This window comes from Bacillus sp. FSL K6-0993, assembly GCF_037977205.1.
Classification (GTDB): domain Bacteria; phylum Bacillota; class Bacilli; order Bacillales; family Bacillaceae; genus Bacillus; species Bacillus subtilis.
The window spans coordinates 1958403-2016073 of record NZ_CP150275.1; the positions used below are offsets into that span (position 1 = coordinate 1958403).

32 protein-coding genes, 1 tRNA gene, 1 pseudogene and 1 riboswitch (2 of these 35 cut by a window edge) are annotated in these 57671 nt (G+C 43.9%); of the genes and pseudogenes, 12 read left to right on the forward strand and 22 right to left on the reverse strand.

The genetic code is table 11. The annotated features are described in order from the left end of the window. The 6 genes from ppsC to MHH79_RS09940 all read right to left on the reverse strand — a co-directional run. Positions 1–6888: the 5' portion of a plipastatin non-ribosomal peptide synthetase PpsC gene (gene ppsC, locus MHH79_RS09915; protein WP_340035122.1), read on the reverse strand. It extends 780 nt beyond the left edge of the window; the window shows 6888 of its 7668 coding nt (coding positions 1–6888); it begins with the start codon at positions 6886–6888; the stop codon falls past the left edge of the window. A 17-nt stretch (positions 6889–6905) separates the two neighbouring features. Continuing rightward, positions 6906–14588: a plipastatin non-ribosomal peptide synthetase PpsB gene (gene ppsB / locus MHH79_RS09920; protein ID WP_340035123.1), complete on the reverse strand. Its 7683-nt coding sequence runs from the start codon at positions 14586–14588 to the stop codon at positions 6906–6908. A gap of 24 nt (positions 14589–14612) precedes the next feature. Then, the gene (gene ppsA, locus MHH79_RS09925; protein WP_340035124.1) at positions 14613–22298 is read right to left on the reverse strand and encodes a plipastatin non-ribosomal peptide synthetase PpsA; all 7686 of its coding nucleotides are present in this window, start codon (positions 22296–22298) and stop codon (positions 14613–14615) included. Positions 22299–22679: 381 nt separating this feature from the next. Next, positions 22680–24155, reverse strand: coding sequence for a D-alanyl-D-alanine carboxypeptidase/D-alanyl-D-alanine-endopeptidase (dacB, locus tag MHH79_RS09930; protein ID WP_340035125.1), 1476 nt, complete (start codon positions 24153–24155; stop codon positions 22680–22682). Between the two features lie 33 nt (positions 24156–24188). Beyond that, entirely contained in the window at positions 24189–25166 is a 978-nt protein-coding gene (gene galM, locus MHH79_RS09935) for an aldose 1-epimerase (protein WP_340035126.1), read from the reverse strand. Between the two features lie 133 nt (positions 25167–25299). Continuing rightward, on the reverse strand, positions 25300–26691 hold the full coding sequence (locus tag MHH79_RS09940) for an MATE family efflux transporter (RefSeq protein WP_004399508.1): 1392 nt from the start codon (positions 26689–26691) through the stop codon (positions 25300–25302). A gap of 285 nt (positions 26692–26976) precedes the next feature. Here MHH79_RS09940 and iseA point away from each other — a divergent pair, with 285 nt between their 5' ends. Then, positions 26977–27522, forward strand: a complete 546-nt coding sequence (gene iseA, locus MHH79_RS09945) for a DL-endopeptidase inhibitor IseA (protein ID WP_015714038.1) — start codon at positions 26977–26979, stop codon at positions 27520–27522. A gap of 93 nt (positions 27523–27615) precedes the next feature. Here the strand turns inward: iseA and MHH79_RS09950 are convergent. From MHH79_RS09950 to MHH79_RS09960, 3 genes are all read right to left on the reverse strand, one after another. Continuing rightward, positions 27616–27688, reverse strand: a tRNA-Arg gene (locus tag MHH79_RS09950). Between the two features lie 52 nt (positions 27689–27740). Then, positions 27741–28286 (reverse strand): site-specific integrase, encoded by a 546-nt coding sequence (locus MHH79_RS09955; RefSeq protein ID WP_003231473.1) that lies wholly within the window; start codon positions 28284–28286, stop codon positions 27741–27743. Between the two features lie 317 nt (positions 28287–28603). Further along, entirely contained in the window at positions 28604–28834 is a 231-nt protein-coding gene (locus tag MHH79_RS09960) for an excisionase family DNA-binding protein (RefSeq protein ID WP_063335125.1), read from the reverse strand. A gap of 184 nt (positions 28835–29018) precedes the next feature. Between MHH79_RS09960 and ggt the strand changes: the two genes are divergently transcribed. Further along, positions 29019–30782 carry a gamma-glutamyltransferase gene (gene ggt / locus MHH79_RS09965; protein ID WP_047182697.1) on the forward strand — a complete coding sequence of 588 codons (1764 nt, stop codon included), beginning with the start codon at positions 29019–29021 and terminating at the stop codon, positions 30780–30782. Positions 30783–30969: 187 nt separating this feature from the next. Here ggt and yofA read toward each other — a convergent pair whose 3' ends face one another. Continuing rightward, positions 30970–31827: a LysR family transcriptional regulator YofA gene (gene yofA, locus MHH79_RS09970; RefSeq protein WP_251217961.1), complete on the reverse strand. Its 858-nt coding sequence runs from the start codon at positions 31825–31827 to the stop codon at positions 30970–30972. Between the two features lie 128 nt (positions 31828–31955). On the opposite strand from yofA, the gene MHH79_RS09975 reads away from it, so the two are divergent. After that, on the forward strand, positions 31956–32945 hold the full coding sequence (locus MHH79_RS09975; RefSeq protein ID WP_251217962.1) for a zinc-binding dehydrogenase: 990 nt from the start codon (positions 31956–31958) through the stop codon (positions 32943–32945). A gap of 57 nt (positions 32946–33002) precedes the next feature. Here the strand turns inward: MHH79_RS09975 and gltD are convergent, their stop codons facing one another. Both gltD and gltB read right to left on the reverse strand, forming a co-directional pair. Next, entirely contained in the window at positions 33003–34484 is a 1482-nt protein-coding gene (gene gltD / locus MHH79_RS09980) for a glutamate synthase small subunit (protein ID WP_014479972.1), read from the reverse strand. A 16-nt stretch (positions 34485–34500) separates the two neighbouring features. Then, entirely contained in the window at positions 34501–39063 is a 4563-nt protein-coding gene (gltB, locus tag MHH79_RS09985; protein WP_063335128.1) for a glutamate synthase large subunit, read from the reverse strand. A gap of 146 nt (positions 39064–39209) precedes the next feature. On the opposite strand from gltB, the gene gltC reads away from it, so the two are divergent. After that, positions 39210–40112 carry a glutamate biosynthesis transcriptional regulator GltC gene (gene gltC, locus MHH79_RS09990; RefSeq protein WP_004399246.1) on the forward strand — a complete coding sequence of 301 codons (903 nt, stop codon included), beginning with the start codon at positions 39210–39212 and terminating at the stop codon, positions 40110–40112. A gap of 50 nt (positions 40113–40162) precedes the next feature. On the opposite strand, the gene proB is transcribed toward gltC, so the two are convergent. From proB to MHH79_RS10010, 4 genes are all read right to left on the reverse strand, one after another. Continuing rightward, the gene (proB, locus tag MHH79_RS09995; protein WP_024571767.1) at positions 40163–41278 is read right to left on the reverse strand and encodes a glutamate 5-kinase; all 1116 of its coding nucleotides are present in this window, start codon (positions 41276–41278) and stop codon (positions 40163–40165) included. Beyond that, the gene (gene proC / locus MHH79_RS10000) at positions 41275–42168 is read right to left on the reverse strand and encodes a pyrroline-5-carboxylate reductase (protein ID WP_010886524.1); all 894 of its coding nucleotides are present in this window, start codon (positions 42166–42168) and stop codon (positions 41275–41277) included. The genes proB and proC overlap by 4 nt, the downstream gene beginning before the upstream one ends. A gap of 147 nt (positions 42169–42315) precedes the next feature. Further along, positions 42316–42684, reverse strand: coding sequence for a replication termination protein (rtp, locus tag MHH79_RS10005; protein ID WP_003220337.1), 369 nt, complete (start codon positions 42682–42684; stop codon positions 42316–42318). Positions 42685–42982: 298 nt separating this feature from the next. Further along, the gene (locus MHH79_RS10010) at positions 42983–43699 is read right to left on the reverse strand and encodes a 3-ketoacyl-ACP reductase (protein ID WP_063335129.1); all 717 of its coding nucleotides are present in this window, start codon (positions 43697–43699) and stop codon (positions 42983–42985) included. Positions 43700–43849: 150 nt separating this feature from the next. Between MHH79_RS10010 and MHH79_RS10015 the strand changes: the two genes are divergently transcribed. The 3 genes from MHH79_RS10015 to MHH79_RS10025 all read left to right on the forward strand — a co-directional run bounded on the left by MHH79_RS10015 (position 43850) and on the right by MHH79_RS10025 (position 45572). Further along, positions 43850–44158 carry a DUF948 domain-containing protein gene (locus MHH79_RS10015; protein WP_063335130.1) on the forward strand — a complete coding sequence of 103 codons (309 nt, stop codon included), beginning with the start codon at positions 43850–43852 and terminating at the stop codon, positions 44156–44158. Positions 44159–44224: 66 nt separating this feature from the next. Continuing rightward, the gene (locus MHH79_RS10020) at positions 44225–44995 is read left to right on the forward strand and encodes a hypothetical protein (protein WP_340035127.1); all 771 of its coding nucleotides are present in this window, start codon (positions 44225–44227) and stop codon (positions 44993–44995) included. 43 nt (positions 44996–45038) lie between these two features. Continuing rightward, entirely contained in the window at positions 45039–45572 is a 534-nt protein-coding gene (locus MHH79_RS10025) for a GNAT family protein (protein ID WP_015483304.1), read from the forward strand. Positions 45573–45650: 78 nt separating this feature from the next. On the opposite strand, the gene MHH79_RS10030 is transcribed toward MHH79_RS10025, so the two are convergent. The 3 genes from MHH79_RS10030 to MHH79_RS10040 all read right to left on the reverse strand — a co-directional run bounded on the left by MHH79_RS10030 (position 45651) and on the right by MHH79_RS10040 (position 49508). Continuing rightward, positions 45651–46895, reverse strand: coding sequence for an MFS transporter (locus MHH79_RS10030; protein ID WP_063335132.1), 1245 nt, complete (start codon positions 46893–46895; stop codon positions 45651–45653). Positions 46896–46992: 97 nt separating this feature from the next. Continuing rightward, positions 46993–48456: an FGGY-family carbohydrate kinase gene (locus MHH79_RS10035; RefSeq protein ID WP_063335133.1), complete on the reverse strand. Its 1464-nt coding sequence runs from the start codon at positions 48454–48456 to the stop codon at positions 46993–46995. Between the two features lie 17 nt (positions 48457–48473). After that, positions 48474–49508: a 2-hydroxyacid dehydrogenase gene (locus MHH79_RS10040; RefSeq protein ID WP_340035128.1), complete on the reverse strand. Its 1035-nt coding sequence runs from the start codon at positions 49506–49508 to the stop codon at positions 48474–48476. An 83-nt stretch (positions 49509–49591) separates the two neighbouring features. After that, positions 49592–49683, reverse strand: a riboswitch (SAM riboswitch). 147 nt (positions 49684–49830) lie between these two features. On the opposite strand from MHH79_RS10040, the gene MHH79_RS10045 reads away from it, so the two are divergent. Continuing rightward, positions 49831–51873 (forward strand): molybdopterin oxidoreductase family protein, encoded by a 2043-nt coding sequence (locus MHH79_RS10045; RefSeq protein ID WP_340035129.1) that lies wholly within the window; start codon positions 49831–49833, stop codon positions 51871–51873. A gap of 66 nt (positions 51874–51939) precedes the next feature. After that, positions 51940–52233 carry a hypothetical protein gene (locus MHH79_RS10050; protein WP_340035130.1) on the forward strand — a complete coding sequence of 98 codons (294 nt, stop codon included), beginning with the start codon at positions 51940–51942 and terminating at the stop codon, positions 52231–52233. A 393-nt stretch (positions 52234–52626) separates the two neighbouring features. Here MHH79_RS10050 and MHH79_RS10055 read toward each other — a convergent pair. After that, positions 52627–53002: pseudogene (locus MHH79_RS10055) on the reverse strand (UPF0715 family protein). 279 nt (positions 53003–53281) lie between these two features. Between MHH79_RS10055 and MHH79_RS10060 the strand changes: the two are divergent. Together MHH79_RS10060 and MHH79_RS10065 are read left to right on the forward strand one after the other, a co-directional pair. Beyond that, positions 53282–53404, forward strand: coding sequence for a hypothetical protein (locus MHH79_RS10060; protein WP_015483307.1), 123 nt, complete (start codon positions 53282–53284; stop codon positions 53402–53404). Between the two features lie 43 nt (positions 53405–53447). Then, complete coding sequence (locus MHH79_RS10065; RefSeq protein ID WP_014477001.1) at positions 53448–53741, forward strand: YozQ family protein; 294 nt, start codon at positions 53448–53450, stop codon at positions 53739–53741. A 112-nt stretch (positions 53742–53853) separates the two neighbouring features. Here the strand turns inward: MHH79_RS10065 and MHH79_RS10070 are convergent, their stop codons facing one another. Continuing rightward, the gene (locus tag MHH79_RS10070) at positions 53854–55539 is read right to left on the reverse strand and encodes a methyl-accepting chemotaxis protein (RefSeq protein WP_063335137.1); all 1686 of its coding nucleotides are present in this window, start codon (positions 55537–55539) and stop codon (positions 53854–53856) included. Positions 55540–55869: 330 nt separating this feature from the next. Here MHH79_RS10070 and hpaB point away from each other — a divergent pair, with 330 nt between their 5' ends. Then, on the forward strand, positions 55870–57321 hold the full coding sequence (hpaB, locus tag MHH79_RS10075; RefSeq protein WP_340035131.1) for a 4-hydroxyphenylacetate 3-monooxygenase, oxygenase component: 1452 nt from the start codon (positions 55870–55872) through the stop codon (positions 57319–57321). A 36-nt stretch (positions 57322–57357) separates the two neighbouring features. Here the strand turns inward: hpaB and exlX are convergent, their stop codons facing one another. Next, on the reverse strand, positions 57358–57671 hold the 3' portion of the coding sequence (gene exlX / locus MHH79_RS10080; protein ID WP_003231419.1) for an expansin ExlX. 385 nt of this gene lie beyond the right edge of the window; the window shows 314 of its 699 coding nt (coding positions 386–699); the start codon falls outside the window, past its right edge; it ends in the stop codon at positions 57358–57360.

A 57671-nucleotide genomic window follows, 5' to 3' on the forward strand; every position in this document is an offset into this window, starting at 1 on the left:
CGGTATTTCATATGGCAGTTCTGCGGCTTGCTGTTCTTCTACACTTCGCCAATACGCCTCTTCGCGAATCAGCTTACTGCTTTGGGCATATTCCTGTATGCGTCTTGCGTATTCCTGGTAGGAATCCGTTTTAGGCGGAAGCTGGATCGTCTGGCCTGCAGCAGCTTGTTGATATCCGGCTGACAAATCCTCCAGCAAAATCCGCCATGAGACACCATCAACGACAAGGTGATGGATCGCAAGGAACAAGTAATCTCCGGTCAGTGTTTTAAACAAAGCGGCGTGCAACAATGGTCCTTCCTGCAAATTGATGCTTTGCTGAAGATCTGCAACTTCTTGTTTGATTTGCGTCTCCCAGCCGCTTTCTGACTGTGAAAGATCAGAGGTTCTTAAGCTGTATAGCTGTGACTCATGAATGCCTTGGTTGATTTGAATCCATCGCCTGTCATCGTTGCGATAAACCATCCGAAGCGCATCATGATGCTCCGCCAGTTTTTTCAAGGCTGGTCTAAGGGCGTTTTCAGACAAACGTCCAGAATGGAATAGCATGACAGACTGATTGAAATGGTGTCTTTCTTCAATATCTTGTGAAAAAAACCATTGCTGAACAGGCGTCCAAGGAACGTCTCCCTGAACGGGTCCTTGCTCTATGATTCTCTCTGACTTACAGATAAATGGTGATAAGTCCTTTATCTTTGGATGACGGAATAAATCACTTACCTGCAAGCTTAGCCCATAGCGCCCAAGGCGTGCAGAAACTTGAAGCGCTTTGATTGAATCTCCGCCCAATTCAAAAAACGAATCCTCTATTCCGATCCTCTGGATGCCGAGAACCTCCTGCCAGATCAACACAAGTTGGTCTTCAAGGTCATTTCGAGGTGGAGCGTACGTTTGTTTAGATGTGAAATTTGGTTCAGGAAGTGCTTTTCGGTTCAATTTGCCGTTTGATGTGAGCGGGAGAGTCTCCATTTCAATAATGTACGCCGGGATCATATAGTTTGGCAGCGAACGCGCGAGAAGTGAACGTACTTGTTCAGCATTCGTGCCTGCTTTTACGCTGATATAGCCAAACAGCTCTTTGCTCCCGGTCTGGGCTCTACGTGCTAACACTGCGGCTTCTTTGACCCCGTCTATTTGACGAAGTGCTGATTCGATTTCACCCAGCTCCACCCGATAGCCTCTGACTTTTACTTGATCATCAATACGGCCAACGTATTCAATTGTGCCATCAGGAAGCCAGCGCGCCAGATCACCTGTGCGATACAGTCGATCGCCAGGTGCAAATGGATGTGGGACAAATTTCTCTTTCGTTAAATCAGGACGGCCCAAATATCCTCTGGCGACGCCATCTCCGCCGACACAAAGTTCACCGACAGCTCCGACCGGCTGCAGCACTCCCCATTGATTTAAGATATAAGCGGTGGAATTACCAACCGGCCGCCCGATCGGAATGGAAAGTTCATATGTTTTTTGAATGTGAAGGCATGTCGAAAAAGTTGTATTTTCGGTAGGGCCATATCCATTCCATATAGATACTTCAGGGCAGACATTTCTGATTCGATTGACGTGGCTCGGCGACAAAGCTTCTCCGCCTATAATCAAATGTTTCAGCTGTGAAAATGTTTGTTCATTTTGCTCTGTCAAATGATTGAATAGAGAAGATGTCAGCCAAATCGTTGTGATTCCTTGATGTTCTATGTACCTCTTAAGCTGATGGGAATCGAGAAATGTTTGTTGATCGGACAGATGCAAAGCGGCACCATTTAGCAGCGGTCCGAAAATTTCAAATGACCCAACGTCGAAACCGATTGATGATGTCATCAGAAGGCGGTCTTCAGGTGTAAATGTAATATAATTGCTGTTTTTAACAAGACGAATTACACTTCGCTGCTCAATCATGACACCCTTTGGTTTACCGGTTGATCCAGAGGTATAAATGATATATGCAAGTGAATGTGACCCTGCTGAAGAATCAACGTTCTTCGTTTCTCCTTGCTTTTGAATATCTTCGATTATGATTTGTTCACATTCAATGTCTAATAGTTGTTTTTCTGTTTTTTCAGATTGAAGGAGTAAAGCCGCCCCGCTGTCTGACAGCATATAAGCTATTCGTTCAACAGGCAGATCAGAAGCAATAGGCAGATAGGCTCCCCCGGCTTTCAGAATGCCCAGCATTCCTGCAATGAGTTCTGGTGTTCTGCCTGTCAACAAGGCTACAACACTATCAGGCCCTACGCCCTTAATCTGTAGAACTGAGGCAATTTGATTTGCCCAGCTGTTCAGGTCCTCGTAAGTGAATACTTGGGTGTCGCTGACAATTGCTACAGCATTAGGTGTTTGTTCAGCCTGCATTTCAAAGAGTCTGCTGATGGTTTCATTTCTTGGATAATCTATTTTTGTACGATTGAGCTCGTGGATAAGGTAATGGGTCTCATCCTCATTCAGGATATTTATTGTTCCGAGAGCGGCTTTGTTGTCTTTGATGATGGAGAGTAACATATTGATGAAGTATTGAAGCCACTTTTCTATCGTTTTTTTCTTATATAAGTCAGTACTAAACTCCATTTGGAACGTCAGCAAACCGTGGGACTGTTCCTGGGCATATAGGGTTAAATCAAATTTGGACGTTTGATGCCCATTGTTTGCTGCAGGTTTGAGACAAAGTTCATCCAGCTCCAACGATTCCTGATCCATGTTTTGAAGAACAAACATTACGTCAAACAGCGGATTCCGGCTCATATCCCGTGTCAATTCAAGCTTATCGACAAGTTCTTCGAACGGGTAATCCTGGTGCTCAAAGGCTTCCAATGCTGTCTCACGCACTTCCTGCAAATACTGTACGAATGGCTTCCCGCCCTCCGGGCGCGTCCGAAGCCCCAGCGTGTTCACAAACATGCCGAGTATCGGCTCAAGATCCTTGTGCGGCCGGCCGGCAATTGGCGAGCCAACGATGATATCTTCCTGTCCGCTTAAGCGTGACAAGAACGCGGTGTAAGCCGCAAGGAGCACCATGTACAGTGTGCTTCCGTTTTCTCGTGCCAGCTTGTGAAGGCCTGATGCAACCTCTTGATCCAGCGTAAATGAGACCTTGTCACCCGCGAAGCTTCGCACCGGCGGGCGGGCATGATCAGCCGGAAGATCCAGCACAGGCAGCTCGCCCTCGAGCTGCTTCAGCCAGTACGCCTCTTGCGTTTTGTACGCGTCTCCTGTTTTGAATCCTTCTTGCCATACGGCATAATCTTTATATTGAATGCGCAGCGCCGGAAGCTTCCGATTATTGTACAGCTCGCCGAATTCCCGAATCAGAATGTTGACGGAAACACCGTCTGAAATGATGTGATGCATATCAACCAGCAACAGGTGCCGCTCATCTGATACCTTTACGATTTGGGCACGGAACAGCGGCGCTTGACTGAGATCAAACGGTTTGATAAATGCGGCTGCGGCCTCCTCTTCGGTTCGTGCGCCGAGAACTGTAGTCTGTAACGTAAACGGCACCTCGTCATGGATGCGCTGCACCGGATCGCCTCCTGCGTCCTGTTCGAAGGAGGTTCGAAGCGACTCGTGGCGCTTGATCAGCTCTTTGAAAGCTCTGTCCATCCTTTCAGGGTTGAGCTTCCCTTCGAGCTCTAACACAGCCGGCATATTGTAGCCTGTCCCTCCGTCCTCCAGCTGCTGAAGGACATAAATCCGCTTTTGGGCAGAGGAAACCGGATAGGTTTCCTGTTTTTCAGCGGGCTTAATCGCTTCATATGGACTGTCCGTTCCTTCACGGATAACGGTAGCCAGTCCTTCTACTGTCGGATGGGCAAACACATCTTTTAGCGGCACCTGTACATCGAATTCTTTGGCAATCCGTGAGACAAGCGCCGTTGCTTTTAAGGAATGTCCCCCGCGGTCAAAAAAGTTGTCGTGAATCCCGACAGGGCCATTTTTCAGCACGTCCTCCCACAGCTGAGAAAGCTTCATCTCAGTCACGTTTCTCGGCGCCGTGTAGGTCTCCGCATCTGCCGCTCCGTCAGGAGCTGGCAGGGCGTTTCGGTCGAGCTTTCCGCTTGGTGTAACCGGCCACTGTTCCATTTCTATCATATAGGCTGGGACCATGTAGCCCGGCAACAGTCTTTCAAGCTGTGCCCGCACTTCGTTTCTTTCGAGCCCTTCTACATAAGCGCATAATTCCGGCTCGCCGCTGTCTGTCCGTACGGTAACGGCCGCCTCTCTTACACCTTCTATGCTTCTTAATGCCGCTTCAATTTCTCCCGGCTCAATCCGGTAGCCGCGGATTTTCACCTGATCATCCGTGCGCCCGAGGAATTCAATATTCCCGTCAGGGAGCCAGCGCGCCACATCCCCGGTTTTGTACATGCGTTCCCCCGGGTAAAACGGGTCTTCAAGAAAACGCTCCTCCGTTAATGCCGGCCGATTCAAATAACCTCTGGCAACACCCGCTCCGGCAATGTACATTTCGCCGGCGACACCAGAAGGCTGTACGGCTAAATGCGGATCTAAAACATACAAACGCGCACCGGGTACGGGCTTTCCAATCGGAATCCGCAAACGGTCCCTGTCCCGTTCTGGATCCAACACGTAAAATGCCGCGTCTACCGTGGCTTCTGTCGGCCCGTAACCATGGATTAATGATACCTGCGGCAATACAGAAGCAAAACGGGCTGCCGTACGCGGCGCAAGCGGTTCACCTCCGGCGAATACACGTTTCAGGCGTGTGCTGTCACGCAGCCTTTCGATTTCCGCTTGATCCAGAAAGCTGTTCAGCATAGCCGGAATAAAATGAACCGTTGTAATACGTTCCTGATGAGTGGCTTTTACGATCAATGCGGGGTCTTTTTCCCAGCCAGGTGGAAGCAGATACGCCGAAGCGCCGGAAAGTGTCCACCAAAACAGCTGCCACACAGACGCATCAAAGGAAAAAGAGGTTTTCACCATGACAATGTCATCTTCCGAAAGCGGAAACTGGTGCTGCATGCCGGTCAGAAAGGAAACAGCCTGGCGGTGCTCAACGGCCACTCCTTTCGGCTGCCCGGTAGAGCCCGATGTATAGATGACATAGGCGAGAGATCCGTCGCTAACAGAAGCAGACACATGACGTTTTACTTCTTCACGATCAAGAGATGTCATGTCCACTTCAAGCGTCTCTCCAGAAAAGCTCGGTGCGGAGCATCCCGGCTGCGTCAGCAAGAGCGATGCCCCGCTGTCTTTCAGCATGTAGCTCAGCCGCTCCTTTGGATATGCTGGGTCAAGCGGCAAATAGGCCCCTCCGGCCTTCAATACAGCAAGTACAGCTATCAGCATTTCAGGTGAGCGTTCAGACAGGACCCCGACGATACTTTCGTTTGTGACGCTGCATGCCGCAAGGTGCGCAGCCAGCCGGCTGGCGTACATGTCAAGCTCAGCGTATGTCAGCGAACCGCCGGAAAAGCGGATAGCCGGCCGCTCCGGTGTGACTGCCGCCTGTCGTTCAAACAGCCCATGCAAGGTTGGGGCTTCAGGTGAAACAGATACTGTCCTGTTATTTTGAGAAACGATTTTCCATGTTTTGTCCTCATCTAACAATGTCATCTTTGACACAGGAAGAGATGGATCAGAGATGACGTCAGAGATCATGTGCTGTAAATAATCTTTTATTTCAGACATCATATTTGGTTGATAAGCGCCTGTATGAAAATGAATCCGAACGTACAAAGTACGCCCTGGGATCACTTTGACACTGCATCTATAATTAGTTACCTCTTCCATCTCAAAATCTTTCACGGAGAAATCAAATGATCCAGCTTGATTCAGCTCTTCAATCTCTTGTTGAGTAGGTGTATTTTCAAATACGATAATATGATCGATCAGCTCTTGTTTAAGAGCGCTCTGCGCCTGAATATCATATAAGGGAAAGTAACTATAAGCTTCTGCCTCAGTCATGTCTTTTTGCATTCTGCTGACTAGGTCAGAAAAAGACAGAAAATCACTTTGGACTCGAATAGGAATGGTATTGATAAAAAGTCCGACCATATTTTCCACATCTTTTAGCTCAGAAGGTCTGCCTGATATAACTGACCCGAATACAGCATCGTCGCGGCGATTGAACTTTTGGAGCATGATTCCCCATAAAGCTTGGAAAACAGTGTTAAGTGTCGCACCACATGCTGCAGCGATTTTCTGTAATTCGGAGGTTTCTTTTTCAGGAATGGTAAACGTGATCTGCTGTAATGTCCCATCCGACATTTGATCTGTTCTTTTAGGCAGAGGCGAAGCTTTTTCGAAATGCTGAAGCCTCTTTTTCCAATACTCAGCTGCTTCTTCCCGGTCTTGCTGCATCAGCCATTTAATATACGTCCCGTACGGCTGTACGGGAGGCAAATCAGGAAACTGCCCTTTTCCAAGCGCTTGATAAATATGGAGAAAGTCTTTAATGACGATGCCTAAACACCAGCCATCCATTAAAATATGATGGTGGCTCCAGATACAGACATAATGATCAGGCGCCCATTTTAAAATAGATATTCTCATCAGTACATCCGTTTGGAGATCGAAGCCCCTGGATTTATCCTGCTCTTTGAATGCCTCGGTACAATGTTCTTTATCTTTTTCATTGAGATGAGAAATATCTTCAACATGAACATGGCAATGACGTTGCTTGAGCACGACTTGACGAGGTTTGGCTACATTTTTATAGATGAATGCTGTTCGAAAGATATCGTACCTGTCAAAAACAGCATCCATGCTTTTCTGGAAACGCTCCAAGTCAAGCTGTCCATTGATCGTAAAAGAAGCCTGTTCAAAATAAGCTCTCGACTGCTCATCATACAATGAGTGAAAAAGCATCCCTTCCTGCATAAATGACAAAGGGTATATATCCTGTATTTCAGGTTGCTGCGGCATCAGTGAATCTCCTCTCCCTATAGTTTGTTGACGGCTCCCATAATCTCACTCAATTCATCAAGCGTTAAGTCTTCATCAGTGAAATCAGATGCGCTCCACTCTCGGTTTTCTTTGCCCGTACAATGCTCAATGATATTTTCCAGAGTCTGTTTAAAATGCCTAGAAAATGTTTGAATGGTTTCTTCCTCAAATTGATGCCTGTTATAGATGATGTGCATGTTCAGGCACCCCGAAGAAACGGCGCCGCTGATATCCAGTGCATAAGGACGCTCCCAGTTCGGGCTGATCTCATTTCCTGGCTTGATGTCAGACACCTCAAAGGCATTTGATTGAATATCCTGATCAAACTGGCCTAAATAATTAAAGCTGATTTCTGGGCTGTTTTTCTCAGAGCCCCATCTTTTGCTGATATATTTCAGCACGCCGTAGCCCGCGCCTTTATGCGGTATACGGTGCAGCATATCTTTTGTCTGTTTAATAAGGTGGCCCAGCCGCTCTTCTTTGTCCTTATGATCGGAATCTCTCATATCAAGCCACACAGGATAAATGGAGGTGAACCAGCCAACAGTTCTGCTAATATCGATGTCCTCAAGATATGATTCCCTTCCATGGCCCTCCATGCTGATTTTAAATTGGTTATTTCCCGTCCATTTCTGCAAAGCAAGACCTAAAGCTGTCAGAAGGATATCATTCATCTCCGTGCTGTAAGCTTTATGTGCAGCCGTTAATAGTAATTCTGTGTGATGGCGAGATAGCTCAAAATCAATCACTTCTGTATCTTTGAATGTGTTAGATGCTGCGTCATTGTCTTTTGGAATAGGCTGGATGTGACGGTTCTCGCACTCATCCCAGTACGCTGCTTCGCGTTGCACCTGGCGGCTTTTAGAGTAGTCAGCTATTCTTTGTGAATACGTTAAATATGAATCTGTTTTTTGCGGCAGTTTAATAGATTCTCCTGAGACTGCCTGTTTGTAAGCACCTGAAAAATCCTCGAACAAAATTCGCCAGGAAACCGCATCAACAACTAAGTGATGAATCGTCAGAAATAAATGGTCACCATTCTCGGTTCTAAACAATCCAGCGTGAAGCAAGGGGCCGGTTTCCAAACGAATATGTTCTTGCATCCGGCTGGCTGCTTCCTCAATCGTGTTCCGTGCTTCTGTTAGGCTATCCTTTACATCAAACAGTTCAAGTGCATATAGCTCCTCATCTGAAAGATCTATCCCTCTGTTTATCTGCACCTGCCTGCCATCTTCATGCCGGCATACGATTCTCAGTGCATCATGATGAGTCACAAGGCTTTTTAGTACTTTTCTAAGCGCAGCCTCATCAAATCGTTCAGCCCGGTAGATCATAACGGACTGGTTAAAATGATGGCTTTCCAGAGATTGCGAGAAAAACCACTGCTGGATAGGTGTCCAAGTAATCTCGCCTTCGACCGGGCCTTGGTTAATGGCGCGTACGTCTTTTCGAACCCGGGCGGACAGTTCACCAAGAGTCTGATATTCAAACATCTCACGTACTGTCGTTTCAAATCCGCGCTGCTTCAGTCTGGCACAAACCTGCAGCGCTTTAATAGAGTCTCCGCCAAGCTCAAAGAAATTGGCGCCTACACCCAACTCATCCACATTAAGAAGCTCCTCCCAAATTTCAGCCATCACCGTTTCAATCTCATTTCTAGGACTGATATCATCAGCTGTATAAGCGTGTTTTTCAGGTTCTGGCAGGGCTTTCTGATCGAGCTTTCCATTAACAGTCACCGGGATGCTGTCAATTTGTATCATACGGGCAGGCAGCATAAAGTCAGGCAAGGCGTTTTTTAAGGAAGCCCGTATGTCTGATATATTCGCAGTCTGTTGATCTTTTATCACCATGTAAGCATATATAGCTGTTTGCCCTTGCTCGTCTGCCTTGGTAATGACAGCCGCCTCTTTAATCATTGGATACTGAAGAAGTGCCGCTTGGATTTCGCCTAACTCAATACGGTGCCCTCTGACTTTCACCTGCTCATCAATGCGGCCTAAGTATTCCAGCTCGCCATTTGACAGGCGCTTAGCAAGATCTCCTGTTCGGTATAATCTGTCTCCCGGAAGATAAGGATTGGATACAAAACGGTCAGCGGTCAGCTCATCTCTGTTGAGATATCCCCGTGCCACACCTTCGCCGCCTATATACAGCTCCCCTGGAACTCCGGTCGGCTGCAGGTTCATATGGGCATCCATCACATGAGCCTGCAGAGTAGAAAGAGGCCGGCCGATATTGCTTTTATTTTTTGCAATGTCTGCAGCGGACAATTTTTTGAATGTTACATGGACCGTTGTTTCTGTAATACCGTACATATTAATCAAATCAGTATGAGGATATTTTTCATTCCAGCTTTGAAGCAATCCGGGCTGTAAGGCTTCGCCGCCAAAAATCACGTAGCGGATGTTTAAATGATCTGTATGATTTTGGTCTTCAAGCATCAAGCCGTAAAAAGCAGTCGGGGTCTGATTGAGTACAGTGACGCGTTCTTTTTTTAACAATAAACGGAATGCATGGGGGTCACGGGCTGTTTCTTTAGAGACCACGACTAATGTACCTCCGTTCAATAGTGCACCGAACATCTCCCATACAGAGAAATCAAAGCAATAAGAATGAAATAACGTCCAGATGTCTTCATGGTTAAATTCAAAAGGCAGGTTTTGATGCTTCAAGAGACTGATCACATTGCGGTGCTCGACAATGACGCCCTTTGGCTGGCCAGTCGTTCCAGATGTGTATATCACGTATGCGGGCTGATCTGTTACTATTTCTTGAATGTTTACATCAGCCGGAATTGAGTCGTTTTCACATTCATCGATATACAAAATATGACCGGTGTAGTCTGCAGGTTTGTTTTGACCGCGCTCTGTCAGCAGCCGTTTTGCTCCGCTGTCATTGAGCATAAAGCTGATCCGTTCCTGAGGATATTCAGGATCAATCGGCAAATAGGCCCCGCCAGCTTTTAAAATCGATAAAACGCCAATGATCATATCAGGTGACCGATCGAGCATCAGACCGACGATATCGCCAGTTCTCACCCCTTGTTTGATCAGCATAGCAGCTGCCCGCTCGGCTTTTTCATTCAGGTCTCGATACGTAAGCTGAGAATGGCCGCACACCACTGCGATATGCTCCGGATGCTGAGCGGCTTGCTTTTCAAATAAGCTTACTATGTTTTCATTTCTCGGATAAGCCGCATACTGTCCCATTTTTTCAAGGAGCAACCTACGCTCTGCAGCAGGAAGCAATTGCATGTCCGAAATTCTCATCTCGGTATCCGCCGTTACCCCTTTCACCAATTCAATAAAACAGGATGCCCACTGCGTAATGGTTTCTTCTTCAAAAAGAGCAGTGCTGTATTCAAAACGGCAGCGTATTCCACTCGGATGCTCCTCAGCGTGTAATGTTAAATCGAATTTAGATATATCATGTTTAAGAGTGACAGACGAAATCGATAGACCAGGCACTTCGAACCGGAAATCTTCACTGCGTTGAAGCACAAGCATTGCATCGAACAGCGGGTTGCGATTTACCTCTCGATTTGTATCGAGCTTATCTGCCAGCTCCTCAAAAGGATAATCCTGATGCTCGTAAGCCGTCAGAGCCAGGTGGCGAATGTCCTGCAAATACGAGCTGAACGTTTTGTGGCCCTCGGGCTTGCTGCGCATCGCCAATGTATTGACGAACATCCCGATGACGCGCTCCAGATCGGCGTGTGGTCTTCCGGCAGCAGGCGAACCGACAACAATATCCTCTTGCCCGCTTAGCTTAGATAACAAAATAGAATAGACAGCCAGAAGAATCATATACAATGTTGTTCCCGTTTCAGCCATTAAACGGTGCAGCTCATCAGCCGTGTCTTTATCAATGCTGACTTCAATTGTTCCACCGCTGAAATCAGGGAGGCGCGGCCTTGTTTTATCAAGCGGTAATTCTAATATAGGAAGATTCCCGCCAAGCTGATCAAGCCAGTAGGCCTCCTGTTTTTTGTATAGCTCTTTCGGGTACTTCTCTTGCTGCCAAACAGCAAAATCCTTATAATGCAGGTTTAAAGCTGGCAGCTCCTTTCCGCAATATAAGTCAGTAAACTCTTGGACAAGAGTGCTCATCGAGACACCGTCGGCAATAATATGGTGCATATCGAGCAGCAAAAAGCCGCGGTGATTGCCCATTGTAATGACACATGCTCTAAAAAGCGGACCGGATGATAGATCAAACGGTTTGATAAAGGTCTCGATTGCAGACTCAAGCATTTGTTCTGATTCCATTTCAAGCTCTTTTAGATTAAAAGCTATCTCTGGATAAATGACCTGCACAGGCTCGTCTCTGTCAAGCACAAAAACAGTCCGTAATGCTTCATGCCGATTCACAAGTTCTGTGAGAACGCTTCTCAACCGCTGGCGATTCAGATTTCCGCGTAATTCAAGTACAGTTGGCATGTTGTAGCCTGTGCTGTCATCTGCCAGCTGATGAAGAGCATATAATCGTTTTTGCGAGAAAGACAGCGGATAGACATCTCTTTGATCCGCAGGTTCAATCTGTGTAAAAGCGTGTTCTTTTAAGCTCATCAATTTGCCCGCCATGCTTTCAACTGTCGGATATGAAAACACCTCACTGAGCGGCAGCTCGACATTAAGCTTTTTATGTATTCTTGATACTAGTGCGGCCGCTTTTAAGGACTGTCCGCCTAACTGAAAGAAATCATCACGAATGCCGATGTGCTGTTTATTCAGCACATCTTCCCAAATATGTGCGAGATCAGCTTCGATTAAGGTTCGGGGCGCCATATATGTGACACTCGTATTGTTTTCTGGTTCAGGAAGCGCAAACCTGTCAAGCTTGCCGCTGGATGTTAATGGCATCCGGCTGATGTTGATAATACTTGCTGGGATCATATAGGACGGCAATGTCCCGGCAAGATGCTGATACAAATCTGGGAGGCTGTTTCCCTTTTCTGGAACGATATAAGCAACGAGCTCCTTTTCCTCAGCAGAAACATCACGGGCCAGTACCGCTGCTTCCTTTACCCCCGGTGCTTGTCGAAGAACTGTTTCAATCTCTCTCAGTTCAATACGATAACCCCTAATTTTTACTTGATCATCAAAACGTCCAATATATTCAATCGTTCCATCAGGCAAAAAGCGGCCTGTATCACCTGTTCGGTATAAACGCTCCCCTTCAAGGAATGGATGATCGGAGAATGCTTTCTGTGTCAGCTCTTGCTGTTTGTAGTATCCTCTCGCAAGACCCGCGCCGGAAATACACAGTTCACCCGCCGCGCCGATCGGCTGCATTTGATTTCCGTGCAAAACAAATACTTTTGTGTTTCTGATTGGGTGTCCGATCGTGATCCTCTCTTTTTCATTCAGATGACGCAATATTGTTGTTGCCACACTGTTTTCTGTGGGCCCGTATTCATTTGCCAGTTCAGCAGAAGGACAAATCATTTGACTCAACTCAAGCAGATCAGGCGTGACCGCTTCACCCGCAAATGTCACAATACGAAGACTTTTTGCATCGTCAGCAGTCATCACTTCCAATAACACCCGGTACAAGGAAGGAACAATGATCATGTGGCTGACCTTATAACGAGCTATTTTTCGCTTAAGGGCCAGCACATCCTTCGCTTCGTCATCTGTTGTCAGCAGTACGCACGCACCAGATAAAAGCGGGGTAAATAAGCTCGTTACACAACCGTCAAATACGTACGAAAACAAATGGAGGGATATATCCTGTTCGGTCATGCCATACTCTTCTCGTCTCCATTGCAATGTATTTGCAATACCGTGATGATCAACTAAAACCCCTTTAGGGCGCCCCGTCGTTCCCGACGTATAGATCAAGTAGGCTAGGTCACCTGGCGGCATATTTGGAGCTTCTGTTTGGTAACTTTCTGTATGTTCTATCGTTATCGTATTTCCTTCATAGGACGGAGGGATCAAGGAAATAAGGTCTTCTTCTATCAGCAATTGAGCCGCTTGACTATCCTTCAGCAGGAAAGAAAGACGTTCTGCTGGAAAATGTGGATCAAGCGGCATATAAGCGCCGCCTGCTTTCCAAATCCCAAGCAGAGCTGCAGGCATTTCCATTGACCGGCCCATCATCACAGCCACGATATCTCCACATCCAACGCCTTTTTCTATCAGGGCGTGCGCAATCTGATTGGCTCTTACATATAATTGGCGATAGGTCCAGCATTCGTCTCCCATTTTCAATGCAGCAGCTTCAGGTGTTTTGTGAGCTTGTTCCTCGAACAATTGGGGTATCGTTTTGTTCACATAAGGACGCTCAGTTTCGTTAAACAATTGGATAATCTGTTGCTCCTCCGGCGGCACGATATTGATGTCACTGACGGCAACATCAGGATTTGTCAAAATGCAATCTAGTGCTTGCTTTAGATGCCCCTGAATCCTCAGCATCTCCTCCCGCTCGTAAACGTCTGCGTTGTAGCTGAATTTGATATAAAATGATTCTCCCGGAACGATAACGATATTAAAGTCGTAATTGGTTTGTTCCGACATTGAAATGTCACTCAGCTTCAGAGCGCCTTCGTCATTTTCACTCTCCACGCTTAATGCCTGATGAAGCTGTACAGGGTAATTTTCAAAAACAAAAATATGATCGATCAACCCTTGCTTCAATGGACTATGGTTTTGAATCTCATAAAGCGGATAATACCCATGCTGTTCAGATGATAAAATATCCTCCTGCACGGCTTTGACCAGCGAAGAAAACGTTATGCCTTCCGCAGATCGGATTCGCACTGGAACAGTATTGATAAACAAGCCGACCATTGATTCAATCCCGTCAATCGCTGACGGGCGTCCCGAAATGACGGAGCCAAAAACGGCATCATCTGCAGCATTATATCGATGGAGCAGCACGCCCCAAATACTCATAAACAGCGTGTTTAATGTCACTCCCCAGTTTTGGGCAGCCTCTGTCAGTTTCTCAACCATATCCGGCGCTAATGAAAAGCTGACCTGGTCGGCTTTATAATCCCCGTCTGCCATGCGGCGCTTTATCCGGGGAATAGAAGCAGTATTGCCGTACTCCTTCAAATATTCGCTCCAGTAGGCAGCAGTCTCTTCTTGATCTTGTTCTCCGAGCCATTCAATATAACGGCTGTACGGCACCGTGCTGCCAAGCTGTACAGGTGAGTTATTTTTGAGCGAATCATACATGCTGAAAAACTCTTTAAGAATAATGCCGAGACACCAGCCATCCATGATGATATGGTGATGTGTCCAGACACATGTATATTGGCTGTCTCCTCTATCAAAAAGAGCAAGACGCATTAAAGGATCTTTTTGCAAATCAAATCCTTTTTCCCGATCCTTAGTCATAAAAGCATCAATCAGCGTCTGCTGTTCTTGATCAGCCTTGCGAGAAATATCTTCTCTATATACTGTCAATTCCCGGTTTGATAAGACTACCTGCTGCGGACCTGTAAGATCTGGTACTTCTTTAATGAAAATCGTTCTGAAAATATCATATCTAGAAACAAGAAGGTTTAAGCTCTTTTGAAACGAGTCGACGCATAGATTCCCTGTGATCGTAAACGAGGTCTGTTCGATATATGCTTTCGAGCTGAAATCCATTAGTGAATGAAACAGCATTCCTTCCTGCATGTGCGATAACGGATAAATATCTTGAATTTGTGCCGATTGTGCCATCAATTCCACACACCTTTTCAAAAGTTAAAGATCTTTCACGAGATCTTCGATGCTAGATAATGCAGACAACGTTAATTCCTTATTGCTGAAATCGCTCAGTGTTTTTTCGCGTGCTTTTTTCTGCGAACAATGCTCAATCGTCTCGATAAGATGCCTGTGAAAACGATCCATAAAGCACTCAATTGAGTGTTTGCTGAACACTTGGGTGTATACCGCTTTTACTTGAAGCCGTCCGTCCGTAATGAGAGCATTGATGTCCAGCTCATACTCTCGTTCTCTCTCACCCGCTATTTCGTAACGGGGCTGGTAATATGATAATTGAAACGTTTCAGCTTCCTTCTCTTCGCTAAATTGACCGAGATAATTAAAGCTGACCTCAGGCTCTTTATGCCGCAGTTCTCCTATGTGTGTTAACAATCCGTATCCAGTTCCTTTGTTCGGTACTCTTCTCAGCATATCTTTTGTCGTCTTAATTCGGTATGCGAGCTGATCCTCGAAAGGCTCGGGAATACCCATGTCTAGCAGAATAGGATAAATGGAAGTAAACCATCCAACTGTCCTTGAAATATCAATGTTTGGCACATGCCCTTCTCTACCGTGTCCCTCAGTGCTGATCACGATTTGGTCATGCCCTGTCCATTCAGAAAGCGCCATTCCTAAAGCCGTAAGCAAAAGTTCGTTGGCATCAGTGCCATAGGCTTGCTGGGTTTCAAACAGCAATTTTTCAGTCCAGTCCCCGGATAGTACAAACGCTGCTGCGTCGCTGTTCATTTGGAGTCTGTCCGGCACATTTTCTATGTCCTTAGGAAGAAAAGCAGTGTGAGCGTCTAAAATCGTTTGCCAATACGTTTTCTCTGAAAGCAATTGTTTACTTTCAGCTATTTGGGTAAGACCATTGGCGTAGGCCAAATAAGAATCCGTTTTTGGCGGTAATTGGATTTCTTGCTTTTCTAAAGCCTGCTGATATGCTGCAGCTAAATCCTCAAGCAGAATTCTCCAAGAAACGCCATCTATCACAAGATGATGAAGTGCAATCAGCAAATGATCCCCTTCTGCCGTTTTAAACAAACCTGCTTGCAGCAAAGGCCCTTTTTCTACATTCATTTTGCTTTGAATGACGGTTTCCTCAGCGGCAAGTTTTTCATCAAGGTGAGCCCTTTCCAGCGATGCTTTTGTCCAATCTGAAATATAAAGGCCAAACAGTTCATGATCCTTGTGATTGATTCCGCGATTAAACTGAATGACATGGCCGTTTTGGTCACGTTGGAAAATCATGCGAATGGCATCATGATGCTCGGTTATTTTACGCAGCGCTAGATGAAGCGCGTTAGCATTGAATCCTTTTTCACTGAAAAGCATGACGGACTGGTTGTAATGATTGTGAAAAGCATGAACCTGTCCGAAAAATCTTCGCTGAATCGGGGTGAGTTCAGCTTCACCTTCCGCAGGTCCCTGGTCCGCTTGAGATGCCAATGGTGTGATATGTCCGCATAGTTCCTGAATCGTTGAATAACGGAATAAGTCGCGTATTGTCATGCTCCAGCCTTCAGCTGCCAGACGTGCTGCCACTTGTAATGCTTTAATTGAGTCTCCGCCAAGCTCAAAAAAGGAATCGTGAATGCCGACTCGTGACATGCTCAGTACATCTTCCCATATATACGCCATCGTTTTTTGTATGTCGTTAACTGGTGCGGTATATGGACGCGATAACACATTATTTGGAGCCGGCAAGGCATTTCTGTCCAGCTTTCCGTTTAGGGTCAGCGGCATGTTTTCTAAAGGAATCAGATGTGCAGGAATCATATACGCTGGCAGCTCCTTTGTTAAAGCAGCACGGAGAGCATTCGTATTGACGTCTGAAGGCACAATATATGCTGCCAAACCAGCCTGTCCATTTTTATCATGCTGAACGGCAACAGCAGCTTCTCTGACAAGCCCCGTTTGAAGCAGAACACTTTCAATTTCTTCTGTTTCAATTCTGTATCCATTTATCTTTACTTGATAATCCATTCGGCCAAGAAGCCGGATCGTTCCGTTTGGAAGCCAGCATGCTCGATCACCGGTTCTGTACAGCCTTTCTCCAGAGACAAATGGATTTTCTGTAAATTTCATTTGCGTTAAGTCAGGTTTATGATGATAGCCTTTCGCAACACCTGCCCCGCCGATGCACAGCTCGCCGGCAACACCGATCGGCTGAATTTGATCAGTCTGGCTGAGTACGTACATGTGTACATTCGGCAGCGGGCTGCCGATTGGTACGTTATCTCCCGTACACTCTCCACCCATACTGGTTTCATAAAAGCTCGAATCAATGGTTGCCTCTGTGACACCATAGCTATTAATAATGCGCATGCTTTGGCCAAAGCGATCTGTCAATGTTTTGAAATCTTGAGCTTTCACCATGTCGGAGCCAAGAATCAGTATGTCTAAGTCAGGAAGCTTGAACTGGTTACGGTATACATACTCCATCACCGGGATAATGAGAGCCGGTGTCGACTCCATCACCGTGATTCTCTGAGAGTTCATGATTTTATATATTTCAGCAGGTTCCAGCCGTGTTTCATCTGGGCAAACGATTAGAGTCCCGCCGTTGGTCAATGTTCTCGCCAAATCTCCTGAGAATACATCGAATGAAAAGCTCGCGATTTGAAGCAGTCTGACAGGCTTCCGATCCAGCTCATAAATTTGACGCCAAGCAAGAGCAGCATGAGTAAAGTTCCGATAGGTGACAATGACGCCTTTAGGCGCACCCGTCGTTCCTGACGTATAAATGATATATACCGGCTCTTCAGGAGCAGGAGATAAGTTAAGGTTGCAGCTATTTTCTTCATAAGAGCTTTCATCGTCAAGGCAGATATGAGACATCTCAGATTCAGGCAAGTTTGAAATCAAATGCTTCAACTCCTGCTGTAAAAGAAGAATATCTGCCCCGCTATCACGAAGAATGTATTCAATACGAGCTTTTGGATAATGTGAATCGATTGGGATATACACTCCGCCAGCTTTCATCACTGCCAGCACTCCAACAATTGCATCGATGGACCGCTTGGCTAAAACAGCCACAGTTGGCTTCGGTCCTTTTCTGTTTTGCAATGTTCGTGCCAGACGATTGGCTCTTTCATTTAGAAGGCGATAGCTAATCTCTGTTTCGTTATCAATAACAGCTATATGTTCTGGAATTTCTTCAGCTTTCGCTTCAAATATGCGATGAAAAGGAACATCTTTTTGAGCAAATTCAACCTGAGTTTTGTTAAATCCAAAGACTATTTTTTGTTTTTCTTTATCACTAAGTATGTTTATTTGTGCAAGGCTTGTTTCAGGAGTTGAAAGTGCCTCATGCAGAAATTCGATAAAATGATCAGCCCAGCGTTCAATCGTAGCTTTCAGGAATACTTCTGTACTAAATTCCATTTCGCAGCAAATAGATCCATTTATTTCCGTAGCTATTAATGTGATATCAAATAAAGAAATGTGATGTGCGAAATTGACAGGCCGGACTTTTATTTCTCTCAGATCTATGTCCTGTTTTTCCACATTTTGAAGGATAAACATCGCATCAAACACTGGGTTCCGGCTCATATCTCGTGTCAATTCAAGCTTATCGACAAGTTCTTCGAACGGGTAATCCTGATGCTCAAAGGCTTCCAATGCTGTCTCACGCACTTCCTGCAAATACTGTACGAATGGCTTCCCGCCCTCCGGGCGCGTCCGAAGCGCCAGCGTGTTCACAAACATGCCGAGTATCGGCTCAAGATCCTTGTGCGGACGGCCGGCGATTGGCGAGCCGACGATGATATCTTCCTGTCCGCTTAAGCGTGACAAGAACGCGGTGTACGCCGCAAGGAGCACCATGTACAGTGTGCTTCCGTTTTCTCGTGCCAGCTTGTGAAGGCCTGATGCAACCTCTTGATCCAGCGTAAATGAGACCTTGTCACCCGCGAAGCTTCGCACCGGCGGGCGGGCATGATCAGCGGGAAGATCCAGCACAGGCAGCTCGCCCTCGAGCTGCTTCAGCCAGTACGCCTCCTGCGTTTTGTACGCGTCTCCTGTTTTGAATCCTTCTTGCCATGCGGCATAATCTTTATATTGAATACGCAGCGCCGGAAGCTTCCGGTTGTTGTACAGCTCGCCGAATTCCCGAATCAGAATGTTGACGGAAACACCGTCTGAAATGATGTGATGCATATCAACCAGTAACAGGTGCCGCTCATCTGATACCTTTACGATTTGGGCACGGAACAGCGGCGCTTGGCTGAGATCAAACGGTTTGATAAATGCAGCTGCGGCCTCTTGTTCGGTTCGTGCGCCGTGAACTGTAGTCTGTAACGTAAACGGCACCTCGTCATGGATGCGCTGCACCGGATCGCCTCCTGCGTCCTGTTCGAAGGAGGTCCGAAGCGACTCGTGGCGCTTGATCAGCTCTTTGAAAGCTCTGTCCATCCTTTCAGGGTTGAGCTTCCCTTCGAGCTCTAACACAGCCGGCATATTGTAGCCTGTCCCTCCGTCCTCCAGCTGCTGAAGGACATAAATCCGCTTTTGGGCAGAGGAAACCGGATAGGTTTCCTGTTTTTCAGCGGGCTTAATCGCTTCATATGGACTGTCCGTTCCTTCACGGATAACGGTAGCCAGTCCTTCTACTGTCGGATGGGCAAACACATCTTTTAGCGGCACCTGTACATCGAATTCTTTGGCAATCCGTGAGACAAGCGCCGTTGCTTTTAAGGAATGTCCCCCGCGGTCAAAAAAGTTGTCGTGAATCCCGACAGGGCCATTTTTCAGCACGTCCTCCCACAGCTGAGAAAGCTTCATCTCAGTCACGTTTCTCGGCGCCGTGTAGGTCTCCGCATCTGCCGCTCCGCCAGGAGCTGGCAGGGCGTTTCGGTCAAGCTTTCCGCTTGGTGTAACCGGCCACTGTTCCATCTCTATCATATAGGCTGGGACCATGTAGCCCGGCAACAGCCTCTCAAGCTGTCCCCGCACTTCGTTTCTTCCGAGCCCTTCTATATAAGCGCATAATTCCGGCTCGCCGCTGTCTGTCCGTACGGTAACGGCTGCCTCCCTTATGCCTTCTATGCTTCTTAGTGCCGCTTCAATTTCTCCCGGCTCAATCCGGTAGCCGCGGATTTTCACCTGATCATCCAACCGCCCGAGGAATTCAATATTCCCGTCAGGGAGCCAGCGCGCCACATCCCCGGTTTTATACATGCGTTCCCCCGGGTAAAACGGGTCCTCAAGAAAACGCTCCTCCGTTAATGCCGGACGATTCAAATAACCTCTGGCAACACCCGCTCCGGCAATGTACAGTTCGCCGGCGACACCAGAAGGCTGTACGGCTAAATGCGGATCTAAAACATACAAACGCGCACCGGGTACGGGCTTTCCAATCGGAATCCGCAAACGGTCCCTGTCCCGTTCTGGATCCAACACGTAAAATGCCGCGTCTACCGTGGCTTCTGTCGGCCCGTAACCATGGATTAATGATACCTGCGGCAATACAGAAGCAAAACGGGCTGCCGTACGCGGCGCAAGCGGTTCACCTCCGGCGAATACACGCTTCAGGCTTGTCCCGTCACCGAGCGCTAACATTTCCGCTTGATCGAGAAAGCTGTTCAGCATAGCCGGAATAAAATGAGCCGTTGTCACTTTTTCCTGATGAATGGCTTGTATGATCAATGCGGGGTCTTTTTCCCAGCCGGGCGGAAGCAGATACGCCGAAGCACCGGAAAGAGCCCACCAAAACAGCTGCCACACAGACGCATCAAAGGAAAAAGAGGTTTTCACCATGACAATGTCACCTTCCGAAAGCGGAAATTGGTGCTGCATGCCGGTCAGAAAAGAAACAGCCTGGCGGTGCTCAACGGCCACTCCTTTCGGCTGCCCGGTAGAGCCCGATGTATAGATGACATAGGCGAGTGAACCGCCGTCAGCAGGAGTAAACTCATGGTTTTCTGCTTTTTCGCTCGCAAGAGATGTCATGTCCACTTCAAGCGTTTCGCCAGAAAAGTTCGGTGCGGAGCATCCCGGCTGTGTCAGCAAGAGCGATGCCCCGCTGTCTTTCAGCATGTAGCTCAGCCGCTCCTTTGGATACGCAGGATCAAGCGGCAAATAGGCCCCTCCTGCCTTCAAGACAGCAAGGACAGCGATCAGCATTTCAGGTGAGCGTTCAGACAGGACACCGACGATACTTTCGTTTGTGATGCCGCGTGCCGCAAGGTGCGCAGCCAGCCGGCTGGCGTACATGTCAAGCTCAGCGTATGTCAGCGAACCGCCTGAAAAGCGAATGGCCAGCCGCTCCGGTGTGAAAGCTGCCTGTCGCTCAAACAGCCCATGCAGGGTGAAAGCTTTAGGCGAAACAGCTTCCGTCTTGTTAAACTCACACAACAATTTTTGCTTTTCTCTTGTATTCGTCATATCTAATTCTTTTATAAAGCTGTGCGGATGTTGAAGGGCGTTTTCCAGTATGGTAAGCAGATGAGATTGTATTCGTTTAATATCCTCAAGAGAAAACAAGGTATTTTGATAGTCGAAATTTAATTGAATGGTTCCATTGTCAATCCGTTCTTGTATTTGAACTGAAAGCTCGTTCGCGGTGTATCCGCTGAAATAAAGCGCTGTTTCATAGTCAAAATCATCTGCATTATGCCACTGAAGTGGCTGATACTGCATAGATATACCGATAAGGTTGTGTAAATCCTTCTGTTCATTTCTTAATTCATTTACAAGCAAATTATAAGGAAACCGTTGATGACGCATAACAGAAAGCTGTTCCCTGCCTATTGTGCGGACAAAGGAAAGAAAATCTGTGTCAGGATCAACCGTTATTCTGATTGGAAGAGAACTAACGAACATGCCGAGCATTTCTTTTTCAGCCTTTGACCCTCTGTTGCCATAGTAGGTGCCAATGGCAAGATCTTTTTTAGTAGTGATTCGGCTGATGCATATGTAAAATGAAGCCATAAATAAGGAAATGATATTGATCTTGTGTTCTTCGCAGAAGATTCGAATCGTTTGCTCTAGATCAGGTGAAAGAATGATGGTGTCTCTGGATGCAGATGTGCTCTGTTTTTGTAAGGACGTCTGGTCGGCTAACGAGTGGTATTCCAACGGGTGCTCAAAGGTTTGCGTCCAAAATAAACGGTCCTTTGCAAACCGCGGAGATTGTAGATATTGACTCTCTTTTTCGATGTAGCTCAAGTAAGAAGGTTCCGGCTGATCAGGTAAAGGATCTTTCTTTTTCATTTTTTGATAAAGATCTATAATTTGATTTCCCATCACGTTTAAAGAGATTCCATCCATTATGATATGATGGAATTTCGCAAATAGCCAAACTTCATGAGAGTCAATTCTAAGGAGGAAAAATTGATAAAGAGGCGAGTTGAACAGTTTAAATGGAATGCTCGCTTGATCCTGAATCCATTGCTCTATTTCTATCATTTCAACATTTGAAAAATCAATTATTCTAAGTGGATAATATTTATATTCAGTAAGGTGCAATCGCGGCTCAAGCTCTTCTCCTTCTAACAGCTGAAATCTAATGGCGTCGTTGCGGGAGATGGAATGATTCAGCGCTCCCTCCAGAGTATCAAGCTCAATATTGCCTTTGAATTTCACACAGGCTGTGAGATTGCAAATGCTGGTATTTGGCTCCAGCAGTTCGGTAAACCACACTCTCCTTTGGGCATGGGTTAAAGAATAAGTATGTTCGCTCAACGGATTCCCTCCAGTTCTCATAATAAGAGGATAAGAAAAAGTAGAAAAAAGCAGAAAAATGACAATAAAAGAAATTATATGACTATATAATCCATATATGCACTATATTAACGGATATTTTTTAAAGTACAATAAAAAACATTAAATTTTTATAACATTTTTTTGAATATAGTATTATTTCTTTATTTTTCGTTTCTTTTTTTATCAAATTTCCGGATATAAAGTGATAAAAGTATTGTTTTGCATAAGGTCTTATACACTACTTTTTAATCGAACTAATTTGCTTTTGTGCATCATTCTTCTAATTGTTGGAAGGTTCGACAAAGCGTTATTACAGACATAAAAAAACCTGTTTTCTCTTGGAAAACAGGTCTGCCGCTATTATTGATTTGCCAAAATGACAGCGATTTGATCCTCAATATCTTTTCCATCCTCTTCATCAATCAATCCATTTAGAAGAATAGAGAAAACAAGTTTTTTTCCGCTCTTTGTTTCCGCGTACCCAGATAGAGAGCTTACCGTACTGAGCGATCCGGTTTTTGCTCTTACTTTTCCTTGTGCAGGAGTGTCTTTCATGCGGTTTCTCAGCGTTCCGCCCACCATTCTGTCAGGATTGCCCGCAACAGGTAAAGAATTTAGATAAGCCGAGAACCAACTCTGATCCTGAATGTCATATAACAGCTGTGAAAGTTGATCTGAGGATACAGCATCAATATGTGAGATTCCTGATCCGTCCCTTAAGACGAGTGATTTAGAATCAACACCAAATTCCGGAAGCGTACTGTTTAACACTTCGAGTCCCTTTTCCCAGCTCCCTTCTCCTTTTTTCACTTTCCCCATCTCTTTTACGAGCACTTCGGCATGTCCGTTATTACTTAATTTCATGAACGGCACAAAAAGTTTCGATAAAGGCATTGAGCGATGAGAGAGCAGCACATCTGAAGAACTAGGTGCTTCACCCGTCTTGATGTCCCCTTTCACAGTAATTCCTTGTTTTTTTAGTGACTGCTTAAATAAATCTAAGGCATATCCGGCAGGATCCCAGACAGAAATCCACTCCTTTGTCTTGTTTGCGTCAACCGGTACGCTCCCTTCAATTGTAATCGTGTTTGTTCCATGCTCTCTTTCGATTGTGAGGTCTTTCTCTGAACCGGCAGCAGTCGTTTTAGCATCGTTCTTAATCGTTATATAATCGGTTTTTGGAGAGACAGCCACGGCAGGCTTTTCCCCTTCTTTTTGATTTGGGGTGACCTCAACAATCACAGTGCCTGCATCATAGTCTTCGTTTGGAGACGCTGTTAGAGCGGAGATTGGCGCGCCATAATATGTGTATTCATCGCTCCAAGGCATATCAGGTGATAATCGCATGTCATCATGCCACGTATCATCACCGATCAGATTGCCTTTAATTACTTTTACGCCGGAATGTTTCAATTTCTCAGCCATTTTGTCAAAATCAGATGGTAAAAGTGTCGGATCGCCTTTCCCTTTCAAATAAAGGTTACCATTCAGCTTTTTCCCTTTCAGTGTTCCATCCGTCCGGACCTCGGTTGTAAAAGAATAGTTCTCGCCAAGGACAGAAAGTGCCGCGGCCGCTGTCAAAAGCTTTAGAGAAGAGGCAGGCCTCATTCGGGTGTCTCCTGAATGTTCATATAGAACAGCACCTGTTTCCGCAGAGCGAACGGTGATGCCGGCCATTGCGCCTTCGAGGGCAGGATGATCAGCTAAAATCTTATCGATCTGCCCGGAAAGTGCATCTTGTTTTTCAGCGGCAAGCGCAGCCTGATGCATATAAGGCACCGAAGCAACGACGAAAAGCAGTAAAACAGAAACATAAAGCTTTATGCTTTTTTTCATTAATTTCCCCGCCTCTCTGCGCTTCATCATTGGCTATTGATGATTCAGTTCAATGGTGATACTGCTTTTAGCTGTCGTTTTTTCTCCCGGCTCCAGCACTTGTAAACCAGTGAGTGATGAAGGTAAATCAAGATTCACTGCGTTTGTCACCCATGTGTAAGGTTCAGGGCATAAATACCCTTGTTTTCCGTCCGCATTGTATACAACCCAATGTTTAAACTGTTCATCTGCCTTATAAATAATGCTGATATGTGCATGCTGATGATAAATGACTGCCTGGTTTTCTCCGCCCCTCTTCTGATAAGAAGATAAAAAGACATCATCCAGCTGCTTGTGGCGCAAATCCATTCCTTCATGCAAAGCTTCTTTATTCAGTACATCCATCAGTTTCCCGATCGGCAGCAGGCGTTCATCCAACTCCCATTGCTGATCTGCTGTCAGGGAGAATAACGAGCTTTCTGCCGGAAACACAAATGTAGTATGATAACCAATTCCCCAAGGAAACGCTTCCTTTCCTTTGTTCATGACCGTCGCATGTTTAAACAGAGTATTCCCTTTTACCGTGTATGTCATCCGAACGACGGCATGGTGAGGAAATTGCTTATACACATGGGGGAGCTCAGAAAGATCAATTTCTGTTTCAACAATCACTTCTTCATCAGTTTTCTTCGCGGTCACTACGTTCCACTTTTCATGGTAAAGAAACCCATGAAGATGGTTGTGTTTATCCTTCTCGTTGATATCAAAATGATACGTTCTGCCCCGGAAACTGAATGTACCGTCACTTATGCGGTTAGGCGGGAACAGGATTGGAATGCCATACAATGTTGGTGTGTCGTGAAAACTTTTTGCTGTTTCCGGTTCACGCAAAAGCTGGACTTTTGTTGTTTTGTCCACGAGAGAAATGACGTTGCTCCCCCACTCAGGGACAACAATCATTTCTAGATGTTCGTTGCCCGCTTTGATGGCCGGCGTTCCCAAATACGTGATTTTCTCAATAAAGTTTGCCATGTTTACTCAACCTCTCCTTGATTCATTGCTAGTATAAGAATTCAATGTACTGTACCATATTTCCTCCATTTTATATTTTCCCCTATCAAATAAAAAAACACCGTTCAAACTTATGAACGGTGTGATTCGGAGGCTATTGGATGAGACGTGTGATTTGTTTCTTTTTCCAGACGAATTGATAATACCCATAAATCAACAGCAAGCTGACGGCAAACGCAGCTGGATAACCAACCCAGACGCCGAGTATTTCAAGCTTTGTATAGTGAGAAAGGACGAAAGCGACAGGCACCTCTACTCCCCAGATTGCAAAAATACTGATGACGGTCGGCCATAAAACCGTTCCGCTTGCCCGCATCGTTGCAGAAATAATTTGGGCATTTCCAAACAGCAAATAGCTCCACAATGTAATCATCAAAAGACGGTGCGCAATGTAAAGCGTCTCTTGCTCGGTTAAAAATAACGATAAAATCTGATGTGAAAAAACATAGATCAGAATAATCAGTACGCCGCCAATGATATAATTCAGCCAAATCCCCACGCGAATGACCTGCTTTAAGCGGTCAAACTCGTTTGCTCCGATCGATTGCGCAGCGAAAATAGAAACCGCAATACCAAGGCTAACGGCCGGCATCTGTACATAGCTGGCCACCTGGTTGACCACTCCGTATGCAGCTGTTGCATTAGAGCCGTAATGATTGACGAATGATATAACCGCTATCTCTGATAATGAGACAAGAATCATATTGATGCTTGCTGGGACCCCAAGACGCAGCAGGAGAACCAGCAGTTCCTTATCCATTTTCAAATAACGACGCACTGTTTTATCAAATTGCAGCGGGTGTTTTCGCTTTCGTAAATACACCATTAACACGAGAAAAGTCGCAATCGTGGAAATGACAGTTGCATATGCCGAGCCGTATATGCCCAGTTTCGGAAAACCAAACATGCCAAGGATTAAAACAGGCAAAAGCGCGATGTTGATGACCGTGCTCACAATCAGCGTATAAAACGGTGTCTTGGAATCTCCTGTTCCGCGCAAAAAGGTAGTATATGCAAAATATAAAAACATAAACGGCATAGCATAAAATAAAATACGTGCATAGTTAGCGCTGACATGAATGACATTTTCAGGTGTTCCCATTAAACGAAGGATATCCAGGGTGAAAATACTGCCGATAACGGCTAACACAACGCCTAATAAAAATGTAAACGTGAGCGTCGTCCCGACAACAGCCTTTAGCCGTTCCTCATTTTTCGCTCCGTAAGCTTGTCCGATCAGAATCGAACTTCCTGAACCGATCCCAATCGTAAATGAGATTAAAAGAAAAAATAACGGGAAAAAGGATGATACAGCTGCCACTGCATCAACACCGAGCCATCTGCCTACAGCCATCATCCCGACTAGCTGACCGACTGATTGCAGCACATTGCTCAGCAGAAGCGGCACCAAAAAGAGTGACATCGACCGCCAAACTGATGGTTTGCTTTTCTTTTGAGTTACAAGAGGTTCTTGTGATGTTTCCATATTAAAGGACTCCTTTATTTGAAATCGTTTTTAAACATGCCCTCATTTTTTGACAAAAACAGGATATGTAACATGTTATTATTCATCACTGCACATATGAAACCCTTCCCGATTCTTCTAATTTTACACATCTTTTTAGCTTATGAAGAATAAACTAGCAAGTAATGGCGTATTTTTTGTGAGTAAAAGAATAAAAAATAATTTATGCAAAAGTATTGTAATCTACCCGTAATTATTGTAACATTTGTAACATAAGAGAAAGAGATTTTGAAGGAGAGAGCGATAATGAAAAAATGTCTTCTATTTCTAACAACCATTGCACTTATTCTGTCATTAAGCACAAATGCATTTGCGAAAAATACATCAGGCGATTTATCACAAAAACAAGCATTACAGTTGGCATTATCCGCTAGAGAACATTTTTGGAACACCATGAGCGGCCACAATCCGAAGGTGAAAAAAGCAGTTTGCCCATCAGGCACATTCGAGTATCAAAATCTTCAATATGTATACATGTGCAGTGATCTAGGCACTAAAGCAAAAGCGGTGAATTATTTAACTCCTATTTTTACAAAAACAGCAATCGAAAAAGGCTTTAAAGATTATCATTTCACTGTTTCAAAAGGAAAACTTGCTGTTCCAATCGGTGACGGAGACAATCTTTTGAATTGGAAAAAATCAACTGCTAAACTGATCTCTAAAAAAGGCGGCACAATCACATACGAATTTACCGTCCCTACTTTAGACGGATCCCCTTCTGCAAAACGGAAAGTGACATTCGTGAAAGAAAATAAAAAATGGAAAGTCAATCAATTTGACGCAGTTATATAAGAAAAACGCCCGGTATAAGCGGGCGTTTTTTATTTGGTCTGCATAAAGAAAGACAACAGGCGAAAAGTGCCTGTTGTCTTTTTGTGAATATAACGCTCTAGGAGAGATTCGAACTCCCGACCTGCAGTTTAGGAAACTGCTGCACTATCCGCTGTGCTACTAGAGCTTTTGGTATTTATATAGTAGCTCTGATGATCAATATTTTCAAGCGATTTGTATTAAAGCCCTCCAAAAACCTTATACGCGGCTCTTGTTGTATCTTCATCAATACCAATATACCGCATTGTAATTGATGGTGATGAATGATTCAGTATTCTCTGCAGCTCGGCGATGTCTTTCGTTCGCTGATAAAAATGATAGCCAAACGTTTTCCGGAGTGTATGCGTCCCTATCTCCTCAAGTCCGCACGCCGCAGCGGCCTCTCTTAAAATTCTGTAGGCCTGAATGCGGGAAATCGGCTTCCTGGTCCGCACTGATTTAAAAAGATATTCGTTTTCCTTCATGTCTTTCGTATACTCGTATATTTCCTGTTTCAGCGATTCTAAAATAAGAATCTTTCTTTTCTTTTTCGTTTTGCTTTCAGTCGCCCATAAATGATCTTTATTTTGAACGTCCTTCACTTGCAGCGGCAGAATATCAGAAATGCGGAGCGCGCTGTTGATGCCGAAAATAAACAGAAAATAATCCCGCTTGTTTTTGTTAAGCAAATACTGTTTGACTTCTTGGATTTTCTCTAGACTGCGAATCGGCTGTACAATATGCATCAAAAAACTCCTTAAAAACCATTATGTAACGTTTTGAGGTCTATGTTACTATTATATCTGAAAAACGTTGAATGTCAAAGTGCGGCTGCATTTATGTAACATAATATACATAGTGTTACATAAGCTTTTAAAAAAGCTTCTTAAAACCTTCACCCTATAAAATAAGCTTTAAAGCCTCTTATAAAGCTTTTAACCTCTTGGATACTTATCCCCCTACTAATCATCAAAAATCCTCTTAAAACGAAATCTGACGCTCCCAATTTTCTGGAGCTTCCGCAAAAAAACATACAAAAAAAGACACAATTTCAAATTGTGTCCTAATCCTCATCCTTTACATCAATATCTTCCGGGATTGGTTCATTTAATATTTCCTGCACCAGTGCTTTGTAATTCTCCAGCTGTTCGAGATGCGTGTTGAACTGATCCTTATAAATCAAAAATTGCTCCCCGTCATGAACGGCTCTGATTTTCCCTTCGAGCACCAAGCTTTTAATATAATCCTCTGAAAGATTTGTATATTCTGCTGTTTCTTCAATCGTTAAATACATATAGCAGTCCCTTCTTAATCCGTATGCTGATTCTAATATAGCACATGGCTCATATCAATATAATCAATTTTGCACAGAAAAACGGCTTTATGTACTATATAATATACCATTTGTCACTTGTGAAAACGCTGTAATTTTTTTACGCTAAGATTGTAACAATACAGCTTCATATAGGAGGGAGAACATGAAAAGAACGTGGAACGTCTGTTTAACAGCTCTGCTTAGTGTTCTGTTAGTCGCTGGAAGTGTCCCTTTTCACGCGGAAGCTAAAAAACCGCCCAAAAGCTACGATGAGTACAAACAAGTAGATGTAGGAAAAGACGGCATGGTTGCGACCGCACATCCTCTTGCTTCTGAAATCGGTGCTGATGTGCTGAAAAAAGGAGGAAATGCTATTGACGCAGCGGTTGCCATTCAATTTGCACTCAATGTAACAGAGCCGATGATGTCAGGTATTGGCGGCGGCGGTTTTATGATGGTGTATGACGGAAAAACGAAGGATACAACGATAATCGACAGCCGTGAGCGTGCTCCAGCAGGCGCAACCCCTGACATGTTTTTGGATGAAAACGGCAAAGCAATTCCCTTCTCTGAACGAGTGACAAAAGGTACTGCCGTTGGTGTTCCAGGCACGCTGAAAGGGTTGGAAGAAGCCTTGGATAAATGGGGAACCCGTTCAATGAAGCAATTAATTACCCCTTCTATTAAACTCGCTGACAAAGGCTTTCCGATTGATTCAGTGTTGGCAGATGCCATTTCTGATTATCAGGAAAAACTTTCACGGACTGCCGCAAAAGATGTATTTTTGCCAAATGGCGAACCGCTTAAAGAAGGAGATACCCTTATTCAAAAGGATTTGGCTAAAACATTTAAGCTTATTCGCTCCAAAGGCACTGACGCTTTTTATAAAGGAAAATTCGCCAAGGCGCTTTCTGACACTGTCCAGGATTTCGGCGGATCAATGACAGAAAAAGATTTAGAAAATTACGACATTACAATTGATGAACCGATTTGGGGAGACTATCAAGGCTATCAAATCGCTACTACTCCTCCTCCAAGCTCCGGCGGTATTTTCTTATTGCAAATGCTGAAAATCCTTGATGATTTTAACCTTTCACAATACGATGTCCGCTCATGGGAAAAATATCAGCTGCTTGCTGAAACGATGCATTTGTCATATGCCGACCGTGCGTCTTACGCAGGTGATCCCGAATTTGTAAATGTTCCTCTCAAAGGCCTGCTTCACCCCGATTATATTAAAGAACGCCAGCAATTAATCAACCTAGATCAAGTGAATAAAAAACCGAAAGCCGGTGACCCTTGGAAATACCAAGAAGGATCAGCAAACTATAAACAAGTTGAACAGCCGAAAGACAAAGTAGAAGGCCAAACAACCCACTTTACAGTTGCTGACCGTTGGGGAAATGTTGTTTCCTATACAACCACAATCGAACAGTTGTTTGGTACGGGTATTATGGTCCCTGATTACGGAGTCATCCTAAACAATGAATTAACGGATTTTGATGCGATACCAGGCGGAGCTAACGAAGTACAGCCAAACAAACGGCCTTTAAGCAGCATGACACCGACGATTTTATTTAAGGATGACAAGCCTGTCCTCACTGTTGGATCTCCTGGCGGGGCCACGATTATTTCATCCGTTTTGCAAACCATTCTCTACCACATTGAATATGGTATGGAATTAAAAGCAGCTGTTGAAGAGCCGAGAATTTACACAAACAGCATGAGCTCTTACCGTTACGAGGACGGAGTTCCTAAAGATGTCCTCAGCAAGCTAAACGGCATGGGCCACAAATTCGGCACAAGTCCGGTGGAAATCGGAAACGTACAAAGTATATCGATCGACCATGAAAACGGTACCTTTAAAGGCGTAGCTGATTCAAGCAGAAACGGAGCGGCGATCGGCATTAATTTAAAACGTAAATAAATAAAAAAACTGTACTCGCTTCAAATGAGTACAGTTTTTTTATGCAGATCTTTAATAACAACGGGCATTGCTGATGCTCTGTATCCCTGATAGCAATCCAAAATGACAGAAGAATGACTGCTTCCTTGACAAACGTCTTTATTCTGCTAATGCAGTGAATCAGACCAGAAATCCAACACGTCTATCTTCAACTTTTCATTTCGTTTATCTCATCAAGAAATGTCTGAAACGCACTCGTAATAAAAAAGTCTTTCCTGTATATAAAGACGATCTCTAAGTCTTGATATGCTGGTGGCAGTTGATGAATCCACACATTTGTACGATGCTCGGAGCAGTCAACAGCGGACTTTGGGAGCAGCGCCGTACCCATCCCGGCGGAAACACCTTTTATAATTGCCTCCAATGTGCCAAACTCTATGATTTTTTGATTGTGTATGCCTGCTTCCTCTAGTAATCTTTTGACCCTGTCACGATGAGAACAGCCAGCCCCAAAAAAGAGCATCGGCTGCAGAAGCATGTCTTCTGCCGTCCCTTCTCGTGATGAAATCAAAACTAATTCATCATGGGAAACATGGAGTTGTCTAACTGCAGCGTGTTCAACCGGCCCATATACAAAAGCGCCATCAACTTTATGATCAAGAACCTGTTGAATCAAATGATGCGTATCAGCTGTGTTCACTGATAAATCCACTTCAGGAAAACGCCTGAGGAAGGATGCTGCATGCTCAGGCAGATGCGTTACCGCCGTCGTTTCCAGTGATCCGATCCGCAAAGGCCCTTTTGGTTGCCTGCTCATTCGGGTCGATTTTTCAGCTTGGTCTAACAGCGATAATACTTGATCTGCATATTGTAAAAGATTTTCTCCTGCAGCAGTCAGCTTCATTCCCCGATTCGTTCGATGAAAAAGCCTGATATTCAAATCTTCCTCAAGGTTATGCACTCTGGCTGTCACATTCGACTGAACATAATTCAGCATTTGAGCTGCTTTCGTTATGCTTCCTTCGCGGGCAACAGCCTGAAAAATCTTTAAATCTCCGCTTTCCACGCGCTCTCACCTGCTTGCTATGATGAAAAGTGATATTGACTATCATATTTGTTCATTTTACTCGAAGAAAACTGCTATGTAAAATATGTAAAGATATGAAAATACAATTCTATGAGGAGGCAGACAGCATGAAAGCTGTAATTCACAACGGAAAAGCCGGCCTTCAGGGGTTATCAGTTCAAGACGTTCCATCAACAAAGCCGGGATACGGAGAGGTAAAGGTTAAATTAAAATCTGCGGGCCTGAATCATCGTGACTTGCTTCTTATGAAAAACAAATCTGAACAAGATCCTCACGTGATACTGGGTTCTGACGGCGCGGGTATCATCGAAGAGATTGGTGAAGGCGTGAAAAATGTTACTGTTCAGACAGAAGTAGTCATTTTCCCGACATTGAACTGGGATTTGACTGAGAATGTTCCACCTGTACCTGAGATTCTGGGAGGTCCTTCGGACGGAACACTTGCTGAATATGTGATCATTCCTTCACAAAATGCAATCAAAAAACCTGCTTATTTATCTTGGGAAGAAGCGGGCGTTTTACCTTTATCCGCTTTAACTGCATATCGGGCTCTGTTTACAAAGGGGCAATTAAAAAAAGGCGAGCATCTATTGATACCCGGCATCGGCAGCGGTGTGGCAACCTACGCTTTATTTATGGCTAAGGCGATTGGGGCAACAGTAAGCGTGACCTCCCGCAGTGAGGAGAAAAGAAAAAAGGCGCTGAAATTAGGTGCTGATTACGCATTTGACAGCTACAGCAATTGGGATGAGCAGTTGCAGGGAAAAAAGGCGGATGTTGTTCTTGACAGCATAGGACCTGCCCTCTTTTCGGAATACTTCCGCCATGTAAAACCAAATGGCCGTATTGTCAGCTTTGGGGCAAGCTCAGGGGATAATCTCAGTTTTCCGGTGCGTTCTCTATTCTTTCCTCAGGTCAATGTTTTGGGAACCTCGATGGGAAGCGGTGAGGAATTTCAAGCTATGCTCGCTTTCATTGACAAACATAAGCTGCGGCCTGTAATTGACCGGATATACCCTTTAGAAAAAGCATGTGAAGCATATAAAAGAATGCAGGAAGGCAGACAGTTTGGAAACATCGGGATCGTAATGGAATAAAAAAAGAAACCGGCCTGGCAGCCAGACCGGTTTCTCTTATATGATAATCCCCTTTATTTACGGAAGAACTGAACTCCCCATCAAATATCGATCCACTTCACGCGCCACTTCACGGCCTTCATTAATCGCCCATACGATTAAGCTTTGGCCTCTTCTTGCATCCCCTGCGGCGAATACACCATCGATATTTGTTTGATAATCCCCATATGCTGCACTGATTTTGTTATTTACTGAATCAACACCGAACTGTTTCAACAGCGGCTGTTCTGTGCCTTCAAAGCCGATAGCGATAAAGACAAGCTGAGCAGGCCATACTTTTTCCGTTCCAGGCAGCTCGCGGAACTCGTATTTTCCATGCTCATTTTTCACTTTTTCCATTTGGATGGTATGAAGCTCTTTCAGCTTTCCGTTTTTATCCGCAACCATTTTTGTCGTTTGAATGGAGTATTCTCTCGGATCTCTTCCGAATTTTGCTTCTGCTTCCTCGTATGCATATTCAAGCGTAAAGACGTGTGGCTGTTCAGGCCACATATTGTCATTCGTGCGGGCTGGCGGAAGTTTCGGGTGTTTGCCGAATTGGTGCACGCTTTTGGCTTTTTGACGCAGAGCAGTAGCCACACAGTCAGCTCCTGTATCTCCGCCTCCGATTACGATGACATCCTTCCCTTTGGCATCAATGAATTGCTTGTCTTTAAAATTAGAATCTAAATAGCTTTTTGTTGCAAGTGTCAGGTAGTCCATCGCGTAATGGACTCCTTTTGAGTCGCGTCCTTCAATTAAGAGGTCCCGCTGTTTTTGAGCGCCTGTGCATAGGATCACAGCATCAAATTGCTCCTTTAGCTCATCAGCTGTAATGTCAACACCGATTTCTGTGTTCGTGACAAAATCAATTCCTTCTTGCGTCAGCAATTTAATTCGGCGTTCTACAATGCCCTTCTCAAGCTTCATGTTTGGAATGCCGTATGTTAAAAGACCGCCCGCTCTGTCTGAGCGCTCAAAAACAGTGACAGAATGCCCTGCTTGATTTAGCTGGTCAGCACTCGCCAGTCCGGCTGGGCCCGACCCGACGATAGCCACTTTTTTGCCTGTTCGTTTTTTTGGAATTCTAGGTTGAATCCAGCCGTTCTCAAATCCTTTATCGATAATGGTCCGCTCGATGTTTTTAATTGATACGGCCGGGTCTGAAATCGCTAAAGTGCATGATCCTTCACAAGGAGCGGGGCATACCCGCCCTGTGAATTCAGGAAAGTTGTTTGTTTTCAACAGACGTTCCAATGCTTCCTTCCATCTGCCCCGGTAGACAAGATCATTCCATTCAGGAATTAAGTTGTAAATCGGACAGCCGGATGTAAATCCGTTAATGTCAGCACCGATCTGGCAAAACGGTGTACCGCAATCCATGCACCGCGCCCCTTGCCGTTTCGATGCTTCTTCTGAAAAAGGAGCAGAATATTCTTTCCAATCCTTTAAGCGAGTGAGAGGGTCCCGCTCCGCAGGTTTTTCTCGTTTGATCTCCATAAATCCAGTTGGTTTCCCCATGTTCCTCTCCCCTTCCTTACTGTACTACCGCTTGTTTTTGTCCCGATGCTGCTGTATTCTGCTTTGGCTTCGTGTTGGCCTCAAAAGCGAACATGATGGCTTCTTCATCTGATAAACCTGCAGCTTTTTGCTCTTGGATGCTTGCGAGCATTTGTTTATAGTTTTTCGGAATGACTTTGACGAATTTTTTCACACTGTCTTCCCATTGATCAAGCAGATCTTCTGCTTTTTGGCTGTTTGTATACGCAATATGTCTTTCAAGCATTGCTTTGATTTGCTGGATTTCTTTCTCATCCTCTAATGATTCAAATAAAATCATCTCAAGGTTGCATTTGCGTTTAAACGCTTTGGCATCTTCGGCCAGTACATAAGCGATTCCGCCGGACATACCTGCCGCAAAGTTTTTGCCTACATCACCGAGAACGACAACGCTGCCGCCAGTCATGTATTCACAGCCGTGGTCGCCAATACCTTCTACAACTACGTTCACACCGCTGTTTCGAACGGCAAAGCGTTCACCAGCACGTCCGTTAATATATGCTTCTCCGCTTGTCGCACCGTAAAAAGCCACGTTGCCGATAATGACATTGTCATCCGAAGCAGAGTTGAATCCTTCTGGTGACTTGACGATGATTTTTCCGCCAGAAAGCCCTTTTCCGACGTAATCATTTGAGTCTCCGTCCAAATAAAGCGTCATCCCTTTAGGAACGAAAGCTCCAAAGCTTTGGCCGGCTGATCCGGTAAAGTGCAGCTTGATTGTATCTTCAGGAAGCCCTTCTTCTCCGTAGTACTTTGAGATTTCACTGCCGGTTATCGTTCCGGCTACACGGTTTGTATTGTTGATTTCGATAGAAACTTCCGCTTCTTTTCCAGACTCGATGGCTTCTTGTACGGCCGGGAGAATCGCTGTAATATCAAGTGATTGATCAATTTTATGATTTTGCGGCGATTGGAACGTCCGTACACCTTCAGGCTGATAAAGAAGGGTAGACAAATCAAGCTGGCTTGCTTTCCAATGTCCCTTTGCCCGTTCACTTACATGAAGTGCGTCCGTGCGGCCGATCATTTCATCAAATGTCTTGAATCCTAACGCAGCCATGTACTCACGAACTTCTTCAGCAATGAACATCATATAATTCACAATATGATCAGGATCACCCATGAATTTTTTGCGAAGCTCTGGATTTTGTGTCGCTACACCGACAGGACATGTATCCAAATGGCATGCACGCATCATGACACAGCCGAGTACAACTAACGGAGCCGTTGCGAAACCGAATTCTTCGGCGCCGAGCAAAGCAGCCATCACAACATCTCGGCCCGTCATGAGCTTTCCGTCTGTTTCTAATACAACACGGTCACGAAGTCCGTTCAGCATTAGTGTTTGATGTGCTTCTGCAAGGCCAAGCTCCCACGGAAGCCCTGTATGTTTAATACTGGTTTTCGGAGAAGCGCCTGTACCTCCGTCATAGCCGCTGATCACAATGACATCTGCAGTCGCTTTGGCAACACCTGCAGCAATTGTTCCTACACCTGCTTTTGACACCAGCTTTACGCTGATTCTTGCGTCACGGTTAGCATTTTTCAAATCGTGGATCAGCTGGGCTAAATCCTCAATCGAATAAATGTCATGGTGTGGCGGAGGTGAGATTAATCCGACACCTGGCGTTGACCCGCGGACATCGGCAACCCATGGATATACCTTGTTGCCAGGCAGCTGCCCGCCTTCACCCGGCTTAGCACCTTGAGCCATTTTAATCTGCAGCTCGTCAGCATTGACGAGGTAATGGCTTTTGACACCAAACCGTCCGGATGCAATTTGTTTGATCGCACTTCTTCTATCATCGCCGTTCTCATCTGGAACAAAGCGTTTGGGATCTTCTCCGCCTTCACCGCTGTTGCTTTTTCCTCCAAGACGGTTCATTGCGATTGCTAAAGCTTCGTGCGCTTCCTTACTCAAGGACCCGAATGACATCGCACCCGTTTTAAAACGTTTGACAATCGATTCAGCGGATTCAACCTCCTCCAACTTCAAAGGCTTGCGGTTTCCGTCAAATGCGAACAAGTTCCGCAAAAATCCGATGCGTTCTTCATCAGCCGCTTTTGTATACTGTTTAAACAGATTGTAATCATTTCTGCGGCACGCCCATTGCAAAGTATGAATCGTTTTCGGATTAAACGCATGATGCTCTCCGCCATTTCTCCATTGGAAGTCACTTCCCGGTTCAAGCGTTTTGCTGTAATCATCCTGATACGCTTCCCGGTGGCGGCGCTGTGCCTCTTCTGCAATTGTTTGTAAATCGATGCCGCCGAGCTGTGATGCAGTACCTGTGAAATAGCGGTCGATCACATCGCGGCTGATTCCTACCGCCTCAAAGATTTGGGCGCCTCTGTAGCTTTGCACAGTTGAAATTCCCATCTTGGACATCACTTTTACGACGCCCTCAGTAATGCTTTTTCCATATTTGCTGACCGCTTCTTCATAGCTGATATCCAAACGGCCTTCATCAATTTCTTGCTTGTAGGTCGCATAAGCGAGATAAGGGTTAATCGCATCTGCTCCATAACCGATTAACGCTGCAAAGTGATGCACTTCACGTGCTTCTCCCGATTCCACAATAATGCTGACTTTCGTACGCAGCCCTTTGCGGATTAAATGCTGGTGCAGCGCGCTTACTGCCAGAAGCGGCGGAATTGGTGTCAGTCGTTCGTTCATCTTTTTGTCTGATAAAATTAACAGACTTACACCTTGGCTGATGGCTTTTTCTGCCTGTGTGAACATATCCTTTAATCCGCGTTCAAGATCCTCTGAAAACAGCACATCGATTTTTTGGCTTTTTAAATCAGGATGAACAATCGTTTTCAATGCGTAAAACTGTTCATTGGATAAAACAGGTGTATACAGTTTAATCCGGCGAACATTTCGTTCACTTGGATGAAGAAGATCGCCTTCCGCACCGAGCCAAGTCATTGTTGAAGTGACAAGCTGCTCACGAATCGCGTCGATTGGCGGGTTCGTTACTTGTGCAAACAGCTGTTTAAAGTAGTTAAACAGTGATTGCGCTCGGTCAGAAAGTACAGCAAGCGGCGCGTCATTCCCCATTGAACCAAGGGGATCTTTGCCTTCTTTAATAACAGGAATTAGATATTTTTGGATATCTTCATATGTGTATCCGAATGCCTTCTGGCGAGTAAGAAGATCACTAAATTGTTCTTCCTCTCTTGACTCCGGATCAGGATTTACTTGTACAAGCTCTTCTTCAAGCCATTTTTGGTACGGATACTCAGTTGCAATTTGTGTTTTGACTTCTTCATCGGAGATAATACGGCCTTCTTCCAGGTCGATTAAAAGCATTTTCCCAGGCTCAAGGCGGTTTTTATATAAAACGTTCTCCTGTTCAACTTCAATAACGCCTACTTCAGATGAGAAAATAATATAATCATCTTTTGTGACATAATAACGGGCCGGACGGAGACCATTCCGGTCAAGGATCGCCCCGATTTGTTTACCGTCAGTAAATGATATTGCTGTCGGTCCGTCCCAAGGCTCCATCAGGGAGCTATGGTACTCGTAGAACGCCCTTTTTTCCTTGGACATATGCGTATTTTCCGTCCAAGGCTCTGGAATGAGCATCATTGCCGTATGTGCCGGTTTGCGTCCAGCCATCACAAAAAACTCAAATGCGTTATCCAAAATGGAAGAGTCACTGCCATCAGCATTGAGAATCGGCAAAATCTTGTTTAAGTCCTCACCGAAGCTTTCAGAAACAAATTGCTGCTCACGTGCTCTCATCCAGTTGATATTTCCGCGAAGGGTGTTAATTTCACCATTGTGAACCAAATAGCGGTTAGGATGCGCTCTTTCCCATGTAGGGAATGTGTTGGTGCTGAAGCGTGAATGAACGAGCGCAAAAGCAGAAACGAATGCTTCGTCTTGCAGATCAGAATAAAATGCATCAACCTGTTCAGGTGTTAAAAGGCCTTTGTAAACAATGGTCTGGCTTGAAAGACTGGCAAAATAAAAATCAAGACCTTCCGTTACTCCCCAATTTTCAGCCTGTTTACGAATGACATACAATTTTCGTTCAAAAGATAAATTGTCCTTTAGATCAGAACTTGCGCCGATAAATACCTGACGGACAAACGGACAGCTTTTTTGCGCCACTGTTCCGATTTTTCCGACATTTACAGGTACAGTTCTCCATCCAAGAACGACTTGGCCTTCTTGTTCAATCAGTGCATTGATTTGCTTTTCAATTTTTTTTCTTTCATCTTCTTTCTGTGAGAAAAAGACCATTCCTACCCCGTAACGTTCTTTTTCTGGCAGATTGATGTCTTTGCACTCTTTTCTAAAGAAAGCATCAGGGATTTGAACCAGTAAGCCGGCTCCGTCTCCTGTATCCGGATCACTGCCTTGCCCTCCTCTATGGTCTAGCTGGCAAAGCATCTTAAGTCCTTGTTTGACAATGTCGTGAGTCTGCTTGCCCTTTAAGTGTGCATATAGGCCGATTCCGCATGCATCATGTTCAAATTCAGGACGGTAGAGACCTTGAGCTTTTGGCATTTGATTGTACGTCATAATTCCTCTCCCCCGATCAATTTCCGATAATACCGGTCATAAAATCTAACACCTCTATAATCATTGTAGGTTTTCAAAACGATATAAACAATATATAATTTAGATCAAAAGAATCTCAAAATGAGATAGATGGATGTGAGACAAACATGGAGCTGCGCCAACTGCGTTATTTCATGGAGGTTGCTGAAAGAGAACACGTTTCAGAAGCCGCTGATCATTTGCATGTGGCCCAATCAGCAATCAGCAGACAAATTGCCAATCTTGAAGAAGAATTAAATGTGACCTTATTTGAGCGTGAAGGGAGAAATATCAAACTCACGCCAATCGGAAAAGAATTTTTGATTCATGTGAAAACGGCGATGAAAGCCATTGATTATGCGAAAGAGCAAATTGATGAGTATCTTGACCCGCATCGCGGAACGGTAAAGATCGGCTTTCCTACAAGCCTCGCCAGCCAGCTTTTGCCGACTGTCATTTCAGCGTTTAAAGAAGAATATCCGCACGTCGAATTTTTGCTGCGCCAAGGCTCCTATAAGTTTCTGATTGAAGCTGTCAGAAACCGTGATATTGATCTGGCCTTATTAGGGCCGGTGCCGACGAATTTCTCTGACATAACGGGAAAAATATTATTTACTGAAAAAATTTACGCGCTTGTTCCATTAAATCATCCGCTTGCTAAACAAAAAACGGTTCATTTAATCGATTTGCGCAACGACCAATTTGTATTGTTCCCTGAAGGATTTGTACTTAGAGAGATGGCAATTGATACTTGCAAACAAGCAGGCTTTGCTCCTCTCGTTTCCACGGAGGGTGAGGATTTGGATGCTATCAAAGGGTTAGTGTCCGCAGGAATGGGCGTTACCCTTCTGCCTGAAAGTACTTTTGCTGAAACAACACCTCGTTTTACTGTGAAAATTCCAATTGAGTTCCCTCAGGTAAAACGGACTGTTGGAATCATTAAACCGAAAAATAGAGAGCTTGCGCCTTCTGCGAATGATTTTTATGAGTTTGTCATTCAATTTTTCTCTAAGCTGGAGCAGTATCAATAAAAAAATGAACCCGAGCTTCTATATAGAAGCTTCGGGTTTTTTTCTGCAAATTAATTTACAGGTAAAGAAAAATCCACATGGCAAACAAATGCTTCTTGATCAATTAGAGCTCTGTTTGTCAGTTCCTTTTTCTTTTCCGGTTCTTGAAGCTGTACAGAAGAGTAATTGACGATTCCAAGACCGATTTCCGTCCCTTTTGAATCCATCAGCCGAACAACTGAACCGCTTTTGAATTTCCCTTTAATCTTCTGTACACCGTCCAGGTATAAACTCGATTGGCCGTTTGTTATTTTTCGTGAACAATCATCTGATAAAAACATTTCACCTTCCGGGCCGGAATTAAAAGCGATCCATTTCTCCTTTTGATTCAACGGAAGCGTTCCTTCTGCTTCAAAATAGGTGCCTTCCGCCTGTTCATGAACGGCGTGATATAAAATATCGCCGGCATCTGCCTGACCAAGGAAACCTTTAATGCCAGACGCCATTACGATTTTAAACGCATCAAGCTTAGAGCGCATGCCGCCGGTGCCAACGATGCTTCCAGTGTCACCTGCGCATGCTTCGATGTCAGGTGTTATTTCACTCACCCGCTGTATCCTTTTCGCTTCTGGATTTGTGCGCGGATTGCCGTCATATAATCCGTCTATATCTGATAAAATCACAAGCATATCTGCATCGATCAATCCTGCGACTTTTGCCGCGAGTGTATCATTGTCGCCAAACTTGAGCCGATTGACGGTAACTGTGTCATTTTCGTTTATGATCGGGATGATGCCGCGCTCGAGCAGTACATTCATTGTATTCCTGACATTGTTGTATCGATATTCATCAGAAAAATCGCTTCTCGTAATTAAAATTTGGGATGCGACATAGCCGTGTGCCAAAAACAGCTTTGAATAAGCCTCCATCAGCAATCCCTGGCCGATTGAAGCTGATGCTTGTTTTTCTGGAAGCTTCTCGGGTCTTTGGATAAATCCGAGCTTCCGATATCCCGCCGCCACTGCGCCTGAGGAAACCAAAATCACTTCATAACCGGCGTCTTTGAGTTTGACGACCTGGTCGACCAACGCTTCTAATTTTCGAATGCTGATTTCTCCATGAAGGCTTGTTAATGAACTGCTTCCAATCTTCACAACGACTCTTTTCATGCTTGTATCAGGCGTCACTTTATCACTCCTGATAGCGGCGCTGCAGTTTTTTCGATATCTTCGCTGATTTCCTTTGAACGCTTAGCCGCATGCTTTATTGCTTGAGAAATCGCTTCTCCGCCGCCGCTTTTTTTCAAGGCTTGCAGCCCCGCTGCTGTCGTTCCGTTCGGTGACGTGATATTATCTCTTAAGATTTCAGGATGTTCTCCTGTTTCCATGAGCATTTTTGCGGCACCTAAAAGTGTCTGTGCGCCGATGCTTCGAGATAACTGTTTATCGAGGCCCGCTTCCTCGCCTGTCTTTTCAATGAATTCCATTAAATAATAAAAATACGCGGGTCCGCTGCCTGCAATTCCGGTGAATATATCCATTTGATTTTCTTGGATTGTATAGACTTCGCCCATGCATCCGAGCAATGCTTCGGCCAGCTTCTTCAGGTCTTCCGACACATATTTGCCAAGGGCAATAGCTGTTGCAGAAGCGCCAATCATACTGGAAGTGTTGGGCATCACTCTGACAACCGGCTGTTCATTAAGCAATGATTGTTCAATAAAAGAGGTGGTTATGCCGGCAAGGACCGACAATATTAATTGATGGGGTTGAATACGTGATTTTAGTGATGACAGAGCGTTTTCGGCGTCTTTTGGCTTCATTGCCAAAATGAGCACATCCATGTCTTCAATACATAGTTGGTTCGGCAAGGCGCCTTTGATTCCATATTGAAGTTCAAGTTCAGTTAATCGCTCTGTATTGCTGCGGTTTGTAACGCAGATGTTTTGTTTCGGGATTTTGTTGGCACGAACGATACCTGATATCATTCCTTCCGCCATAGATCCTGCTCCTATAAAGGCTACTTTCTTTTGATCAAAGATCGGTAACATCTCCTTTGTTCGCTTTTTTGTTCGCATTTTCACACGTTTAAAATGTTACCACGTGAGGAAATGATGTCAAGTTTGAAGGCCATTATTGATTTGTATTGTTTCTTTTCGACAAATATGTATAATGAAAAGCAGAAAACACCCGGTTCACACTGCTGCGCCGGGTGTTTGTTTCTATTAAAAATTATCTGAGAGAGCTTTTTCAATCAGTTTTTTACAGCGATCCAGCTCTACCTTCAGCTGTTTTTTATATAGCTTGGCAGCTTCATAATCTTTAAATTGATAGAGGACGACTTCCTGGAGCTTAGCCCCTTCTTTTTTTACTTTAATTTGTTTTAATATCCCGTCATCAAGAAGCTCATGCAAAGAACGGTATACTTCTGTATGATTTGGTTTAAAACCAATCTCTTTAAATTCAGACCGAAGTACTTCAAGCAGCTTTAACCCATAGAGTCTCTCTTGCTCTGTCATTGTTATCATATAAAGCTTCAAAAATGCGCGCTGTTTCACTAAAAAGCCTGTAGAACTCCTTTTTTCTTCTTTCATCATATGCACTCCTTCTTCTGACACTGACAACACTATGTACTAAATATTCAATTTTCTTTTATTGTTTTCCTTCTTTATATTAAATACTGATAGTCCAGTCATTTCATGTTTACTGATTATAGGTGTAGCGGAAAAAATAAATTCCGACTGAACATTTGGTACATAGTTTTCTAAGTTCTATTATAGCCTGCATTTACTGCTATCTTCAATTTAAACGATTGTCAGGTTTACATATCGCATTTTACCGGTACGGATTTCATTCAAATAAAAAAACCTGTCGAAAGACAGGTTTTCATTTTTAAGGATTTGTTGACCATAATCCCGCTGTTTTGATGAAAATACGAGGATCTAATTTCAATTGTGCCACCATGTACTCAGCAAGATCCTCAGGCTGCATCACTTTTTCAGGATTACCGTCTGTTAAGTTCAATTCGATAGACATATCACTAGCGACAGTGCTCGGCGTTAACGCGCTGACTCTGATATTATGTTTTCTCACTTCTTGCATAAGAGACTCTGTTAACCCGAGAACGGCAAATTTAGAAGCGCTGTAAGCACTTGTTACAGCAGCTCCTCTTTGGCCCGCTGTAGATGAAATATTAATGATGTCTCCGGCTTTGCGTTCGATCATTTCCGGAAGCACCGCGCGCGTGACATGGTATACACCCATTAGGTTGACTTGAATAATATTTTCCCACTCATCGGCTGACAGATCTAAGAAACCGCCAAATTTGCTGATGCCGGCATTATTAATGAGAATATCGATATCACCGAGCTGTTCCTTCACTTGAGCTACAGCTTGGTTAACCTGATCGGCATCTTTTACATCTGCAGCAGCAAATGCAGCTTTTACACCAAGCGCTTTGACTTCTGCAGCCACTTTTTCTACATTAGCGGAAGTCCGGCCAATTAACCCGATATTCACGCCTTCTTTGGCAAGCGCCAAAGCAGTAGCGCGGCCAATTCCTCTGCCTCCGCCTGTGATTAGTGCAGTTTTATGTTGTAAATTTTGCAATTGAAGCACCCTTTCTTTGTTTACATATGTACGATATCACATTATAAGTACAATACATCCAATACGCAAATCAAACGAACTGTGTAAATATCATTTCTTCTGATTAAAAAAACGGATACAGGGTAATGACATAAGAAAAGGAGTGAACATATGATTATTGTTTATATCAGTCTTGCAGTATTAGCAGTTTCTATTATCTTCTTAGGATTTACCGTGATTCAAAACAAGAAAAAAATGGACCCTGCACTAAAGGAGCTTTCCTCTGTTACGCAGGCTATGCAAAAACAAATCGAAGGATTAAAAACAGAAACAGAGCTGCTGACGCAAAAACAAAAGAAGCTTCAGCAGGATGTCCAAATGAAAAAATCCGCGTTTCAGCAGACCGCAGCTGAAGTGAAAGAAGTTCCTAAAGCCGTTAAAGAGGTGTGGCAGGCTGGCCATTTAAATAGCAGGTCATGATGAATGATATCCCGTTGTTTCGATCAGAATGGACAATGGGATATCATTTTTTGAGGAGGCTTTCGCATGATTGTAAACCACAGTTGCTTAAAGGAGTTCGCAGAAAAACTACATTCTCTTCCCTCTTCACTTACAAAGTCGGATTTACTTATTTCTCCATTTCATCTCCATCAAGAAAATGAACTTGGCATCTACTATTCACCTCATAATGAATATATCAATCGGACTGCTACGATTGTGATTGCCGGGATCACGCCGGGTTTTTCCCAGATGAAAACAGCGTACGAAACAGCAGTCGAAAGTCTGCGGCAAGGCCGCACTCTTGAGCAAATGGCGGTAGATACAAAAATAGCAGCGGGTTTCTCCGGGTCGATGAGACATAACCTTATCACCATGCTGGATTTATGCGGGCTGCCGCAAGCTTTTGGCATTCAAAGCGCCGCAAAGCTTTTTGGAGAATTACGACATATGCTCCATACAACTTCCGTTATTAAATATCCTGTCTTTATCCAGCAAAAAAACTATACCGGATACAAACCGGCTATCACTCATTCTCCTATTCTAAGCACTTATGCTTTTGGGCACTTCCCTGCGGAGCTTAACCATGTGACGGGACCAGCTCTTCTCATTCCGTTAGGAAAAGCGGCCGAAACAGTATGTGAAACATTGATCAGACAGCACAGCCTCCAGAATTTGATTTGCCTTAACGGCTTTCCCCATCCATCAGGCTCGAACGGCCATCGTTTGAAACAATTCAACAAAAACAAAGAGCAATTAGAACCACAAATTCGTTCCTTTGCTGCATTGGTTGATTTCGCTATAGAAAAGAGGAAATAAAAGGGATATGATAAACAAAAACACAAACGTGGGGAGTGGTTGAATGTTTCCTATATTAGAAACGGATCGGCTTATACTTAGGCAAATCACAGATCAGGATGCGGAAGCCATTTTTGCTTGTTTCTCAAACGATGAGGTGACACGCTATTATGGGCTTGAAAACATGGAATCTATAGAACAGGCCATTTCAATGATTCAAACGTTTGCGGCCCTCTATCAAGAAAAACGCGGTATACGGTGGGGAATTGAAAGACGGGACACTAAAGAACTGATCGGAACAATTGGCTTTCACGCTCTGGCCCAAAAACATAGGCGCGCGGAAATCGGTTATGAAATCATCCCGGCGCATTGGCGAAACGGATTTGCATCAGAAGTCATTTCAAAGGTCGTATCTTACGGATTTTCTGCCCTTGGACTGACGCGTATTGGCGCAGTTGTATTTACCGCTAATGAAGCATCAAATCGTCTGCTTCTAAAAATGGGTTTTCAAAAAGAAGGCGTTTTAAGACAGTACATGTATCAAAATGGTACTCCATATGATACAAATGTGTACTCTATTGTAAAACCAAGAGAATGACGGCATTCTCTTGGTCTGTGCGCACATCCCTTTTCCTTTAAAAAGATAAAAAACGCCCTCAAACAGGGCGCTTTCTACTTAAGATGCATATTGAGGAGATGTTTCCTCCTTAACTGCTTTTTCCTCAGGTATATGAATACATTTCGTCAAGACCGCACTTGCAAGGTAAAGGACCGCAAAGATCCAGACGACGCCTTGCGCGCCGACGAGACCGATGAACAGCCAAGCGAGTGCAGGGCCGACAAACGCTGATAAACCTGCAGCCAAATTCAATACAGACATGGCCGCTCCTTTGTCTTTTCCGGCCACCGTCGGGACAATTGCACCAATCGGCACATAGCCTGCCAGCAAACCTCCCCAAATAAAGCCGATCACGCTGACAACCGCTAAACTTCCGCCGGAGAAAACAGGTGCATAATATAATAGGACGGTGAAAATGCCGCAGCCGACTCCGCCGAACCAAATAACAGTATTTTTCCAGCCGAATTTATCGCCGACAATACCAAAGATAAGGTTAAACACAATGTTCCCCAGAAAAATCGTTCCCCAAATTTGCAGCCACACATTGGTTGAAATTCCATGCTGGGCCATGTGCATCGGCAAAAAGACTGGAAAACCATATGTACCAATGCTGTTGATGATTCTGATGATTCCGCCTGTAAGCACGCGCGGATTTGTAAATAGAATCGTAACCCCTTTTAAAAGCTCCTCGGCTGTTTCTGATCTTTTTCTTTTCTTCTTTTCAAAACGGTCTTTATTGATAAACAATGCAAAAAATGCACCGAGACATACCCAGAAAATAGAGCTCCAAAGCGTATTCAAATAACCGAACGCTTTGATCGCGTAGCTTGAGTACCAAGCGCCGAACACAAACATGCCGAGGCAATATGCAATCCAAAACCAGCCGACAGCAGTGCTCAGTTTGCTTTGCGGTGTTCTGTAAATGACCCATGTCAAGAAAGAATAAGCAAAAAGCGGGTAACCTAACCCTTTTACGAAGTAAGTCACATACATCACTGGCAGGTTCAGCTGTTCAAATCCAAATACGATAAAAGCAGCTGTACCGATCACATAAAACAACAGCCCCATAAACATCGTTCGTTTTGCGCCAAATGCTTCGAGACATACACCCGAAAACCAGGAAGCTATGGCAAGCGCAATTCCATATATACTAAAAATGGAAGCGGACTGCTGAACGGTGAGCCCGTTTTCGATCAAAAAAGGACTGAGCCAGCCTTGTTCAAGGCCATCTCCCATCATAAACAAAACAACCCCTAAAAATCCCCAGGCAAGCCGCTTCGGTATTCCTATTTTATCCAACATATCTGTCTCCTCCTTAGATGCTCATATCAATCAATTACCGTATTACCTTATTAAAGTTGAAAATTAAATGATTCCTCAAAACAGCAGAAATGCCGCCTTAAATTAATACTTTGCTTTCTGAACCTGAAAAAAAGCGCTGTGTTCGCTTCCATTTCTCATATAAAGCCAATTCTGTCTGACAGTCCTTCGGTTCGATCACCCGGACATTTGCTGACATCTCCTCCGTTAATTGAAAGGTTTCATTGCAAATGACTGCAGCTCCAACAACAGATGCCTGATGATATCCCTCTTGGACATAGACCTTTTTTTGAAGAAGGTCCGCGATATATTGAGTGAGCGCTTTGCTTTGGAATCCCCCTCCGCACACCCAAACATAGTCACGTTCAAACGGAGTAACCTCTGTTAAAATGTCAAAGTTCCATTTGATTGAAAATGCGATCTCTTCTAGCGCTGCACGTACAAAATGTGCCCTCTTTAAATGTGCTGACAGCGGGGCATCAAAAAGAAAAGCGCCTCTCGTTAACGCATTCTTTTCAGCCGATAAATAAGAGCCGAGAACCGCTACACATGCATGGTCTTCTTTTGCAAGTGCAAAAATCTCCTCCTCCATTACTTCGTACGTTTCATTCGGATAAAAAATCTGTTTTAATTTTTGATAATTCAAGCCGGTAATTCCCGGATTCGTTTCCACAAGCCAATGCCCTTGATCTGTGTGACAGTTCAGCCAGGTTTTATGTTTTGTGTCGCTATGATTCGCAGTAATTTTGGTTATTGGCGTTGTTGTCCCTGATACAATGACAATGTCCTCAAGTCCAGCTCCGGTGCTTTTGACAGCCAGCTGTGTATCCCCGCCCCCTGCTATAACCTTAGCATTTATTGAAAGGCCTAATTCGGATGCATATTCATTTGCTATGGTTCCAATTGCTGTCCCCGCTCTAACAAGAGGCGGAAGGATAGATGGAGAAAAGCCAAATATATCGCACATCTCTTCTGACCAAGTGTTTTGCTTCACATCAAACAACAGGGTTTCTGTTGCCTGTGATGGTTCATATGTTAATATTCCGCTCAGTTGGTACGTCACCCAATCACTGATGCTTGTAAAGCTTGCAGTCTTTTCCCATAAAGAGGGCTGGCGCTGTTTTAATCCATAAAGCTTGAGCGCAGAAAAAAGTGCGGTTGGCAGGCGGCCTGTGCGGCTGTATATCTCTTCCCGATCGGGAATGCTCGCCTCCCACTCTCGACCGCGATTATCGATGTTCGGCAACCCGAGAAAAGGATTGCCGTTTTGATCGATCAGAACAATTCCCTGTCTTTGGCTCGTCGATGTCAAACCAATGATGTCAATATCATGCGAACGGGATAGCGCACGTTTTGCCAAATTCATCACCTGCTTCCACAGCACCTGAGGAGAAAAATAACGGCTGTCCGGGTAAAGCGTCTCTGTGGAATACACAATGTCCTCCCGTTCAACTGTTAGAACACTGCCAGTTACACTCACGACCGCTACCCTCGCATTGCCTGTGCCAATATCAAAAACGAGATAGCCTTTTTGTTTTTTCATTCTCTTAGCCTCCTTTCTTATCCCCCTGTTTTCAGTTCGTCCTTGTTATACACTGTCGGAATATTAAGAGTTTTTTCACCCTTCCACTTTTTGAGGGCTTTATTCAGTATCGTCACGTGATGATCCTCCACTTCAAATGTTGCTCCAGCGAGATGCGGTGTTGCCAGAACATTAGGCAATGAAATCAATTCATAATCTGATTCCTCTGGAGGTTCATGATAAAAAACGTCTAATATCGCACCTCTGATTTTATGTTCTTTTAATACAGATAAAAGATCTTCACGGTTTACAACAACTGCTCTTGAAGTATTGACGAAAATCGCACTCTCTTTCATCAGATCAAAATACTTCCGATCAATAAGTCCAAGTGTTTCCTCAGTACGAGGCAGATGGACAGAAACGATATCACTGTCTGAAAACACCGTTTTAAGAGATACTTTTTCATACAGCGGATGATCGTCTTGAATGTATGGATCGTAATACTTTATTTTACAGTCAAATGCAGTCAGCAGTTTTGCAATCCTTTGACCAACCGCCCCGAACCCAATCATGCCAACCGTTTTTCCTGATAATTCATTTCCTTTAAATTTGACATAAGCCTGTAGGTAATCACTGTCCCACTTTCCATCCTTCAGCCATTGATTCGAGACGCTGGTATGGCGGAGAAAGGTAATCACATTTCCAATAAACATTTCAGCAACGGCTTGTGCATTCCGCCCTGGTGTATAAAAAACAGGTATGCCTCTTTTTGAGGCAGCTGCCACATCCACATTGGAGGGCATTCCCCTGCAAACACCGACAAATGAAAGTTCGGGAACAGAAGCAAATACGCTGTCTGTTACCTGATCAAGCTCAGTAATCAAGCCTGTCGCATTTGTTGCTTTTAGCAGCTGAATGAGTTCATCTTCCCGATATGCCCGGCCTTGTTCCTTCCAAGATTGATAAGCAACTGAGCCAAACAAGTTTTCTAGCTCTTTTCGTCCTTCTTCGTTGTACGGTGCTGTAACCAAAACCGTCATGGTGCAAAACATCCTTTTCATCGTATTTTTCATAAAAAAAATCTCTTTCCGAAGATGGAAAGAGATTCATATATAGGCGCGCTCTGTTACAGGCAGACGCCGGTATAAACCTTGCTTTCCTATCTTTCAAGCTGTCGCTTGCTGGAATTGGCACAATAATGTTGCCGAGGTTTCATAGGGCCAGTCCCTCCACCTCTCTGGATAGAAAATGTTGAGTATGTAATTTTCAGAATAAAGAATACGTTTATCATAAAGAAGTCTCATATTGATGTCAATCTCTTTTTTCAGAATTGACGTTATCATCGGAAATGTTATAATTCTTACAAAATATCTAACTAGAGAGAGGAACTGGGCCATGAAATCTTTTGCCACACAACAAAACGGCATTTTCAAATCCGTTTGCTCGCTGGACTGCCCGGATCAGTGCGGATTGTTAATACATAAAAAAGACGGGAAAATCGTAAAAGTGCAAGGAGACCCTGATCATCCTGTCACAGCTGGAAACATATGCAACAAAGTCCGGAATATGACGGAGCGCATCTATGATGAAAAGCGGCTGACTACACCGCTCAAACGAACAGGTGCGAAAGGCCAAGCGATATTTGAACCGATTTCCTGGGAAGAGGCAATCGATACGATCACCTCCCGCTGGAAACAGCTGATTGATGAAGAGGGAGCTGAAAGCATACTTCCTTACAGCTTTTACGGAAACATGGGGAAATTGACAGCTGAAGGAATGGACCGCCGCTTTTTTTACCGCATGGGGTCAAGCCAGCTTGAACGGACGATTTGCAGCAAAGCGGGATCTGAAGGCTATAAATATACAATGGGCATAAGTGCGGGAATCGATCCTGAGGAAACTATTCATACAAAACTATTTATTTTTTGGGGAATCAATGCGGTCAGCACAAACATGCACCAAATTACGATCGCCCAAAAAGCGCGAAAACAAGGTGCCAAAATTGTCGTGATCGATGTGCATAAAAATCAAACAGGCCGTCTCGCAGATTGGTTTATTCCAATAAAGCCGGGAACAGACAGTGCACTTGCTCTTGGCATCATGCACATTTTATTTAAAGAAAACCTTCATGATGAAGCATTTCTTTCTGAGTACACGGTTGGCTATGAAGAGCTCCGTGAACACGTGAAACAATATGATCCTGAAAAGGTGTCGACGATCACCGGTGTCAGTACCGAAGATATTTACCGACTGGCAAAAATGTACGGGGAAACCTCCCCTTCTTTTATCAGAATCGGAAACGGACCCCAGCATCACGATAACGGCGGGATGATTGTAAGGACGATTGCCTGTCTTCCGGCGATCACCGGCCAATGGCTGCACACAGGGGGCGGCGCAATTAAGCATAACAGCGGAATTTTAGAATATAACACAAATGCCTTGCAGCGGCCCGACTTATTGCAAGGGCGCACACCGAGGTCGTTTAATATGAATCAGCTTGGCAAGGTGCTTTTGGAAACAGACCCGCCGATTCGCTCTCTTTTTATTTACGGAACAAACCCGGCCGTCGTTGCGCCGGAAGCAAACAAGGTCAGACAGGGCTTGCTGCGGGAAGACTTGTTTACTGTGGTTCATGATTTGTTTTTAACGGAAACGGCTGCATATGCGGACATTGTACTGCCTGCAACATCCGCTTTTGAAAATACTGATTTTTACACCTCCTACTGGCACCATTACATTCAGCTTCAGCAGCCGGTGATCAAGAGATATGGGGAAAGCAAGTCTAACACTGAGGTGTTCCGATTACTGGCTGAAGCAATGGGATTCACAGACCAGGAGCTTAAAGATTCAGATGAAGAATTAATCCGCCAGGCGCTTGACCATCCAGATAATCCGCATTTGGCAGAGATTGATTACGATGCACTTGCTAAGCATTCATTTATGAAAGCGAAACGCGAAAAGCCACCGTTTCCGGGCGAACTTCCAACGCCAAGCGGAAAAATAGAATTATATTCAGAAAAAATGAAACAAGACGGCTTCCCGGCTTTACCGACATATACACCTCTTGTAACCGATAATGAACATCCGTTTATGTATGTTCCGGGGCCAAACCATAATTTCTTAAACTCAACATTTTCCAATAATGAAAAACACATCAAACTTGAAAAGACGCCAAAGCTCTTTATCAACACAAAAGATGCTGAAGAACACGGAATCGTTGATGGGGCACCTGTACGAATTTGGAACAGCCGGGGAGAATGCCAGCTGACCGCTGCAGTTGGAGAACAAGTACTGCCAGGTGTCGTTGTCAGCCAAGGATTATGGGCGGATGAACAAGGAAAAAAACAGCTTGTAAACGCGCTAACCCCAGACCGATTGTCCGATATGGGCGGCGGCGCCACCTTTTTTTCAGGCCGTGTACAGATTGAAAAGGTTTGAAAAATAATGAAACCCGGAGTATGCCAAGCCCGTATAACATAACATCGACATAATGGAGGCATACACATGGACGTTTTTTTAGGAATTGGTATTGCTTTGGCTGGATATTATATCGGTGAAGGCTTAAAGCAGATGAACCATACAAAAGGTAGTGAACAAAATGATATCTTGCTTATAAAAGAACGGGATATTTACTTTTACATCGGACTTTTTTTAGGAATAACAACGTCTGAAGCAAAACAGTTAGCTGGAGACATGGCAGACCTGCCTTACATCGAAATAAACGGAAAAAAATATGTACAGAAACATATGTTAAAAGATTGGACATTCACATTAGTTGAAAAACATCAGGGTGAATAAAACAAATCTGAGGAGAGCGAGATTCATTGTCACGCTCTCCTCTGTTTAGCTGTATGGATTGACCGCCACCAAAACTTTGTTCTATAAGCGCTGATAAAACGATAAACCACCATCTATGTTCTTTCCTCAAACGGCTCGAGATGCCCGTTCCACAACAATAGTTTTTATATTCCATTGATGACGTGATGTTCTTGACGAACGTATGTATCGTAAAACACTACCTATTCGGTTTGAATGTGTGCTCTCATTATGTCCCCATACTGCGCCTTTATCCGCGGAGGATTTTTTTAAAAAAATATGAAACCTAAAGCTTTTAGATTCACGCAGCAATGTTAGTGCAATACCCTGAATTTTTATTGAACCTCCATATTTCTCCGATTGGTAAAATCTAGCCTATATACCGGAAGCCGTACGTTTATAAAGGATCAGAGAATCCATAACCAGTAAATCACTGCAGCCGCCATACTTAACATATAATAAAGTACGATTGCAATGTCCATGCTATTGATGCAGGTTCATTGATAACAAAAAACAGGAAAGCTGCGATAAAAGAAACCACACTGTAAATCAATAGGTACATGACATTGAATGTTCTCGCTTTTTTCTGCAACTTCATTTGAAGCGGAACAGCAAAAAGGCCATACACCACAAAACCGTATAATAAAGCAATTGCTGCCGTAAACAATGCAATTATCATATCGCCATACATAACGAAAGAATAAAACCCTAAAAACAAACCAAATGTAAGGCTGGATAGCCCTAATGTCATTAAATAATATGATGCGCTTTTCACCCTCCTTGTTTGATTTATTCACAGTGCTGTTAGTATAAATTCACAACCTTTGTATTTCTTTTATCGAGATGTCTTCCCCAACAATGCGATGATAAAAAGTTTCAAAAATACGACTTTTTATTAAATAATACGACTGGCATGAAAATGCCTCTCCTGATTGGCCAAAGCGCGAATGAAAAAAGTGCATGAATACCTGATCAACAGACAAAATAAGAAGAGTTGATATTCAACATTTTTCGTAAAGGAGTGAAACCAATGAGTAAAAAGGGAATTCAAAATTCAAGTATTGAACAAATGAGAAATGACCATGAGACTGAAACCGCTTTTAAAGCAGATAATCCTAAAAAACATGGTTCTGAGCCTAAAAGAACGAAATAAGTTCTTACCCGCACTAAAATATCAATAATCTGGAGGAAGAAAAGTGACTCAAAAAAATGGAGCCGACAGACCTGATGATTATAAAAGATTTTCTTCATTAGACAAGGAATATGATTTTCAGCAATCTATAAGCAGCAATACTGAGACAGAAAGTGTAAACACTGAAACACAAACTCATAACAAAGAAAACAAAAATGACACAACAGATGTTGCCGGGAAATACTTTGAGCCCTCAGATTATAAAGGAAGCACGCAATTAGAAAAAGGATTGGCTGAAACTCATGAACAGGTCAGCGATGACTATTTTGAAGGGACGATCGATCAAAATTTGGACTAGCCATACAAACGGAGCTAACTTAAAAGGTCAGTTAGCTCTGTTTTTAGAAACACCACAGTAAAAGTAGCAAACCCCCACCGAATAGGATGGAGGTTGCACGTAAGTAGCCTGTTTAATATTTAAAACGATTAATGACGGTTTGAAGTTCTTCTGCCAACTGAGATAGAGATTCTGCGGCATAGGAGATTTCCCCCATTGAATGAAGCTGTTCCTGTGATGAATTTGCAACCGCTTCTGTATTTGCAGACGTTTCTTTTGTTCCAACGGCCAATGTATGAACTGTGTGCTGAATCACTTCAACGCCTGATGTAAGCTGTTGAGTTGCCGCTGCGACTTCTTGTATTTGAGAAGTGACCTGTTCCACAAGGTTCAGTATTTCATTGAAATTTCCTGTTGCCTCTTGAGAAAGAACAATGCCTGAGCTCACATTTTCTTGAACAACCTTAATATTATTTACCGTTTCTATCGATTCATTTTGGATGGTCGCTACCACCGATTGGATGTGGTTTGCAGATTTATTTGTTTCATCCGCCAACTTCCGAACTTCTTCTGCCACCACAGCAAATCCTTTTCCTTGCTCTCCGGCTCTGGCCGCCTCGATCGCTGCATTTAGTGCCAACAAATTTGTCTGCTCTGAAATCGTCGTGATAAGCGAAGAGATATCGCTGATTTCTGCTGTGCTCGCTACCAATGTTTGCAATCCATTGCCGGCTGAATCTACAGACTTATCAATGAATTTCATCTGATCTAACATCTTGTTGACGGACTTAGAGCCTATTTCAGCCTTGTCTCTCATCGAAGAAGAAAGATCCGCTATGTTCCCTGTATTTGAAGCAACAGATGATATACTGTCTAATAATTCAGTAATGGATTCCGCACTCTTTTCTGTCATTGAGCTTTGCTTCACATTGCTTTCGGCAGCCATCTGCATGGCGCGGGAAATATGTTCAGATGTTGATTTCGATTCTTCCGCGCTTGCCGATAATTCTTCGGAGGAAGCGGCAACTTGTTCAGATGAGCTGCTGATCTGCTTCACAATTTGAGTTAATGAGTGAGTAAAAGAATTAAACGATTGGGCAAGCTGGCCAAATTCATCTTTATTTTTCACTATGACTTTTTTAGTTAAATCAGCCTCGCCATGAGCAATTTCCTCTAGCTGCTTATTCATGCTTCTTAGTGGCACCATAATGGACTTTAACAGCATTATGCTTAGAACAATGCCTAATATTACTGATATCCCTGTGACAATGATAATGAGCGATTGACTCATTTTCCCATTGCCCCGTATTTCATCCTTTAGATCCTCCACCTCTTGATCCAGGCGATCAGACAGCTTATTGACAGCCGGATCTACGACTTCTTTTCTTAATGTTCTTTCTTCTCCAAAATGGATGGTTTCTGCTTTTTTAGGATTTGAAGAGTAGGCTGTTACTACTTGCTGATTCAAAGCTCTATACTGAGTAAAACTTGTCTTAATGTCTTCAATATTGGATTGATACTTCTCTTCATCAATCAAGTCATTAACCCGATCAAGGCTCTTTAAGACATCGTCTGCTTTTTCCTTCATACCCTCGTCGTATTCTTTGTCTCCGGTAATCAAGAAGCCTCTTTCATCATTTGATAACCCGGTCAATTCATATTGGATGTGTTTTATCTCTTTTTGGAATTCCATTTTGTCTTTAAGTTCTTCATTCTTTTTCACAGTAGAAGAAATCATAAATACTGAGGAGCCTCCAATTCCAATAATTGAAACAACTAATATTGATATAATCCCCAGCAATTTTGTTTTCACTTTCATGTGTCGTTTTCCCTTTCCGCACGATGTAATGGCTGAAATAAAATATGTTCAAGCGCGTTTGAATCCAATTCGCTTACGCTCATGTCCATAATATCGACACGTGTTATCAAGTTTTATAGTGCTATTTTCATATGAATAAGCAAATTCTTTACGGCTCTGAATCTTCAGAAAGGCTTCAAGAAAAATTGGCTGTCTTTTGTCGTATAAGTCACTCTTCTCATTTTCTATTAGGCATACAAAAAAGGCTTTTCCCACCTCAAATTGGCTGAACCGGCTGTTTTCTAGAAAATATAATACAATACGCAGCATAATATGAAGGAGCGAACTTTAATGGGGATCATCAATGGTAAAGAATTCATTGACCGATTGAATAAACTAGAAAACGAAATATGGTATGATGGCGAAAAAATAAAGGGTAACATTTCTGAGCATCCTGCATTTAAAGGAATAATCAAAACAAAAAGCTCACTTTATGAATTGCAAACAAAGGATGAGTTAATACATGAAATGACTTATTGCCTTCCTGGAGATGATGATCGAATCGGCATTTCCTATCTCCAGCCTAAAACCAAAAATGATTTAAAAAAAAGAAGGCACATGATTGAACATTGGGCTAGACATACTCACGGAATGATGGGGAGAAGTCCGGATTACATGAATACGGTTATGATGAGCTTTGCTTCGTCAGCGGAGCTTCTAAAAGATAAAGAGAATTGCTTTCCTGAACATATACTAGATATGTATGAACAAGCTGCTAAGCATGACCTTTCTTTTACCCATACATTCATTACTCCGCAAGTGAACCGATCACAGTCCTATTTTGGGCTAAGTGAAAAACCGATATCTGCTAAAGTCATTGATAGAACCGAAAAAGGTTTAATGATCCATGGCGCACGTCTGCTTGCAACACAAGGCGGGCTGACCGATGAAATCTTGGTTTTTTCAGCGCCTAAATTTTTCTTTGAAACAGATGAAGCTTATGCTTTTTCAATCCCTTCTAATACAAAAGGCGTAAAATTCATCACAAGAGAATCATTTGTATTAAGCGACTCTTCCTTTAATCATCCCTTAAGCTCAAGGTATGAAGAAATGGATTCAATTGTGGTTTTTGATCATGTGTTAGTGCCGTGGAATCGTGTGTTTTTTTACGATAATGTGGAAGCAGCTAAAGATTTTATGACAAAAAGCTCTTTTCATGCCTTTACCTTTCACCAGGTTGTCATTAGGCAAATGATAAAAATTGAATTTCTATTAGGTGTTGCACAGCTTCTTGTCGACACCATTAATGTTTCCGAATATCAGCACATCCAAGAAAAGCTCTCAGAAATCATTGTGGGATTTGAAACAATCAAAGCGCTCATTGACAAATCGGAAAATGATGCTCAGTTAGATGAATTCGGCTATATGCGCCCCTGTTTAATTCCTCTTCAAGTCATCAGTACGATCATTCCTAAGCTATATCCTCGATTTACTGAAATCATACAATTAATTGGAGCTAGCGGAATGGTGACACTGCCTACCGAAAATGCATTTGACTCAGAGATACGGGAAGATCTTGACCAATATCTTCAAGCAACCAATACAAATGCTGAAGAACGTGTGAAAATTTTCCGTTTGGCATGGGATTTAACAATGAGTTCATTCGGAACTAGACAAACTCACTATGAAAGATACTTTTTCGGAGATCCTATTCGGATTTCAAGCAGGCTGTATACCAGTTATCCAAAGCAGGAGCAGTTGAACATGATTAAAACATTTTTACATGCAGATACAGAACAATGAAAAAACAGCGGGAAAAGATCCGCTGTTTCGTATTTTTTATTCAGGAAACTGAACATGGCCCGGTACTGTATAGGCTTTGGACGTTCCGCTTTCAGGCAGCTTTGGAATGGTGTCTTTCACAACTTTTCCGCGGATGTCAGTCATTCTGACTTTGAGAGAGCCTGTCCCTAAATTCGTACTCACAAAATGGTTATAGTCCATTTTCTCCATGTTGATCCACTTACCATCCTTTTCATATTCCATTTTCATAACAGGATACTTGTGATTTCTGACTTGGATTGCTGCCCACCACCTGCTGCTGCCTTCTTTGATCCGGTACGTGAAATTGCCGGTGATTGGGGCTTTGACAA

Bases quoted from the DNA above. Each gene is read 5' to 3' on its own strand.
- ppsB (WP_340035123.1), bottom strand. From the start codon at position 14,588: ATGGCACAATCGGCACAAATTCAAGATATTTATCCGTTATCGCACATG.
- dacB (WP_340035125.1), bottom strand. From the start codon at position 24,155: ATGAAAAAAAGCATAAAGCTTTATGTTTCTGTTTTACTGCTTTTCGTC.
- galM (WP_340035126.1), bottom strand. From the start codon at position 25,166: ATGGCAAACTTTATTGAGAAAATCACGTATTTGGGAACGCCGGCCATC.
- MHH79_RS09940 (WP_004399508.1), bottom strand. From the start codon at position 26,691: ATGGAAACATCACAAGAACCTCTTGTAACTCAAAAGAAAAGCAAACCA.
- iseA (WP_015714038.1), top strand. From the start codon at position 26,977: ATGAAAAAATGTCTTCTATTTCTAACAACCATTGCACTTATTCTGTCA.
- MHH79_RS09955 (WP_003231473.1), bottom strand. From the start codon at position 28,286: ATGCATATTGTACAGCCGATTCGCAGTCTAGAGAAAATCCAAGAAGTC.
- MHH79_RS09960 (WP_063335125.1), bottom strand. From the start codon at position 28,834: ATGTATTTAACGATTGAAGAAACAGCAGAATATACAAATCTTTCAGAG.
- ggt (WP_047182697.1), top strand. From the start codon at position 29,019: ATGAAAAGAACGTGGAACGTCTGTTTAACAGCTCTGCTTAGTGTTCTG.
- MHH79_RS09975 (WP_251217962.1), top strand. From the start codon at position 31,956: ATGAAAGCTGTAATTCACAACGGAAAAGCCGGCCTTCAGGGGTTATCA.
- gltD (WP_014479972.1), bottom strand. From the start codon at position 34,484: ATGGGGAAACCAACTGGATTTATGGAGATCAAACGAGAAAAACCTGCG.
- gltB (WP_063335128.1), bottom strand. From the start codon at position 39,063: ATGACGTACAATCAAATGCCAAAAGCTCAAGGTCTCTACCGTCCTGAA.
- gltC (WP_004399246.1), top strand. From the start codon at position 39,210: ATGGAGCTGCGCCAACTGCGTTATTTCATGGAGGTTGCTGAAAGAGAA.
- proC (WP_010886524.1), bottom strand. From the start codon at position 42,168: ATGCGAACAAAAAAGCGAACAAAGGAGATGTTACCGATCTTTGATCAA.
- rtp (WP_003220337.1), bottom strand. From the start codon at position 42,684: ATGAAAGAAGAAAAAAGGAGTTCTACAGGCTTTTTAGTGAAACAGCGC.
- MHH79_RS10015 (WP_063335130.1), top strand. From the start codon at position 43,850: ATGATTATTGTTTATATCAGTCTTGCAGTATTAGCAGTTTCTATTATC.
- MHH79_RS10020 (WP_340035127.1), top strand. From the start codon at position 44,225: ATGATTGTAAACCACAGTTGCTTAAAGGAGTTCGCAGAAAAACTACAT.
- MHH79_RS10025 (WP_015483304.1), top strand. From the start codon at position 45,039: ATGTTTCCTATATTAGAAACGGATCGGCTTATACTTAGGCAAATCACA.
- MHH79_RS10030 (WP_063335132.1), bottom strand. From the start codon at position 46,895: ATGTTGGATAAAATAGGAATACCGAAGCGGCTTGCCTGGGGATTTTTA.
- MHH79_RS10035 (WP_063335133.1), bottom strand. From the start codon at position 48,456: ATGAAAAAACAAAAAGGCTATCTCGTTTTTGATATTGGCACAGGCAAT.
- MHH79_RS10040 (WP_340035128.1), bottom strand. From the start codon at position 49,508: ATGAAAAATACGATGAAAAGGATGTTTTGCACCATGACGGTTTTGGTT.
- MHH79_RS10045 (WP_340035129.1), top strand. From the start codon at position 49,831: ATGAAATCTTTTGCCACACAACAAAACGGCATTTTCAAATCCGTTTGC.
- MHH79_RS10050 (WP_340035130.1), top strand. From the start codon at position 51,940: ATGGACGTTTTTTTAGGAATTGGTATTGCTTTGGCTGGATATTATATC.
- MHH79_RS10060 (WP_015483307.1), top strand. From the start codon at position 53,282: ATGAGTAAAAAGGGAATTCAAAATTCAAGTATTGAACAAATGAGAAAT.
- MHH79_RS10070 (WP_063335137.1), bottom strand. From the start codon at position 55,539: ATGAAAGTGAAAACAAAATTGCTGGGGATTATATCAATATTAGTTGTT.
- hpaB (WP_340035131.1), top strand. From the start codon at position 55,870: ATGGGGATCATCAATGGTAAAGAATTCATTGACCGATTGAATAAACTA.